The sequence below is a fragment of the Cupriavidus sp. YR651 genome, from assembly GCF_900101625.1.
Taxonomy (GTDB): domain Bacteria; phylum Pseudomonadota; class Gammaproteobacteria; order Burkholderiales; family Burkholderiaceae; genus Cupriavidus.
Genome location: NZ_FMYZ01000004.1, coordinates 61,571 through 118,160, shown reverse-complemented (window position 1 = coordinate 118,160; position 56,590 = coordinate 61,571). Strand labels below are relative to the sequence as shown.

Annotated in this window: 55 protein-coding genes (1 of these 55 only partly in view); 27 read left to right on the top strand and 28 right to left on the bottom strand. The window is 63.4% G+C overall.

The window, feature by feature from the left end:
• Together BLR29_RS13180 and BLR29_RS13175 are read left to right on the top strand one after the other, a co-directional pair.
• On the top strand, positions 1 to 110 hold the end of the coding sequence (locus tag BLR29_RS13180) for a hypothetical protein (protein WP_092137438.1). The gene continues 187 nt to the left of window position 1, outside the view; only the last 110 of its 297 coding nucleotides appear in the window; the start codon falls outside the window, past its left edge; its stop codon occupies positions 108 to 110.
• Between the two features lie 245 nt (positions 111 to 355).
• Entirely contained in the window at positions 356 to 832 is a 477-nt protein-coding gene (locus BLR29_RS13175; RefSeq protein WP_092137436.1) for a RidA family protein, read from the top strand.
• Between the two features lie 198 nt (positions 833 to 1,030).
• On the opposite strand, the gene BLR29_RS13170 is transcribed toward BLR29_RS13175, so the two are convergent.
• Genes BLR29_RS13170 through BLR29_RS13150 form a run of 5 tightly spaced genes read right to left on the bottom strand, consistent with a single transcriptional unit; the run spans position 1,031 to position 5,331 of the window.
• Positions 1,031 to 1,408, bottom strand: a complete 378-nt coding sequence (locus tag BLR29_RS13170) for a RidA family protein (RefSeq protein WP_092137435.1) — start codon at positions 1,406 to 1,408, stop codon at positions 1,031 to 1,033.
• Positions 1,408 to 2,883, bottom strand: a complete 1,476-nt coding sequence (locus BLR29_RS13165) for an FAD/NAD(P)-dependent oxidoreductase (RefSeq protein ID WP_092137434.1) — start codon at positions 2,881 to 2,883, stop codon at positions 1,408 to 1,410. The genes BLR29_RS13170 and BLR29_RS13165 overlap by 1 nt, the downstream gene beginning before the upstream one ends.
• Entirely contained in the window at positions 2,880 to 3,191 is a 312-nt protein-coding gene (locus BLR29_RS13160; RefSeq protein WP_092137433.1) for a (2Fe-2S)-binding protein, read from the bottom strand. Before BLR29_RS13160 ends, BLR29_RS13165 begins: the two co-directional genes overlap by 4 nt.
• Complete coding sequence (locus tag BLR29_RS13155) at positions 3,160 to 4,290, bottom strand: NAD(P)/FAD-dependent oxidoreductase (protein ID WP_092137432.1); 1,131 nt, start codon at positions 4,288 to 4,290, stop codon at positions 3,160 to 3,162. The genes BLR29_RS13160 and BLR29_RS13155 overlap by 32 nt, the downstream gene beginning before the upstream one ends.
• A 3-nt stretch (positions 4,291 to 4,293) precedes the next feature.
• Positions 4,294 to 5,331, bottom strand: a complete 1,038-nt coding sequence (locus tag BLR29_RS13150; RefSeq protein WP_092137431.1) for a tripartite tricarboxylate transporter substrate binding protein — start codon at positions 5,329 to 5,331, stop codon at positions 4,294 to 4,296.
• Between the two features lie 125 nt (positions 5,332 to 5,456).
• Between BLR29_RS13150 and BLR29_RS13145 the strand changes: the two genes are divergently transcribed.
• Positions 5,457 to 6,362, top strand: a complete 906-nt coding sequence (locus tag BLR29_RS13145; RefSeq protein ID WP_092137430.1) for a LysR substrate-binding domain-containing protein — start codon at positions 5,457 to 5,459, stop codon at positions 6,360 to 6,362.
• Between the two features lie 287 nt (positions 6,363 to 6,649).
• Here the strand turns inward: BLR29_RS13145 and BLR29_RS13140 are convergent, their stop codons facing one another.
• Positions 6,650 to 7,918, bottom strand: a complete 1,269-nt coding sequence (locus tag BLR29_RS13140; RefSeq protein WP_092137429.1) for a patatin-like phospholipase family protein — start codon at positions 7,916 to 7,918, stop codon at positions 6,650 to 6,652.
• A 461-nt stretch (positions 7,919 to 8,379) separates the two neighbouring features.
• Between BLR29_RS13140 and BLR29_RS31945 the strand changes: the two genes are divergently transcribed.
• Positions 8,380 to 8,643, top strand: a complete 264-nt coding sequence (locus BLR29_RS31945; RefSeq protein ID WP_143018455.1) for a hypothetical protein — start codon at positions 8,380 to 8,382, stop codon at positions 8,641 to 8,643.
• Between the two features lie 202 nt (positions 8,644 to 8,845).
• Positions 8,846 to 9,799 carry a carbon-nitrogen hydrolase family protein gene (locus BLR29_RS13130; RefSeq protein ID WP_092137427.1) on the top strand — a complete coding sequence of 318 codons (954 nt, stop codon included), beginning with the start codon at positions 8,846 to 8,848 and terminating at the stop codon, positions 9,797 to 9,799.
• A gap of 14 nt (positions 9,800 to 9,813) precedes the next feature.
• Here the strand turns inward: BLR29_RS13130 and BLR29_RS13125 are convergent, their stop codons facing one another.
• The 7 genes from BLR29_RS13125 to BLR29_RS13095 all read right to left on the bottom strand — a co-directional run bounded on the left by BLR29_RS13125 (position 9,814) and on the right by BLR29_RS13095 (position 17,040).
• Complete coding sequence (locus tag BLR29_RS13125) at positions 9,814 to 10,554, bottom strand: GntR family transcriptional regulator (RefSeq protein WP_092137426.1); 741 nt, start codon at positions 10,552 to 10,554, stop codon at positions 9,814 to 9,816.
• 146 nt (positions 10,555 to 10,700) lie between these two features.
• Entirely contained in the window at positions 10,701 to 11,717 is a 1,017-nt protein-coding gene (locus BLR29_RS13120) for a Bug family tripartite tricarboxylate transporter substrate binding protein (RefSeq protein ID WP_092137425.1), read from the bottom strand.
• 68 nt (positions 11,718 to 11,785) lie between these two features.
• Positions 11,786 to 12,802 carry an Ldh family oxidoreductase gene (locus BLR29_RS13115; protein ID WP_092137424.1) on the bottom strand — a complete coding sequence of 339 codons (1,017 nt, stop codon included), beginning with the start codon at positions 12,800 to 12,802 and terminating at the stop codon, positions 11,786 to 11,788.
• On the bottom strand, positions 12,799 to 13,734 hold the full coding sequence (locus BLR29_RS13110; RefSeq protein WP_092137423.1) for a hydroxyacid dehydrogenase: 936 nt from the start codon (positions 13,732 to 13,734) through the stop codon (positions 12,799 to 12,801). The genes BLR29_RS13115 and BLR29_RS13110 overlap by 4 nt, the downstream gene beginning before the upstream one ends.
• Positions 13,734 to 14,909 carry a UxaA family hydrolase gene (locus BLR29_RS13105; RefSeq protein WP_092137422.1) on the bottom strand — a complete coding sequence of 392 codons (1,176 nt, stop codon included), beginning with the start codon at positions 14,907 to 14,909 and terminating at the stop codon, positions 13,734 to 13,736. The genes BLR29_RS13110 and BLR29_RS13105 overlap by 1 nt, the downstream gene beginning before the upstream one ends.
• A 63-nt stretch (positions 14,910 to 14,972) precedes the next feature.
• Positions 14,973 to 15,254 (bottom strand): UxaA family hydrolase, encoded by a 282-nt coding sequence (locus BLR29_RS13100; RefSeq protein WP_092137421.1) that lies wholly within the window; start codon positions 15,252 to 15,254, stop codon positions 14,973 to 14,975.
• Positions 15,255 to 15,489: 235 nt separating this feature from the next.
• Positions 15,490 to 17,040: a bifunctional AfsR/SARP family transcriptional regulator/alpha/beta hydrolase gene (locus BLR29_RS13095; RefSeq protein WP_092137420.1), complete on the bottom strand. Its 1,551-nt coding sequence runs from the start codon at positions 17,038 to 17,040 to the stop codon at positions 15,490 to 15,492.
• Between the two features lie 117 nt (positions 17,041 to 17,157).
• Between BLR29_RS13095 and BLR29_RS13090 the strand changes: the two genes are divergently transcribed.
• Positions 17,158 to 18,540: an NAD(P)/FAD-dependent oxidoreductase gene (locus BLR29_RS13090; RefSeq protein ID WP_092137419.1), complete on the top strand. Its 1,383-nt coding sequence runs from the start codon at positions 17,158 to 17,160 to the stop codon at positions 18,538 to 18,540.
• Positions 18,541 to 18,617: 77 nt separating this feature from the next.
• Here the strand turns inward: BLR29_RS13090 and BLR29_RS13085 are convergent, their stop codons facing one another.
• Entirely contained in the window at positions 18,618 to 19,502 is an 885-nt protein-coding gene (locus BLR29_RS13085) for a LysR family transcriptional regulator (RefSeq protein ID WP_092137418.1), read from the bottom strand.
• A 213-nt stretch (positions 19,503 to 19,715) separates the two neighbouring features.
• On the opposite strand from BLR29_RS13085, the gene argC reads away from it, so the two are divergent.
• Positions 19,716 to 20,669 carry an N-acetyl-gamma-glutamyl-phosphate reductase gene (gene argC, locus BLR29_RS13080; protein WP_092137417.1) on the top strand — a complete coding sequence of 318 codons (954 nt, stop codon included), beginning with the start codon at positions 19,716 to 19,718 and terminating at the stop codon, positions 20,667 to 20,669.
• 184 nt (positions 20,670 to 20,853) lie between these two features.
• On the opposite strand, the gene BLR29_RS13075 is transcribed toward argC, so the two are convergent.
• The 4 genes from BLR29_RS13075 to BLR29_RS13060 form a co-directional block, all read right to left on the bottom strand.
• On the bottom strand, positions 20,854 to 21,306 hold the full coding sequence (locus BLR29_RS13075; RefSeq protein WP_092137416.1) for a PA2169 family four-helix-bundle protein: 453 nt from the start codon (positions 21,304 to 21,306) through the stop codon (positions 20,854 to 20,856).
• Between the two features lie 200 nt (positions 21,307 to 21,506).
• A complete protein-coding gene (locus BLR29_RS13070; RefSeq protein WP_092137415.1) occupies positions 21,507 to 22,817 on the bottom strand; it encodes an MFS transporter in 1,311 nt (436 codons plus the stop codon).
• A gap of 302 nt (positions 22,818 to 23,119) precedes the next feature.
• A complete protein-coding gene (locus tag BLR29_RS13065) occupies positions 23,120 to 24,715 on the bottom strand; it encodes a methyl-accepting chemotaxis protein (protein ID WP_092137414.1) in 1,596 nt (531 codons plus the stop codon).
• Between the two features lie 219 nt (positions 24,716 to 24,934).
• Entirely contained in the window at positions 24,935 to 26,323 is a 1,389-nt protein-coding gene (locus BLR29_RS13060) for an MATE family efflux transporter (protein ID WP_255371223.1), read from the bottom strand.
• Between the two features lie 186 nt (positions 26,324 to 26,509).
• Here BLR29_RS13060 and BLR29_RS13055 point away from each other — a divergent pair, with 186 nt between their 5' ends.
• On the top strand, positions 26,510 to 26,989 hold the full coding sequence (locus BLR29_RS13055; protein ID WP_092137412.1) for a MarR family winged helix-turn-helix transcriptional regulator: 480 nt from the start codon (positions 26,510 to 26,512) through the stop codon (positions 26,987 to 26,989).
• 32 nt (positions 26,990 to 27,021) lie between these two features.
• Here BLR29_RS13055 and BLR29_RS13050 read toward each other — a convergent pair whose 3' ends face one another.
• Positions 27,022 to 28,482: an efflux transporter outer membrane subunit gene (locus tag BLR29_RS13050; RefSeq protein WP_176860943.1), complete on the bottom strand. Its 1,461-nt coding sequence runs from the start codon at positions 28,480 to 28,482 to the stop codon at positions 27,022 to 27,024.
• 147 nt (positions 28,483 to 28,629) lie between these two features.
• Here BLR29_RS13050 and BLR29_RS13045 point away from each other — a divergent pair, with 147 nt between their 5' ends.
• From BLR29_RS13045 to BLR29_RS13000, 10 genes are all read left to right on the top strand, one after another.
• Positions 28,630 to 29,154 (top strand): winged helix-turn-helix transcriptional regulator, encoded by a 525-nt coding sequence (locus BLR29_RS13045; protein ID WP_092137795.1) that lies wholly within the window; start codon positions 28,630 to 28,632, stop codon positions 29,152 to 29,154.
• A complete protein-coding gene (locus BLR29_RS13040) occupies positions 29,147 to 30,259 on the top strand; it encodes an HlyD family secretion protein (RefSeq protein ID WP_092137410.1) in 1,113 nt (370 codons plus the stop codon). Before BLR29_RS13045 ends, BLR29_RS13040 begins: the two co-directional genes overlap by 8 nt.
• Entirely contained in the window at positions 30,256 to 31,875 is a 1,620-nt protein-coding gene (locus BLR29_RS13035) for a DHA2 family efflux MFS transporter permease subunit (protein WP_176860941.1), read from the top strand. The genes BLR29_RS13040 and BLR29_RS13035 overlap by 4 nt, the downstream gene beginning before the upstream one ends.
• Before the next feature lie 18 nt (positions 31,876 to 31,893).
• Entirely contained in the window at positions 31,894 to 32,091 is a 198-nt protein-coding gene (locus BLR29_RS13030) for a hypothetical protein (protein WP_092137409.1), read from the top strand.
• 20 nt (positions 32,092 to 32,111) lie between these two features.
• Positions 32,112 to 33,299 carry a thiolase family protein gene (locus tag BLR29_RS13025; RefSeq protein ID WP_092137408.1) on the top strand — a complete coding sequence of 396 codons (1,188 nt, stop codon included), beginning with the start codon at positions 32,112 to 32,114 and terminating at the stop codon, positions 33,297 to 33,299.
• Positions 33,300 to 33,516: 217 nt separating this feature from the next.
• On the top strand, positions 33,517 to 33,978 hold the full coding sequence (locus BLR29_RS13020) for an SRPBCC family protein (RefSeq protein WP_092137407.1): 462 nt from the start codon (positions 33,517 to 33,519) through the stop codon (positions 33,976 to 33,978).
• Between the two features lie 47 nt (positions 33,979 to 34,025).
• Positions 34,026 to 34,535 (top strand): (2Fe-2S)-binding protein, encoded by a 510-nt coding sequence (locus BLR29_RS13015; RefSeq protein WP_092137793.1) that lies wholly within the window; start codon positions 34,026 to 34,028, stop codon positions 34,533 to 34,535.
• Complete coding sequence (locus tag BLR29_RS13010; protein WP_092137406.1) at positions 34,528 to 36,900, top strand: xanthine dehydrogenase family protein molybdopterin-binding subunit; 2,373 nt, start codon at positions 34,528 to 34,530, stop codon at positions 36,898 to 36,900. The genes BLR29_RS13015 and BLR29_RS13010 overlap by 8 nt, the downstream gene beginning before the upstream one ends.
• Positions 36,897 to 37,769, top strand: coding sequence for an FAD binding domain-containing protein (locus BLR29_RS13005; protein ID WP_092137405.1), 873 nt, complete (start codon positions 36,897 to 36,899; stop codon positions 37,767 to 37,769). The genes BLR29_RS13010 and BLR29_RS13005 overlap by 4 nt, the downstream gene beginning before the upstream one ends.
• Positions 37,766 to 38,380: a DUF302 domain-containing protein gene (locus tag BLR29_RS13000; RefSeq protein WP_092137404.1), complete on the top strand. Its 615-nt coding sequence runs from the start codon at positions 37,766 to 37,768 to the stop codon at positions 38,378 to 38,380. The genes BLR29_RS13005 and BLR29_RS13000 overlap by 4 nt, the downstream gene beginning before the upstream one ends.
• 84 nt (positions 38,381 to 38,464) lie before the next feature.
• Here BLR29_RS13000 and BLR29_RS12995 read toward each other — a convergent pair whose 3' ends face one another.
• The 6 genes from BLR29_RS12995 to BLR29_RS12970 all read right to left on the bottom strand — a co-directional run bounded on the left by BLR29_RS12995 (position 38,465) and on the right by BLR29_RS12970 (position 45,280).
• Positions 38,465 to 39,259, bottom strand: coding sequence for a crotonase/enoyl-CoA hydratase family protein (locus BLR29_RS12995; protein ID WP_092137403.1), 795 nt, complete (start codon positions 39,257 to 39,259; stop codon positions 38,465 to 38,467).
• Positions 39,260 to 39,286: 27 nt separating this feature from the next.
• The gene (locus BLR29_RS12990) at positions 39,287 to 40,507 is read right to left on the bottom strand and encodes a CaiB/BaiF CoA transferase family protein (protein ID WP_092137402.1); all 1,221 of its coding nucleotides are present in this window, start codon (positions 40,505 to 40,507) and stop codon (positions 39,287 to 39,289) included.
• 40 nt (positions 40,508 to 40,547) lie between these two features.
• Positions 40,548 to 41,903: an MFS transporter gene (locus BLR29_RS12985; protein WP_092137401.1), complete on the bottom strand. Its 1,356-nt coding sequence runs from the start codon at positions 41,901 to 41,903 to the stop codon at positions 40,548 to 40,550.
• Between the two features lie 65 nt (positions 41,904 to 41,968).
• Positions 41,969 to 43,288 (bottom strand): fumarylacetoacetase, encoded by a 1,320-nt coding sequence (gene fahA / locus BLR29_RS12980; protein ID WP_092137400.1) that lies wholly within the window; start codon positions 43,286 to 43,288, stop codon positions 41,969 to 41,971.
• Entirely contained in the window at positions 43,278 to 44,513 is a 1,236-nt protein-coding gene (locus tag BLR29_RS12975; protein WP_092137399.1) for a CaiB/BaiF CoA transferase family protein, read from the bottom strand. Before BLR29_RS12975 ends, fahA begins: the two co-directional genes overlap by 11 nt.
• A 2-nt stretch (positions 44,514 to 44,515) precedes the next feature.
• On the bottom strand, positions 44,516 to 45,280 hold the full coding sequence (locus BLR29_RS12970) for an enoyl-CoA hydratase/isomerase family protein (protein ID WP_092137398.1): 765 nt from the start codon (positions 45,278 to 45,280) through the stop codon (positions 44,516 to 44,518).
• A gap of 282 nt (positions 45,281 to 45,562) precedes the next feature.
• On the opposite strand from BLR29_RS12970, the gene BLR29_RS12965 reads away from it, so the two are divergent.
• On the top strand, positions 45,563 to 46,249 hold the full coding sequence (locus tag BLR29_RS12965) for a TetR/AcrR family transcriptional regulator (RefSeq protein WP_255371222.1): 687 nt from the start codon (positions 45,563 to 45,565) through the stop codon (positions 46,247 to 46,249).
• 105 nt (positions 46,250 to 46,354) lie between these two features.
• Positions 46,355 to 47,356, top strand: a complete 1,002-nt coding sequence (locus tag BLR29_RS12960; protein WP_092137396.1) for a tripartite tricarboxylate transporter substrate binding protein — start codon at positions 46,355 to 46,357, stop codon at positions 47,354 to 47,356.
• A 72-nt stretch (positions 47,357 to 47,428) separates the two neighbouring features.
• Here the strand turns inward: BLR29_RS12960 and BLR29_RS12955 are convergent, their stop codons facing one another.
• From BLR29_RS12955 to BLR29_RS12945, 3 genes are read right to left on the bottom strand one after another with little or no spacing between them, the layout of a single operon-like run.
• On the bottom strand, positions 47,429 to 48,709 hold the full coding sequence (locus tag BLR29_RS12955) for a DUF3734 domain-containing protein (protein WP_092137395.1): 1,281 nt from the start codon (positions 48,707 to 48,709) through the stop codon (positions 47,429 to 47,431).
• 13 nt (positions 48,710 to 48,722) lie between these two features.
• Complete coding sequence (locus BLR29_RS12950) at positions 48,723 to 49,505, bottom strand: 3-hydroxybutyrate dehydrogenase (protein ID WP_092137394.1); 783 nt, start codon at positions 49,503 to 49,505, stop codon at positions 48,723 to 48,725.
• A gap of 19 nt (positions 49,506 to 49,524) precedes the next feature.
• Entirely contained in the window at positions 49,525 to 50,304 is a 780-nt protein-coding gene (locus tag BLR29_RS12945; protein WP_092137393.1) for an acetoacetate decarboxylase, read from the bottom strand.
• 795 nt (positions 50,305 to 51,099) lie between these two features.
• Between BLR29_RS12945 and BLR29_RS32845 the strand changes: the two genes are divergently transcribed.
• From BLR29_RS32845 to BLR29_RS32425, 7 genes are all read left to right on the top strand, one after another.
• Positions 51,100 to 51,228, top strand: coding sequence for a hypothetical protein (locus BLR29_RS32845; RefSeq protein WP_255371221.1), 129 nt, complete (start codon positions 51,100 to 51,102; stop codon positions 51,226 to 51,228).
• A gap of 93 nt (positions 51,229 to 51,321) precedes the next feature.
• Positions 51,322 to 52,185 carry a branched-chain amino acid ABC transporter permease gene (locus tag BLR29_RS12940; RefSeq protein ID WP_092137392.1) on the top strand — a complete coding sequence of 288 codons (864 nt, stop codon included), beginning with the start codon at positions 51,322 to 51,324 and terminating at the stop codon, positions 52,183 to 52,185.
• A gap of 126 nt (positions 52,186 to 52,311) precedes the next feature.
• Positions 52,312 to 53,340: a branched-chain amino acid ABC transporter permease gene (locus BLR29_RS12935; RefSeq protein ID WP_092137391.1), complete on the top strand. Its 1,029-nt coding sequence runs from the start codon at positions 52,312 to 52,314 to the stop codon at positions 53,338 to 53,340.
• Positions 53,333 to 54,097 (top strand): ABC transporter ATP-binding protein, encoded by a 765-nt coding sequence (locus BLR29_RS12930; protein ID WP_092137390.1) that lies wholly within the window; start codon positions 53,333 to 53,335, stop codon positions 54,095 to 54,097. The genes BLR29_RS12935 and BLR29_RS12930 overlap by 8 nt, the downstream gene beginning before the upstream one ends.
• Positions 54,084 to 54,791 (top strand): ABC transporter ATP-binding protein, encoded by a 708-nt coding sequence (locus tag BLR29_RS12925; RefSeq protein WP_092137389.1) that lies wholly within the window; start codon positions 54,084 to 54,086, stop codon positions 54,789 to 54,791. Before BLR29_RS12930 ends, BLR29_RS12925 begins: the two co-directional genes overlap by 14 nt.
• A 54-nt stretch (positions 54,792 to 54,845) precedes the next feature.
• Complete coding sequence (locus BLR29_RS12920; protein WP_092137388.1) at positions 54,846 to 56,018, top strand: ABC transporter substrate-binding protein; 1,173 nt, start codon at positions 54,846 to 54,848, stop codon at positions 56,016 to 56,018.
• Positions 56,019 to 56,275: 257 nt separating this feature from the next.
• Positions 56,276 to 56,590, top strand: a 315-nt coding sequence (locus BLR29_RS32425; RefSeq protein ID WP_176860940.1) for a hypothetical protein, incomplete at its 3' end; no start/stop codon positions are given.

Here is a 56,590-nt window from a genome sequence, read left to right as displayed (position 1 = left end):
TTGATGAAAGCATCCAAAAGGCTAGGGAATGGATCGCACAGAACGCTGCAGGCAATGGCGCAGGTGCCCCAACGATCTCGGAGGGAGTCGTGATCCTGCACGTCAAGTAGCATGCTGAGCCGATCGAGCGCGGAGCTGGAGGCCGTCGTCGACCGGTTGAATCCGCAGCCAGTTCCGGTCATCCGACGTCGCTGCCAAAATCGTCGACGCCTGTGGGGCAACTCGCCCGCCAGTGCACTGCATTTTCCATTTTCGACCAAGGCCGTGTCGAATCTGAGGGACGGAGCGTCGTCTCAGACAAACTCAGAGCAATCGATTACGCTCTACCCTTTCGACAGCGTCGGTGAAGGTGCCTATGACGAGAGACGACAAGCTGCGGCAGATCGCGGCGGAATTCGGATTTGATCCGGACGAGGAAATCAAGATCGGTGGGAAGTACAAGCCTGTTCTGGTTGATGGGAACGTAGCCTACATTGCCGGCCAAATCCCGCGAGTTGGAGAAGTGGTGCGCTTCGTTGGCGTAGTGGGCGAATCCATTTCGCTCGACGAGGCGCGTCGTGCAGCAGGGACTTCGACGCTGCGCGCGCTGTCTCTAATCAAAAGACGCTGTGGAACGCTCGACGCCATACGGGCGGTGCCGCGCATCACCGTATTTGTGCGAAGCGCGCCAGACTTCACGATGCAAAGCGAAGTCGCCGACGGCGCATCCGACGTCTTGTATTCGGTGCTTGGCGACGTCGGCATACACACTCGCACGTCCGTTGGTGTACTGCAATTGCCAAAAGGCGCGTCGGTAGAAGTGGATTTTATTTTCACGGTGCGGCCTGCGTAGTGGGGCCTGTCAACCGATGGTAGGTATTCGCATACTGGCGCTATCGCGCCAGTAGCTGACATTCCCCGCCTCCAATCGCACGACTGCAGCCGATTCCACGGCGGTCGCATGAAAACACACACGCATGGCACTTCAGCGCAAAACATGAGGGCTGCACGCGTAGCGAATCGGACTTCGATCGTAACGTTTCCGGGCGCCTTACGCAGCTGCGTTGCCTTCTGCCGCGACTATGGTTACTTCAACTCGTAGCCCCTCCGTGGCGAGCGCTGCCTCGACAGTAGTACGAACTGGTGCCTCCGCTTTGTTGTCTGCCAACCACCCCTCCCATACAGCGTTCATTCCTGAAAAATCCCTGATGTCACGCAGGTAGACCGTCGCAGAGAGAAGCCGGCTAGGGCTGCTTCCCGCTTCAGTAAGGAGCGCCTCGACACGCGACAAGACCTCACTTGTTTGCGCGGCGATATCGCCGGTGGCGGAAGCACTTCCTTTGGCAGTTTGTCCGCACAGATACACCAATCCGCCATAGCGGACAACCTTGCTCAGACGCGAATTCGTATGGTGTCTCCGGATTGCCATCACGACTTGTGTTCCTTCTTTTGTGGTGTTTGATCGGGGGTGCACGCCAGGGCGGCCAGCGACCCAAGACTTATCGGTTTGATCGGGGCACGAATGCGATAGGCACCAATCTCACTCGGCGTACGATGGTGGGTATTCGCAAGTATCTGGGTCACGGTGATTCCGCACATCCTCCCCTGACATGGCCCCATCCCGCAGCGACTAAAGAACTTAGTCTGGTTGGGTCCCTCACAGCCCAACTTCGCCATTTCACGGACGCGCCCCGCGGTGACTTCTTCACATCGGCAAACAACAGTGTCGTCGGCACAGTTAACGAGCCATTCTGGAGGGCGATAAAGGGCATCCAAGAATGGACGGACACGCTGCTGATGCTTTAGCGCGGAGCGCCAAGACTTCGCGAGCTCCTCGCCCCTTTTTGCGTCTAGCTTTCCGATTGCCACCGCTGCCCCTATTGCAGCGATGGCACCACTGGCCTCCGCTGCCAAAGCGCCGGCAATCGCCGCGCCATCGCCGGCTATCCGGAGCCCAGACAAAGACGTCTCACCCCAAGCGTCGACGGCCGGATGCCACGCCAGTTGCTGGTCGCTCCACGAGTGGTCCACGCGCAAGAGCCTGGTTATCTGCGTATTGGGCACGACGCCGTGATGAAGCAAGGCAACGTCGGCTTCGATACGTTGCGCGCTGCCACCCTCAACGAATGACACCGCTCGCACACGTTGACCGTCATCTGTAGCCTCAATGCGAACATCTTCCACATGCTTGGCAAAGCGTACGCCCGCACGGCGCAGCTTCCATAGCATCCGCAGACCTTTTCCGAGAATCTTCGGGCACGTTGCAGCCAGTGTCAGATGCTTCAATGCGCGCCGATTGTTTTCAGCGGGGCTTGTCTCAATGATGCCGGCAATTTTGGCCCCTCCGTCTAGCAGTTGGCATGCAACCAACAGTAGCAATGGGCCGCTTCCCACCAGCACAACCCTGCCGTCCGGGACTTGAGCTGCCGTCTTGATAGCGATCTGTGCCGCGCCAGCATTCAGTACGCCTGGTAGCGTCCAACCGGGTAACGGCGAGGGGCGCTCCATCGCTCCGGTGGCAATCACCAATTGGGGAGCACGGACGTTGAAAGAGCGTCCTGACTGTTGCGCGGTAACAGTCAGATCACGCGCCACATCCCACACCAAAGTGCCGTACCGGACCTCGGCCCCTGATCTTGCAAAGCGTTCCGCCAAGGAAGCGCCATGGCAGTAGTCCCGACCGAGCAACTCTTTGACCGTTCGGGGCGCGACCGTGACATTCCGATATATCTGGCCGCCAGCGCGAGGTTGTTCATCGAGCACGACAGTCCGCAGGCCACACGCTGCCGCAACTGTCGCAGCAGACATCCCCGCAGGACCGCTACCTATAATGATGAGGTCGTGAGTAAAGCCTTCGTTGATCCGATTTTCGTCGATGGAGCGAACATTGTTCCCTGAGCTCATGCTGCTGCCTCCACGCGCCGTGCGCCTGACGGCAACCGCACCTGCATTCCTTCACGCACCTCGACCATACAGGATTGCACGTTCTGAGCGCCATCCACTTCTACGATGCAGTCGAAACATGCACCCATGAGGCATAGCGGCGCCCGTGGGGCTCCCGATACTGCCGTCTTTCGGAACGGTACGATTCCCGCGGCAAGCAATGCAGTCGCCAGGGTCTGGCCCGCGCGTGCATGTAGCTGTTGTCCTTCCACGTGAATGACAACAGTCGGCTGCAGCTCAGTGGGCGATAGCTTGATTGACTTGAACATCGAAACGCCTTGCCTTGAAATCCCGAACTTCAACCGGTTCGGTGCCGGTACGTATCCATTCCACAAGTGGGCCGGAATGTGCTGGTGCCAGCGTGATGCCGCTGTGGCACGTCACCACGAAAGCTCCCGGGCATTCAATGGACTCCTCATAAATCGGATAGCCATCCGGAGTCATGACACGCAGCGCGCCCCATGTGCGAACCAAGTTGACATTGGCCAGCATCGGGAAGCTGCGCACCGCACGCGCTGCAATGCGAGCCAGTTCAGGCAAGGTGGTGCCATCGTCCATCCCGACTTCTTCCTTCGAGTCGCCGATCTGCACCACGCCTTCGCCCGTCTGCCGCACGTAGTGGCACGGATATCGCAGAAATGGCGACACCCGTTCGCTAACCAGAAGTTGGCCTCGTACCGGCCGTACGGGGGCGCTTAGCCCTACCTGGGGAGCAAGGTCTCTGTTCGCCAGCCCAGCAGCGAGTACCACGCGCGATGCCGAGAACGTGCGGTCTCCAGCCCGGACTCGGAATTCCCCCGCACGATGCTCGATCTTGTCGACGCTTACTCCGGTCACCAGCAGGCCACCGAGAGCCTTGTAGCCTTGGACCAGTGCTCTCAACGTACGCAGCGGACTGACATGACCGTCGAGCTCGCAGTAAATCGCACCGACAACATCCGGGCCGGCTTCTGGGATGAGCCGGCGCAGGCTCGGCAGATCGAGGACTTCGTATGGATAGCTGATACCGAGTTGTGCACCTAATACTGCGAGTTTTCCGGCGGACTCAGAGAGCGTCTTCTCATCGAAGCTCATACTAATTCCGCCTGGCTGCTGAAGTTGGACGTCGATTCCCGTGAGGTCTTGCAGTTCTGTCGCAAGTGCTTTCCACTCGCGCGCCGCCTGCATGGTCCAGCGCGCATAGGCCGGACGACCCAGACCCTTGTTCTGGACCCAGACGAGGCCGAAGTTTCCTCTTGATGCACGAAAGGCGTCATCGCTTCCGTCAAGCACGCACACGGTATCTCCGCTGCGGGCAAGTCCATATCCCACGGATAGGCCCACCACGCCCCCGCCTATGACGAGCGTATCGATGTGATCCGTACCCATGACCTATTCCGCCTTGATGTTGCGCTCGCGGACAATCTTTTCGAACTTGTCTGCCTCGCTGCGAACGAACGCAGCGACCTCGCCGGGAGTCTTGCCAGAATCCGGTTCGATGCCGAGCTTGACGAGTTTCTCGCGAAAATCTGGCGTTGCCATCACCTCGCGAATCGCCGTGTTTAGTCGATTGACGATGGGTGCGGGTGTGCCGGCCGGAGCCTGAATGGATTCCCACGCCACAAGTTCGAAGCCAGGGACGCCCGACTCCGCAATGGTCGGAACATCTGGGACCGCTGAGACACGCTTCTTGCTCGACACGGCGATGGCACGAAGCTTTCCTTCCTTGACGAGGTTGATTGACGACGCCACTGTGGGCATCATCATCGTCACCTGTCCGCTCATGAGGTCTATCAGCGCAGGCCCACTGCCTTTGTAGGGCACGTGGATCATGTTGATGCCCGTCTTGGACAGCAACAACTCCGATGCCAAATGGCCCGCGCTTCCAGGACCATAGCTGGCATAAGGAAGCTTGCCCGGCTGCGCCTTGGCCATCGAGACCAGATCGGGAATCGATTTCACCGGAATGCTAGCCGGCGTAACGAGCCACAACGGAATGACGCCGAGAAGCGCCACGGGCGCGAAGTCCTTATAGATGTTGTAGTTCAGCTTCTGAAGGGCCGGATTGATGGCGAACGACGAGGAAACCGACAAGAGCGTGTAGCCGTCTGCAGGCTGGCTCTTCACATACTGAGTCGCAATGATGGAATTCGCGCCCGGCCTGTTTTCCACCACAATCTGCTGGCCGAGCTTCACGCTCAACGCAGCGCCCAGTAACCGCGCGGTCGCATCCGAGGATCCGCCCGGGGGAAACCCGACCACCAGTTTGATTGGGCGGGTTGGATATGACTGCGTCGGTTCCTGCGCGCTCACCGGGAAGCATACGAGCATCGCGAACGCGGTGAGCCCAGCCGATGCCAGTACGCTGCCCACGCCGCAGCGCAACGTCTGCGGCAGAAGGGTCTTGTCATGTTTGAGTTCGGGGGGCATGTTGTCCGTATCTCCGTACCCCTGGTTTGCCGCTAAGATTTGGGTCCAGGGTGGATGAATCTTAGAAGCGCTCTCCCTGCATAACAATTCATTCTTTGCAGCCTGCTTATTCCAAAAAGTTATGTATGAAGAAGACTGTCAATCTGCGCCAAGTTGAATCCTTTTACTCCGTAATGCGTACGGGAACCGTAGTCGGAGCAGCGCAACTGATGAACGTGACGCAGCCCGCGGTCAGCAAAGCAATCGCCCTCCTCGAACTGCGCATCGGATACAAGCTCTTCGAGCGCAGGGGTCGCAAGCTTGTGGCAACGCCTGAGGCGGAGGCGTTATACCGTGAGATTGAGCCAATCTATGGCAGCCTCGAACGGATTTCCCAGATCGCTGAAGACATCCGTAACCAGCGCGCGGGAGCACTGCGCATTGCGACGCTACCTTCGATTTCTCAGTGGCTGTTGCCGAGGGCCATCACTCGCTTTCTGTCGACCCGACCAAATGTATCCGTCTACATCGAGAGCCTGCCGTCCCGGCAGGTCGCGGATCTCGTCGCTACACGCCAGTTCGACGTAGGCTTGATCGAACTACCGCTGTCGCGGCCCGCTATCGCGACGGAGCCACTGGATCCCAGTCCAGCAGTCGCGATACTGCCGGTCGGTCATCGGCTCGCCTCGAAGCGGGTAATTTCCGTCAAGGACCTTGCCAATGAGCGGCTAATTTTGCTGTCCCAGCATAGTTTTCTGCGCCACCAGATTGACGACGCGTTTTCGAATGCTGGAGTTGCGGCAAACGTCATTGTGGACACGCCCCATTCCTTGGTAGCCTGCGGACTCGTAGCGGCCGGCGCGGGAATCACACTGGTGTCACGTTGGGCTGCGGAGCTGTTCTCAGCGCATGACGTCGTCGTGCGACCACTAAGAGAAGAGCTAGCTTCGCGATACGCAATCATCTTCCCGAGTCCTGGACGCAGACTCCTCTTGGCGGAAGCTTTCGCCGAAGACTTCCGGGAAGAGATTAGACACCCGAAGCGGCGTTAGAATGCCTTTCGCGACACTTGGAATTTTGCTGCCAGAAGCGGAAATTTCTTTCGGAGTTCCAGAATTTCGCCCGCGTTTCGTCCAAGGCTGAAATTTCGCCTTGCCCAGAACCTGACGTCTGATTGAACGCGTAAAGGAGCCATTGACGATCTAGCGCCGGGGGGGCAGGGTTGGGTCGGTAGTTGCCTCTGGCGCCCACGCACCCATGCGCGGGTGGCCCTACGTCAGAATCCGGCCATTTCGAGACGCCGCCAACGCCCGCTTCACCCACGCCGCGTGCCGCGGGACTATCGCGCCTCGGTTGATTCGCGCTCGAACTCGCGGATCACCGGGTTGCCAACGATGGCATCCCTCCCCGCCTCGATCAGGCGATCGACGTCCTTCTCGGGCAGATGGAGTCTGGTCGGCACATCGCTCAGACTTGCAGCACGTTCCTTGTCGAGGGCTTCAAACGAGATCCGCGTGACGGAAAATTCGACGTCATTGCACCGCCAGCCTGGGCGGCGTGCAGCGATCTCCCGCTGCCGGGAATCCGACATGCCACACCGATACGCCACGAGGTCGTCGCGCCACTGCTGCATCATCGGAACGAAGGCGTCATAGCTCATCCTGACGTTGGTCCCCATTGCCGCATCGATGGCCGCGCTTGCGACTTCGATCCCGGACGGGCCCTCCTGGCTTCGGTTCCAATCGCCGCGCGGGCCGTGACCCGCGTCAACGACGATGAAAAGCAGCCGCCGCACATTGATCGCGTCTTGCTCGCTCATGGGACCATAAGCCGTGCCCAGCAGCAGGCGCGATTGCAAAATGGTGGCCAAGCCGTAGTTGTCGGTCACCCCGCCGTCGACCAGCTTGATGTACTCGCCCTTCGAAGTGTCCCGGAGACCGCGAACGGCATTTGCCAGGGCGCTGAACAGCAGCGATTGCCCAGGCGCCTGGGCCTTGTCAAGGTTCGGCAGCGGTGCACTGCAAGCCTCGGGATGCTTTTGTAGGACGATCGGTGCAAAGAAGAGCGGAACCGCCATGGATGCGGCGACGGCCTCGGATACGGGAAAGCTTGCGAGATCGCTGCATAGCGCATCGAATGCCTGCTGGCTGAACGGGAACGCGACCCGGTAGTAGACGTTCGTGGCGTTGATCCAAACGATCGGCTTACCGCGGCGGAACATGTCGGCGTACGTCGCGCCCTTGAACACGTCTTCGTCGAGCCAGCTCCTGAGATCTTCCCGATCATTGAGCCCCCCCGCGAAGAGGCGCGCAAGGTTGACCGGATTCAGGAGACTGAAGCGAAGCCCCGCCTCTCCGTCCTTCAAGAGTACGGATCGAAAGGTCGACAGGCCGGCCTTGCCGTGCAGACCGTAGTACGCAGCGGTGATGGAGCCTCCGGACACGCTACTAATGAATGCGACGTCGTCGAGCAGGGACGCGCCCCCAGGACCTCTCATGGCGTCCAGCCCCTGCAGTGCGCCGAAGGCGAAGGCTGCGGCTCGCGTGCCACCGCCGGAGAACGACAAGGCAACGGCTGTCTGGCCGACGACCTCCGTGGGTTCGCGCATGGCCGCCGACGCGCTGCCTGCCGCAGCTTCAGGCAGATTGCGCGGCGCGTTGTGAGGAAACGACCCGCAGGCGCTGAGTCCCGCAAGGAGAAGCAGTATCAGCGTGCGGTAGGCCCTGCCGCAGGCGCGTCGCGCTCTCCCTGCCGCCCCTATTCGCCAAGGCAGGCTGGTCTTGTGCCGAAGCGTGTAGTCATGTCGAAAATTCCGCATTGGACTAGGTCAGGGGTCTATATGGGACGATTGCCTTCTTGAAGGGGAATCATACGTTTCCACAGAGCACGCGGTAGTGCGCTCACGGTACCCACTCTGTTGTCACATCGGCACCAATCGCGGCGCCTTGCATGGTGTAACGTTCACGCAACCGTCCTTTTCGTCCTTTTGACGCGCGATCCGTGCAGCTCCTGGAATGCGCCGGTCCCTCGTCACGACAGGACTTGCTGGTCCCATGCACCGATTCGTACATGGCTTTCACGCTGCAGCATCCCCAATCCGGCCCGCGCCATGGCAACAAAGTGATCCAGCGTCTGACTTGCGCTGGCGACGACGACCGTTGCGTTTTTGTGCTTGAGTGTCGCTACTTCACATCAGTCGTGACCCCTAGAGGCCTGCGCGTCTATCCGGGCGCCAAGAACTGGCGCTTGACCAGCGGCGAACTCGTCGAGTTGATCGACAAAGATCTGTTTCGAGTTTCGCATACAGGAGAAGTGCTCTTGAGAGTCGCATGAGTCATCATCCGCCCTCTGCGTCAACCGACGCCTCAAGCTGTCGATGGCGCAGTCAACTGCGCGCGTTTGTCTGGAAGCGAACATAGCGAACATGACAGGGGCGAGTACGCTGATGAATGGTGCGCCGAGACCGGCCCGCCAGGCGTGCTGGCGTGACTCCGATACGTCACCGCCTACAGCCAGAGAACCGAGGGAGGGCAGCATGGCAAAATTTGTCGCCGCAGTGGTGCAATCCGCGCCGGTTCCCGGGGACACGGCGGCCACGGTGGACAAGGCTGCAGCGCTGATCGCGGAGGCACGCCAGCGCGGGGCGGAGGTCGCGCTCTTTCCGGAGGCGTTCATTGGCGGCTATCCCAAGGGCGCGGACTTCCACATTTTCATCGGCGCCCGCACGCCAGAGGGCCGACAGGAGTACGCGCGATATCAGCGCCGTGCGATTCGGGTGCCGGGCCCTGAGACCGATGTCCTGGGGCAGGCCGCGCGCGATGCCTCGATGTATGTCGTGATAGGCGTCATCGAGCAGGACGGCGGTACGCTGTACTGCACCGCACTGTACTTTGGCCCCGACGGCGCGCTACTTGGCAAGCATCGAAAACTGATGCCAACCGCAGCCGAGCGCCTGTGCTGGGGATTTGGCGACGGATCCACCCTCGATGTCGTGGATACGCCCTGGGGTCCGCTGGCTGCGGTGATCTGCTGGGAAAACTATATGCCGCTGCTTCGCACGGCAATGTATGGCAAGGGGGTCGCGATCTACTGTACCCCGACCGCAGATGACCGAGATAGCTGGGTGGCAACAGCCAGGCATATTGCGCTCGAGGGCCGGTGTTTTGTCTTGTCGGCATGTCAGTATCTGACGCGCGCAAATTTTCCCGCCGACATGCATAACCGCCTCTCCGACGACGGGAATGCCGTGCTGATGCGTGGCGGGAGCATGATCATTGATCCGCTTGGCCGGGTTCTTGCCGGCCCGGACTACGACGGCGAAGTCATCCTGACTGCCGAACTCGATACCGAGGAAATTGCGCGTGGCCAGTTTGACTTCGATCCTGTGGGCCACTACGCACGCCCGGATATTTTCAAGCTGATCGTCAACGAAAGCCCAACGCCAGCGGTCATCTTCTCTCGAAGGGGCGCGCCTGGTGCAGATGCGTAGGCGAGGATCTCGACCTACGGCTGCGACAGTGTGAATTCGTGGTGCAACGTATTGAGTTTCGAGACCCGATATTCGATGCGTTCGTCGTGGTACGAATACGCTGTTCGCAAGACCTGAAGCAAGGCACTGCCTGCGGACACCTCCATCAGCTCGGCATCCTCTTCGTCAGCCAGCGTCGCGCGCAGGCGTTCGTCGGTGCGGATGATGTTGATGCCAAACGCATCCTGATAGAAGTTGTAGAGCGTGTTCGGGCGCTCACGCAGTTGCGCCTCGGTGAGTGTTGGGAAGCGCTCAGCCGGGACCGTGATCGCATCGATCATGACGGGCTGCTTTTCCAGCGACAGGACATTGGCAAACCTGAAAACGGCATCGCCAACTGACAGGCCCAGCGCCGCCGCCTCCGCCTTGTCAGCCTTGGCACGGCGGAACCGGACAAGACGCACCGTGGGATATTCCCGATATCCGTCCTGACGGACAACGCGGAAGAACCGGAAGAAGTGGTCTTCCATCCGGTGCGTGGCAACGAATGTCCCGCGGCCCTGATGACGAATCAGGATATTCTCCGTCACCAACTCATCGATGGCCTTTCGCAGCGTGCCGATGGAAACGCCAAATCGCTCGATCAGCTTGCGTTCCGAAGGAATCGCTTCCGCAGGCTTCCACTCGCCCTCCGAGAGGGCGACCAGCATGGCACGCTTCACGTCCTTGTACAGCACCCCACCGATGGCGGCACCGGCGTCGAATCTGGAACCCACGGGCAAATGTCCTCAAGTTGCGCGCCCTGTGACATCAGAGTCGCGTGTCATATAGATAAGCCACATCATACTGAAGTTGAATCGAGGACCAAAGTAGCGGCGCGTTGTCGCCACTGCCAGGTGCCGCCATGCCGAAAGCCCCGGTATCACTCGGCCCGGATATGCTTCTCCTCGATCACCCTGGCCCATCGCGTGACCTCGGTGCCGAAGTACTCCGAAAACGGCGGGCCGCCCTGTGGCGCCGGTGTAAAGCCGGCCGCCGCGATGCGGCTGCGGATGGCCTCGGACGCCAGCATGCGTGCCACCGAAGCCGAAACTTTGTCGACAATGGGACGCGGTGTGCCAGCAGGCACCATCAAACCCGTCCAGTTCTCAACGATCAGGTCCGGATATCCTGCCTCCGCCACTGTAGGGACATCGGGCAGCAACGGATGCCGCTCCCGCGTGGTGACCGCGAGGGCCCGGAGTTTTCCGGCCTTCACATAGGCCAGCGATTCCGGGAAATTGGAGAAGACCACGTCGATCTGCCCGCCGATGAGATCGGTCATCGAAGGCGCCCCACCCTTGTAGGGCACATGAGTCAGGTTGGCCTTGCTCTGGCTTTCGAAGAGTGCGAGCGTCAGATGAGGGGGCGTGCCATTGCCACTGGAGCCTGCATTCAATGTCGACTTCTGCGCGGCCGCCGCCAGATCCTTCAGCGATTTGATCGGCGAGTTTGCCGGGACGACCACCACCATCGGCGACGATGCGATACGCACCACAGGCAGCAGATCCTTCTGCATGTTGAACGGCAACGCGGGAAACAGCGTCACATTCGACGCGTGGGTCAGCGTAACGGCGAGCCATGTGTAGCCGTCGGCAGGCGCTTTCGCAACCTGATCGGCCCCAATGTTTGCATTGCCGCCGGGCTTGTTGTCCACGACGATCGGCTTCTTCCATTCTTCCGACAGTTGCTGGGCGACCGTACGCGCCATGAGATCCGTGAGTCCGCCGGCAGCAAAGGGAACGACATACCGGATCGGCTTGTCGGGATAATTCGCCACGCCATCCTGCGGTGTTGCCGCAGTCGCAGGTTTTGGCCCGGCCAGGGCCGTTACCACTGCCAACGTAGCGAACGCAAAGCAGAAGCTTCTGCGCGCGCCAAAATTCAAGCGTCGATGCATGGTTTGTCTCCTTTGTTGTCGTCGGCCTGTCTGACGCAGGCCAGCCGATGCACGGATGGGGGCGTACGCTAGGCTTCGATCGACTCCCCCGCCAAGGCCTTCAGGTCGCTCCACAAGGTTTCCGGAATCTCCACGCCGTGTTCGCCAGCCTCCGTTTGCGCGCGATGCCGCCGCGCGCCAGGCAGCCGCGCGCCTTCGTCGTCCAGCATGGCGCGGACCAGCGCTTCAACGCGTTCAGCGTAGGTGTCGCTACCCGCAAACGCGCCGGGATCGAGGACAAGGAACAATTGGCCAATACGCGGACGGTTTCCGGCGTCATCGAAGAACGAATCGGCCTCCGCACCGAACTGCGCGCCGGCCAACGACGTCACCAGCAGTTCGACCATGAGCGCGAGCATCGCGCCCTTGACACCGCCTGCCGGCAGCATCGAGCCGCGCAGGGCCGCCCTGGCATCCGTAGTCGGCTGACCTGCCTCATCGAGCGCCCAGCCCAAAGGGATCTCCTTGCCCTGCTTCGCGGCGACCATGATCTTGCCGCGCGCCACCTCCGACAGAGACAGGTCGATCACCACCGGTGCCGCGCCGCGTCGCGGAAAGACTGCCGCGATGGGATTGGTGCCGAAGAGCGGGCGCTTGCCACCCCAGGCCGGCATGGCTGCCGGCGAGTTGCCCATCGCAATGCCGATCATGCCCGCGCTGGCCACCGCCTCCAATGGCAGCGCCGCGGCGCCAAAGTGGTGACTGTTGGTCACGGCGGCAACGCCGACACCTGTCGTTCGGGCAAGTCGAATCGCCTCGGCAATGGCCACGTCGCACGCTGCAAACGCGAAGCCGCAGCCCGCGTCGACCAATACCGCGCTGGCCCGCGTTCCACGTGCGACGGGCTCGGCATTGCCATCGACACGGTCATGGCGAAGGTGAGCCACATACATGGGCACACGGGAGACGCCATGCGATGGCAGCCCCACCGCATCGGCACGTACCAGCGCGGCTGCGGTCGCCGACGCTTGCCTCGTGCTGGCGCCCGCACGGCGCAATGCCGATGCGGCCATGCGCTCCAGTTCAACAAGGGGAACACGTGTCATGTGCTTGCCTCCAGGGTTTCCCGCACTTCTCTGGCGATCATCATCGACACGCGCGCGTTTGCCTCGTGCGTGACGCCGCCGATATGCGGCGTCAGAATCAGATTGGGAGCGTTCGCGAGCGGGCTTCCGGACGGCAACGGCTCATCGGTGAATACATCCAGCGCCGCGCCACCGACATGCCCCGCGCGCAAGGCATCGGCCAATGCGCTCTCATCCACCACACCCCCGCGCGCGGTATTGATCAGGACAGCGCCTGACTTCATTGCCGCGAGCCGGCCCACATCGATGAGATTCCGCGTGGCGGCCACCAGCGGCACGTGCAGACTGACCGCATCGGCCTGCGAGAGCAGCTCGTCGAACGACACACGCCGCACACCGCTGGCCGCCCAAACCGGATCGTCGGCCGCGAGCATCGGATCATGCGCGATCACCTCCATGCCAAACGCTTTCGCCAACGACGCGGTGCGTCTGCCAATGTCGCCGAATCCCACCAGGCCGAGCGTCTTGCCCAGCGCCTCCCTGCCATCGGACAGCCTCGCGCGCGGCCATTTGCCCGCCGCCACCTCCGTGGTGGACAGATAGGCCCCGCGCAGCAACACGGCGGCCGTCGTCACCACATACTCGGCGACGGACCGCGCGTTCGCGCCGAGTGCGGGGATCACGCGGATACCACGCTGACGACAGGTCTCGACATCGATGTTGTCGAGCCCCACGCCGAGCCGGCCGATCACCTTGAGGCGGGTTGCCGCAGCCAGCAGTGCCGCGTCGACCTGCGTGCGATTGCGCACGATCAGCCCGTGGGCACCGTCGAGGACCTCCATCAGGTCGGCGCGCCTGTCGACCCACCCCGGCTCGTATTGCACGTCGAAACCGGGGGTGAGGGCCTGCACCGCGACCGGGTCCATGAATTCGCTGATGCAGATGGTTTTCATCAGGCGGACTCGTGGATGCGGGTGAGCACGAACTCGCGGTGACCCAGTGCTTCGGCAGCGGTCCAGCGACCGTTGATGGTGGCCAGCATGCATTCGAGCAGCTTGTCGCCCGTTTGATCGAGGGTCTGCTCGCGTTGCAGCAGGCCCGAGCAATCGACGTCCATATGCTCGCTCATCAGGCGCACCGTGCGCGGATTGGCACACAGCTTGATGACGGGGACGATCGGATTGCCAATCACGTTGCCCTGCCCGGTCGGGAAGAAATGCACGACGTAGCCCGCCGCAGCGCAAAGCGTCACCATCTCGGCAGCGGCGGACGACGAATCCATGAACCAGAGGCCCGGGTGCGTCGGCTCTTCCGCCTTGTCGAGAACGCCATCCACGGTGCACTTCTTGCCGATCTTCTGGATATTGCCCAGCGCCTTCTCTTCGATGGTCGTGAGACCGCCGGCGATGTTGCCCTTGGTTGGCTGCGATTCCGAAAGGTCCGAGGTCTTCCAGCGATCGATCATGCCTTGATAGCGTTCGAACATCGCCATGAACTTGTGGCGCACTTCGTCGTTCGCGCAGCGCGCCGCGACGATGTGCTCACCGCCGGTCAGCTCGGAGGTTTCCCCAAACACCAGGGTAGTGCCAAGCGGATGAAGCTTGTCGAAGGCATTGCCGACTGTGGGATTGGCCCCGCAGCCCGACGTGGTATCCGACTCGCCGCACTTGGTCGAGATCCACAACTCGTTGATCGGGCACTCGACGCGATGCAGTGCCGTGGCGTACTGCACGAACTCCTTCGCGGCCTTCGAGGCGCGCATGATGGTTTCATGGTCGCCGTGGCCTTCAATGCCGAAGCCCACTACCGGCTTGCCTGTCCTGGCGATGCCGTCGACCACCTTCTTGGTCCAGCCGTCTTCAATGCCGATCACCACCACCGCGGCGACGTTGGGGTTGCTCCCTGCGCCGATCAGCGTGCGGAAATGCAGGTCCAGATCCGGACCGAACTGCAGCCGGCCATAGGGATGAGGAATTGCCATGGTGCCCTTGATCGCGGCGGAAACAGCTTCCGCGGCGGAATTGGACAGGTCGTCCAGCGGCAGGATGATGACGTGGTTGCGGACGCCCACGCGACCGTTGTCGCGGCGATATCCCCAGAAGGTGGTGTTTTGATCGATTACGGACATGACAAGGTCCTCAGGTGCGTTGGATGGGAAGTGGCTTGCGGTAAATGCGTCAGACGTCGCGCGTTACCAGCGCTTGGTCTTGATGTTGTGTACGTGGGCGTGCTGCCCCGCCTTGATGGGCGCCACAACCTTGCCGATGTCGATGCCGTACTTGTAGACCGTCTCGTTCACTTCCATGTCACACAGCGCGACCTTGTGCCCGATGGGAATCGGTTGCAGCGCGGTGACGGTCACCACCTTGTCCTCGTCCATGATCCAGGCATTCAGCTTGGTGCCCGCCTCGATCCCCTCGACCACCGCCACCGCGACGGTGTCCCTGGCGTCATGCAGTACCACGTGAATCATCTTTATCTCCTTCGTGTGGGTCAGCGTGGAATCATCCTAGGCGGCAAATTCATCCATGTCAACTAGCTCATATATATGAATTTGGGACGCAAGCTCGCCGACGTAACTCCTTCGGGAAGCGGATGCTGCAATGCACAAGCATCGACCACCGCGTGAAGCTGAAAAAAAAAACGACCCCCGGAGGAGTCGCTTCATCCCAGTTGGCTCACCCGGGCGTGCTGGCCGCGGTTCGCAGTTACCCGGCGAGACTGCCGACAAACCGCCTGATGCTGTCCAGGACGGGTTGCTGATCGCCCGCGAAGGCCCAGTGATCGGCGCCGTCGAGCTCGACGAATCGCGCCTGCGCGATGTGGCTGGCGAGATGCCGGCCGGCGGCGACGCGAACCGCGCGGTCGTCGTGACGGTGCAGCACCAGAGTGGGCATGGAAATTCGGCCCAGGAGATGCCGCACATCCATATCGCGCAACGCTTCGAGCACGCCCTTGATGGCTCCCGGGCTCGACGCAGCGCGAAGCAAGCCGGCCCACCAGGCTCTCGCCTGAGGATCGCCAGACAGGCTCGGCGCGAATGTCTCGATGCCCGCCGGCCCGCCCCAGAGTGAGACGAGCTGCTGCAGCCAGATATCGTACTGACTCGCCTGAAGGGCGTGGGGATAGTCGTGCGTTGCGGTTCCCTTCGCCAGAGAGGCGAACAGAATGAGGCCGGCGACACGATCGGGGTGATCAACGGAAAACTTGATGCATGCTGGCCCGCCCTCTGACGCGCCGAACAGCACGACCCTGCGGCTGCCGGCGGCGTCCAGCACGGTGCCGATGTCCTGCGCGGTCGCGTCGACGCCGGGATTGAACCCGACCCGGTCGGAAAGCCCGACGCCGCGACGATCGAGCAGGATGAGACGGCCCATCCCGGCGAGAGAGGACAGGAACGCCCGGCAGCGGGGCTCCTCCCACACCCGTTCGACGTGAGACACGAAGCCGGGCAGCACCAGAACATCGATGGGGCCGGCGCCGTAGGTCTGGAATGCGAGATGGATGCCGCCACCGCTGACGTAGCGCGTCGACGGCGGGTCCTCGATGGGCAACGTTGCGTCGGCATTCAGCAGCGCGCGGGTCTCGGGTTCGGGTGCCACATCGAGCTCGTCGCGAAGGCGATGCGTCAGGGCCTCGAGGTGCCGCTGGGCCGTGGCCGGGTCTCCGGCGAGCAGAAGGTTGCGGATGAGGTGCCGGCCGTACACTTCGCTGAGCGGATCGAACTCAACCAGACGGCCCGCGTGCGCGGCCGCGGCCGCGTAGTCGCCGGCCGCATTCCTGTCGTGCACCACTCGTTCGAGCGCCTGGATCGCCCGGCCCCGCAAGGCCTCCCGGCGAAAGAAAGCCCACTCGTCGAACTGCGGGCAGTCGCCAGGCGAAAAGCCCGAGAGAAAGTCACCGGGATAGTGGCGGCACGCCTGCTCGAACTCGCCGCGGTCGCAGGCTTGCTCGAACAGCTGGGAATCCACCTGCAAGTCGATCGCTGCCGACCATCGAACCGTTGACCGGTCAGTGGTGAGAGCGTCGTCGCCGAGCGTGAGCTGGAGGCGATGCAACAGGCGCCGCAGCCGCGCCCGTACAACCTCTTCGCCCTCTTCCGGCCACAACATCGTGGCGAGGACATCGCGCCCGACCGAGCCCTTCGCTTCGGCCAGGTAGACCAGCAGGGCCAGGCCCTTGCGCAAGCGCAGCTGGCACAGTCGGTCGTTTCGACGAATCTCCGGAAATCCTAGCGTCCGCACGCTGAACTGAGTCATGGCGAGGCGACCCTCAATGACGGCGTCCGGGGGACGCTCAGGGGACGCGGCAATCCTACCATCCCCTGCAGACGATGGGTGCTGGACTCATTGCGACGGATTGAACGGAGGATTGTCATGAAGAACCTGGGCAAGCATGCGATCGTGATCGGCGCCAGCATGGGCGGGCTCCTGGCCGCCCGCGTACTGTCGGATTTCTATACCAACGTCACCGTGCTCGAACGCGATGCGTTTCCGGCAGCAGACGCGCCGCGCAAGGGCGTGCCGCAGGGTCGCCATACCCATGGGCTCCTTGCGCGCGGCAGCGCGGTACTCGAGGCATTCTTTCCGGGATATAACACCGAGGTCGTCGCGCAAAGCGGCGGCGTGCTCGGTGATGTCGCCAACGATGTGATCTGGATCGGTCACAACGTCAGGCTTGCCAACGGCGCGAGCGATTTGATCGGTCTGCTTGCGAGCCGTCCCGTGCTCGAAGGCCATCTACGCCGACGGGTCCTGGAGTTGCGCAACGTGCGCGCCATGGAAAATTGCGCTGTGCGGGGTCTTGCCACCGACCCCGGTCGCAAGAGCGTGACCGGTGTGCGCGCATGTGTCGAGGGCAAGCCGGAAGAGACCATCCACGCGGACCTTGTCGTTGATGCCACCGGCCGTGGCTCATCCAGTGCGGCTTGGCTTGAAGCGCTCGGCTACCAACCTCCCGCCGACGAAAAGGTAGAGATCGGCATCTGCTACACGACCCGTACCTATCGGCGCCGACCGACGGATCTTGGCGGCAAGCACGGCATTGTCGTCGCCGGTAGTGCGCCGAACTGGCGCAACGGCGTCATGCTCGCGCAGGAACGTGACAGCTGGATCGTCAGTACCGGCGGTTTTCTTGGCGACGACGCACCCGACAACGACCAGGGCTTTCTCGCGTATCTGGCGACGCTGCCGACCATGGAGATTCACGACGTTGTCGCAAGAGCGGAGCCGCTAACCGATTTCAGGCGCTTCCGCTACGTCTCCAGCCTGCGCCGGCGGTACGAGAGACTCGCACGCTTCCCCGAGAACTACCTGGTTTTCGGCGACGCCATCTGCAGCTTCAACCCTGTTTACGGGCAAGGCATGACGGTCGCGGCAGAGGAAGCGCTGGCGCTGCAGCAGTGCCTGCGCGCGGGCCCGAACGATCTTGCGCGTCGATTCTTCCGGGCGGCCGCGCATATCGTCGATATTCCGTGGGACATCGCGGTCGGCAACGACCTCCGCCATCCAGAGGTCAAGGGCGCCCGCCCGCCGATGCGGCGTTTCATCAACTGGTACATCGGCAAGCTTCACCTTGCCGCGGCACACGACAGCACGCTGGCCACTGCGTTCCTGAAGGTTGTCAACCTGATGATGCCGCCGTCGTCGCTGCTCAGCCCTGCGATCGCCATGCGCGTCTGGCAGGGCAACCGGAGGCCCGTGCCGTCCGCTCCCTCGCCAGCAATCGAAGTCGCGAGGCGGAATAGCGCATCGTCATGACCGGGTATGACGGTGTTGGTCCAGAGGTCCGGCCCGGGCGGCTCCCACAGCCGCCAGTCGACGTTTGGCCAACGGCGCTACCCCGCTCGCAGCGCCCACAGGGCCTCCAGCACGTATTCCGTGGCACGTTCCACCCGTTCCTCGCTGTGCGCCAACCCCAGTCGCCGCCACAGCGCGGGCCGCAACGGCCGCATCACCACGCGCGCATCCGGCGCCGGCGTGGTGACCTCGTGTGGCAGCAGGGCCGCGCCATAGCCGGCCGCCACCAGACTCTTGATGGCGTCGTTGTAGTTGAGCTGAATACGCGGCGCAGGCCTGTGGCCACCGCTGGCGAACCACTCGGCGGTCAGGCGCGACAGGCGCGTGGTGCCGTCATTCAGGATCAGCGGGCGCGATGCCAGCCAGGCCGGCGTGATGTGCGCCGGGCAGGGCCAGCTCGCCGGCAGGAAAGCCCGTACCGGATCGCGCCGCCAAGGGCGGATGGTCAGCCCCGCCACGCGCGCCTGTGGCAGTGCCACCAGACCGACCTCCAGCGTGCCGGCGGCCAGCCGCGCCAGCGTCTCCTGCGAGGTGAGCACGGCCACCTGCACGTCGATGTCGGGATGCCGCTCCGCCAGCACGGCCAGCGCCTGCGGCAGCAGGTGGGCGATGGCCCCGGTCGAGGCGCCGAGGCGCACGCGGCCGGTCAACCCCTGCACCTGACGCTGCACGTCGTCCAGCGCAAGGTCGGCATCGGCCAGCAGGCGGCGGGCGCGATCGACCAGTGTCTCGCCAATGGACGACGGACGCACCTCGCCGCGCTTGCGCGTCAGCAGTGGCGCACCGATGCGGGCTTCCAGTTCGGCAATGTGCAGGCTGACGGTGGGCGGAGCCAGGTGCAACGCGCGCGCGGCTTCGGCGAAGGAACCCAGATCGGCAATGGCGACGAGGGTACGCAGGCGGTCCAGGCTGATCTCGCGCATGGGGCGGCACTCCGGTTAGGGGCGGATCTGCTGACGAGGATATCGTTCAGGAAACGTGAATTTCATCATCATGAAATTCAACTTTTTCGATTCTATCCGGTGGCGCAAGATGGCGCTTCCCTTATCGCGCCACACCCGAAGTCCCACCCACGCAGCGCTGATGCTGCAGCGGCCGGGGCTGCCACTTTCACGCCACCTCGGAGGATCCATCCCATGCGCTATCCGCTTGTTTTCATCGACGGCGACCAGGGCACCACCGGCCTGCAGATCCACGAGCGCCTCCGTGGGCGCGACGATCTGCGCCTGCTGACGCTGCCCGCCGGCCAGCGCAAGGATGCGCGCGCCCGCGCCGACGCCATCAACGGCTGCGACATCGCCATCCTGTGCCTGCCGGACTCCGCCGCACGCGAGGCGGTGGCATCCATCGTCAACCCTGCGGTGCGCGTGATCGATGCCAGTTCGGCACACCGCACGCAGCCCGGCTGGACCTATGGCTTTCCGGAGATGACCGCCGGCCAGGCGCAGCGGATCGCGGGCGCGCCGCGCGTCAGCAATCCGGGCTGCTATCCCACCGGGGCGATCAGCCTGCTGCGCCCCCTGATGGAAGCCGGCCTGCTGCCGCACGACTACCCCATCGCCATCCACGCGGTGTCGGGCTATTCGGGTGGCGGCCGCGCCGCCGTCGATACCTACGAGGGACCGGAGGCCGCACGGGCCCTGCCCTTCCAGGTCTATGGCCTGGGCCTGGCGCACAAGCACACGCCTGAAATCCAGCAGCACGCGGGCCTGGCACGGCGCCCCGCCTTCGTGCCGGCCTATGGCGCCTTCCGGCAAGGTATCGTACTGACGGTGGCGCTGGAGCTGGACCTCCTGGCATCCGGCACAGACGTCGGCAGGCTGCACGCCTGCCTGCTCGACCACTACGCCGGCGCCCGCCATGTCGAGGTGATGCCGCTCGCCGAATCGGCCGCCTCCACTCGCCTCGACCCGCAGGCACTGAACGGCACCAACGACCTGCGCCTGGGCGTGTTCGCCAACCGCGAGCACGGGCAGGTGCTGTTGGCAGCGGTGTTCGACAACCTCGGCAAGGGGGCTTCGGGGGCGGCAGTGCAGAACCTCGACCTCATGCTGGCCGGGGCGGCGGCGGAGGTTCGCCGGTCCGCCTGACGTCGACGCAGGGTCACGGCGGTCGTCGCAGACGGGCAGGCCCGAGTTCACCGTGTCGCCTTCCAGGCGCGTCACTCACGGCGGCGCAAGCCTCGGCGTCGAAGTAAAAAGCGGGCCGGCAGCTTGTCGGCTTCCGGCCCGCATGGTGAGGTGAGATCAGGTCAATCTGGCGTGATTCGGCGCTTCAGTGAATCTGCATGCCGCGCAGGGCGTGGATGCGTTCGTGATGCTTCTGCATGCCCTCGTACTGGCGCAGGACCACCGAGCGGATTTCCGCCGGCATGTCTTTCATCAGCGCCGCGCGGTACTCGCGCCTGGCCGCATCTTCCTCGCGTTCGCACAATTGCAGCACCGCGTCATCATTGTGCGGAGCGATGATGTGCATCACTTCCATCCAGGCGCGATGCATCGTGCCGGTCATGGTGCCACGGTCGCGCGGCACGGCGCCCAGGGCGCTGACAAGGGTCTGTAATTCGGTCACCGAGCTGCGGCAGGTTTCAGCGGTGCCTGCCAGGATGTTGCGCATCTCGGCGTTGTGCACCTCACGGGCGCCGGTCAGGCAGCTGAGTTCGCCGTCCTTGCCGACTTCGATGAGGTGGTTCAGGGTGAAGACGAGCTGTCCTTGAGCGTTGGCCATGGGAAACCTCCTTGCCCGAATCGAGGCAAATGTGAACCTGCGAGGACATTCACACCGGGCGGGTGGAGCCGGGTTGGCTCACGTGGGATTTGCCAGGATCGAGGTTTTGATTCCCGCTATTGGCGCGCACCACCGTCGAGCGCGAGTCTCGCACGTCGTCATCCCAGTATAGAAGCGAAGCAGGGCCGGCCAATGGGAGGCTATCCCGGCTCGGATTCCCGGACGTCGTTCGACAACTCGGCCTTGACCTCGGGAATCGACTCGCCATCCCTGGTGGCAATCAACGCTTTCGGCGCCAACGGGATCAAGGGCAGAATCAGTGCGTACACCACCGTCGTGGCGATCACACAATACGTGAACCCGAGGGCGGCGCCGCTGTGATAGATCCAGGAGCCCAACAGATCGCCGGCTCGCGCCGAGAGCGCGAGCACACCATCCACCAGCATCATCAGGGTTCCCTGCAGGCCCGGCGGACAGGACCGCATCGCGAGATCGAAGTATGCTGCCGTGGCGATGCCGCCCATCAGCCCAATCGGTACTGCCAATACCAGCGCGAGATTGGGGGATTGAATGAATGCCAGCGGAATCATTTGCGGCACTGCGACGATCGTCCCCCACCACAACAGCTTGTTCAGCGACACCTTCCTGCACAGAAAGCCATACAGCAAGAACGTGGGGATGAACGCGGCAGCAAAAATCCCGTTGTAGTACGAGTAAATGGAATCCGATGCATGCAGTTCATTGGTCAAATAGAACTGCAACGGGGTGGCCGATCCTGGCGCGAAGTTCCAGAGAAAACAGATGAGAAGCGCCGGATAGACGGCCTTGTGCTTCACGAGCCGCCTGACATTCCCGACGAAATCCGCGCCCCGCGCTTGCGGCTTCTCGTACGCATGGCCGAAGACGGAAATGGGCTTCCACAGCCCCAGCACAGCGATCGACAACGTGACCATCGCCATCAGGAGGAGGGCCTCCTTCGCGGCTAGATGATCGGAGAAGTACCCGGAAGCGAACGCTCCCGCGACGACCGGGACGGAGCTGACCGTGTTGCACAGCGCGCTCAGCCGCCCGGACATGAGCTTCTCCTGGCCCACCAGCGCGATCAACCCTTGATAGGCGGCGGCGATAAATCGGGATGACAGCATTGCCAGCAGCATCCCGACGACCAGTCCCGTGTATGAGGTCGACGAGAATGCCATCCAGATGAATGCCGCCGAGGTGACCGGAGCGAAAATCAGGAAGAAGCCGCGATCCCGCAGGCCCAGCGGATTCCAATGGTCGCGCGCGAGGCCAAAGACAAACGCGATGTACACCGGGATGCCCGTGACCAGCCGGAACGTCGAGATTTGCGTGGCCGTCGCATGCAGCTCATTCTTGAGCAGGTACGACGTCTGTATATCAACCAGGTAGCCGGCCGGTGTCGCCAGATAGACGAACAAGGTCAGCCAGCCAAAATACAGCAGGGTACGGTTGTTGCCTTCGGAACCATCGCGATCGGAAGCGGCCGGCATGCTCGGAGGCGAACAGCGAGACTGGGTCAGTTCACCATGCCAGATCAGCGCGGCCGGCGTTGGCCTGGCTATCGCCACAAGCCCGGTCGACACGCCCGGAATGGCATGGAGTCGCGCTCGCCCGCTTGCGGCTTGCTGGGTTGCGCGGCAGTCGCTTCACCAGCCCCCCAACCAGCCGCCAGCGAGCAGCGTGCTCAAGAATAGGCACAAACTGCTCTGCCAGACAAGGACGAGGGGTGCCGAGCCGATCGCGCCAGAGATACGACGGATCTGGCGCTGGCCCAGGTCGAAGGATTACCTTTCTATGCGGCGGGCCTGAGGGCGATGAGCGAACGCCCCGGTACAGGTTGGCCCGCGATCTTGAAATACATGACGTCGTCTTTCATGCCGACTGCCTGCTCTCGCAGCGCCTGTGCTGCCGCGGCGGACTCCTCGACCAACGAAGCATTCTGCTGCGTCACCTGGTCGATCTGCGCGATGGCATGGCTCACCTGCTCGAGATTCTTGCTCTGCTCGTCAGACGCAGCGGAAATCTCGCCGATGATGTCCGACACGCGCTCGATCGCTACGCTAACCCGCTCCATCGCGGCACTGACACCCTCGGCCTGTTGCGCGCTGACTTGAACCTTGCCCGTTGAAGTCTCGATCAGTTCCTTGATTTCCTTCGCTGCGCCAGATGCCCTTTGCGCCAGCGATCGCACCTCGCCGGCAACAACCGCGAATCCCCGCCCTTGCTCGCCCGCGCGAGCGGCCTCGACTGCGGCGTTAAGCGCCAGGATGTTGGTCTGGAATGCGATGCCTTCAATCATTCCAGTGATCTCCGCGATCTTCCTCGACTCGGCGTTAACCTCATTCACCGTCTGAACCATCGCCGCCACATCGGCGCGCCCGGACTCCGTCATCTCCCTGGCACTTCCGGCCAGGGAAGTCGCCTGACGCGCGTTGTCGGCGTTCTGGCTCACCGTTTCCGTCAGTCCGGCCATGCTGGCAGCGGTTTGCTCGATGGATGCGGCTTGCTCTTCGGTACGGGAGGACAGATCCATATTTCCCGATGCGATTTGCCCTGCCGCGCTGGCGACCGCCTCGCTGGCGGTACGAATATTCCCCACCGTACCTCCGAGCTTGTCATTCATGTCCTTCAGCGCCTGCAACAGCTCACCGGTCTCGTCCCGGGACGTCACCGCGATCTCGCTGGACAAGTCACCATCGGCCACGCGGCGCGAAATGGTGACGGCCAACTTCAGCGGACGGGTAATGCTCAGCGTCAGGTAGTACGCACAGATGATGCCCAGGACCAGGATGAGGCCTTCGAGCACGAGCAGCAGGGTACGGCTCTTGGCGGCAATGCCGTCGATTTCCCTGGCGGTATCGTCAATCGTCCGCCGCTGCACTTCTACCAACTGACGCATGGTGTCCTGATACGCGTTGGCAGCCGGCGTGAACACCTTGTCCAGGAGTCGCGTCGCATCGTCGACATTGCCCGCCGCCTTGGCCTTGTTGATCTCGTCGCGAGAGCTCAGGTAGGCCTTGCGCAATTCACCGATCTTGGTGAACAGTGCCTTCTCTTCATCGTTGGACAGCAGGGTCTCCACCTTCTTCTGGAGTTCGCTCGAGCTCTTGGACGAAGCCGCTGCATCCTCCGCGAAATAGGGGCCGAGCGCAGGATCGGAACTCTTCGCGATCGCGCTGGTGCGTCGGATGCCTGAGGCGAGGTTGGCATACCAGTCGCCAATCAGCCTTTCCTTGAGCAACGGCACCTTCATCATCTCGCGCGTCGCGGTTGAAACGTTGTCGAGCCGCCAGATGCCAATTGCGGTGATCACGATGGAGAACGCGAGAATAAGGGCGAAGCCCAAAGCCAGTCGCTTGCCGATTTTCATGCTGCCGATGAACGCCATTCTTTCTCCACTAAGCCTAAGCCGTTGGGCAATAGGTCCGCCATCATTATTGTGTGTCCCGCCCTGTAGTTAACGAGCAAGGTGCCAGCTGTCGCTTCCAGAACGGCGGTGCAGGCGACATCCTTAACCCGACTTTAGTGGGGTATGGGCGGTATGACGTCGTGGAGTGTTGAGGGCGGGCGGGCATCGACAATGCAGAGCATGTGATGCCATCGCGGCTCACGTGTGGCGTTGACGGATTCCTGCCCAGCCTCCGGTGGCAATCGACCACAAGATGCAGCTCCCATATAGCAGCATGGCAAGGGCGCCCAGAGCGAAGTACTGCGGCAGCGACGCACCCAGACTGATTGCCACGCCCCCAACGCCGGCGAATAGCGAGAGACGCAAGGCACCGGCGAGCAGCGGCCACTTGAGGCGACCCGCACCTTGCGAGGCGAAGTAAAGCGAAAAGCCCAGCGCGAAGAAGCCATAGACCGGGCCAACGATTTGCAGGTAAAGCGCCCCGGTTTCCAGGAGGTGTGCATCGGCGCCGAAAAGACGCAGCCAGGTCTCCGGCCAGAATGCCGCAGCCAACCCTACCAGTTCTGCCAGCACGAAGGCCATGCAACCACCGGTTATCGCAATGCGGCGGGCACGCTCGACTTGCCCCGCGCCAATATTGGCGCCGACCAGGGCGACCATCGGTGCGCCAAGACCAAAGGCGATTGGAATCAGCAGATACTCGAGACGAGCGGCGGTTGCATAACCTGCCAGCGCGGCTGTGCCGCCATGATGGCCGACCTGCGCTGTCGTGATCGCGATCAGTGCGTTGGTGAGGACCGGGTTCAGACAGGCAAGCCCGCCGACGACGAGGATGCTGCGCATCGGTGCCCACTGCAGCGTGCCGACCGACAGCCGTGCGGCACAGCGGCCCGACAAGCAATACCAGCCCAGCACCACGGTCCCTGCGGCGTAGTACGCCACCAGCGCCCACGCGCCGCCAGCCACCCCAAGCTTGGGCAACGGACCGAGCCCAAAGATCAGGCACGGCGACAACGGGATCATCAGCAGCGCGCCGACACAAATCACCATGCCCGGTATCGCCATGTTTCCCGTGCCACGAATCACGCTGGCGAGAGCGTTCATTGCCCACATCAATGGCAACGCCGCAAACAGCACGCGGCCGTATGTGCAGGCGGCTTCCAGCGCTGCGCCATGCGCACCGAGCAAAGAGAATAGCGGTCTTGCGCCAACCAACAGAAGTAGCGAGAAGATGGTGCCGATCAGCACATTGATCGCGAGCGCGTGGCGCGCGAGCTGCTCAACCAGAACGGTGTTACCGGAACCAAGGGCGCGCGCCACTGCGGAAGAGATGCCCCCACCCATCGCGCCCTGCGACATGTTCTGCGTCAGCATCAGTACTGGCACCACCACCGCAACGCCTGCCAGCACGTCTGTGCCGAGCTTGGCGAGGAACCAGGTCTCGATCAGACCGGTGGACGACTGCGCCAGCATCATCAGCATGTTTGACCAGCTCATGCGAGCCAGCATGGGCACGATGGGCGCCTCGAGCATGGATCGCAGACGAGGATTGGCGACGCGCGGTGCCGCGGCGTTAGTTGAGATCATGGTCACTTCCTGCTTTGCCCGGCACTATCCACCTCGTCGAAGTATTTGCATATGCACGCATCTCAATTTACTTGCATATGCCCGCATTCGTCAAGATCGACTACACTGACAGTGCTGCAAGCCTCGCATGGCGCCTGATGGACGCGATGCGGAGCGGTGAAACGATGGGAAGCAAGGAGGGCAGAAATGACGTCACCAACCCAGGACCCCCTGGTCTGCAATGGCGCGGCGCTGCGCAAGGCAACGCGGCGCATTACACAGCTTTACGACTCCATCCTTGCGCCTTGTGGACTAAGCGTTTCACAGCGCTCAGTCCTTTTGCATATTGCGAGGGGTGACCGCCCGACCATGACGGAACTGGCCCACGCCATGGTGTTGGACCGCTCGGCGCTGGCGCGGAGTATTCAACCGCTGGAACGCGAAGGCTATCTGTTCCAGACGCGTGACGAGGAAGACGGCCGCAGCCGCCGTGTAGAGCTGACGGAGGCAGGCCGCGCCAAGTTGACCGAATCGAACCGCCTATGGCGCCGCGCCCAGGAGCGCTTCGAATCCGCCTACGGTTCCGAGCGTGCCGCTGCCCTCCGTATCGCGCTGGCCGAGATCTATTCCGACGAGTTCAGCGAAGCTTTCAACACCGGCACGCCCGTGCCGCAAAGTCCTCGCTGAATCGCCTGCAGGCAGGGCAGCGGCGCGGCGCGTCAGGACCATCCTCCGCCCAGCGCCCGGAACGCGGATACCGCGGCGCGTGCATTGTCTGCGCGGACCCTGGCGTTCTGGTCGCGAGCGGCCAACAGCTGACGGTCCTCGTCGAGCACTTCAAAGAGGCTGACCGCCCCACCCTTGTATGCATCCTCCGCTGCCTGGCGCGCGCGTTCGTGCGAGCGGATTTCGTCGGCAAGGTCGTGGCTCTGGGCTTCCAGTTGTACAAGCGTCACGAGCGCATCCTCGACATCAGCCGTTGCCTGCAACATCGACTTGCGATACATGGCCAGGGCCTCTGCATTTGCACCCTTGGCGCCGGCAACCTCCGCCGCCACGCGCCCAAAGTCGAACAGCCGCCAGCGCAGGCCTGCGGTAGCGGCAGGCTGGAAGGCCTGCCCCGTGAACAGCTTGCCCGCCGAGAGGCTCTCGAACCCCAGCAATGCGGACAGCGATAGCTTGGGGTAGTACTCCGCCGTTGCCACGCCAATACGAGCGTTCGATGCCGCCAACTTGCGCTCCGCCGCGATCACGTCAGGACGGCGCCGCAGCAGGTCGGCGGGCCCCTGCGCCAGCGCAACCTGCGGCACGATCAGCTCGCTCGTCGAATCGTGCAGTTCCGAGGCATAAGTGCCCGGCTGCGCGCCCATCAGCACATCGAGACGATTGAGCTGCGTTTCGAGCTCGATCTGCAACGGGGGAATCGTGACACGGGTCTGGGCGAGCTGGGCTTCGGCCTGTGCCTGCTCGCGCTGGGCACCGATGCCATCGGCCAGGCGCAGCCGTACAAGATCCAGCAGGCGCTGGTTGGTCTGGACCTGCTGCCGGGCGATGGCAATACGGGCCTGGGCACCGCGCACGCGGAAGTAGGCGTCGGCAGCTTCCGCGGCCACCAGGATCCGCACGCCCAGGTGATTGGCTTCGGCTGCTTGCAGCTCCGCATCGGCCGCCTCGGCACCGCGTCGCAGCCCCCCGGCGATATCGATTTCCCACGTTGCTGCCGCGCCCACCGAATAGAGCGTCTGGCCTCGCTTGTAGCCAGGCAGGTTGCTGCCGATCTTGCCTAACGGACTTTCCAGCGACTGGCGCTGCTTGCTCACGTCGCCGTATGCACTGCCCTGCGGCAGCAGTTCAGCCCCGGCGAAGTTCGCAGCCGCACGCGCCTGCTCCACACGCGCAATCGACGCCGCCATGTCGAGATTCTGATCCAGCGCCCGCTGAACGATGTTCGTGAGGACAGGGTCATCGAAGCCGTTCCACCACGCGTCCAACCCTACCGGCTCGCGCGCGTCGTTGAGTGGGGCCAGTTCCTTCGCGTGCGGGTACACCGTCGGCATTTCGCTTGCGGGCGCGTGGTAGTCGGGGCCTACCGCGCACGCGGCAAGGCCCAGGGTCGCCAGCGTGGCAACCACGACGCTCACGGTGCGCTTGATCAGGCCATGGGGTGCTGCATTCGTCATGTCTATTCCTCTCATCAGATCCCACGCAAATTCTCACTTGCATGATGCTAGTTACTAGCCTAGACTAACTTTCATGATGATAGCAACATGTTTTTTTGAGAGCGCGATTTCATGATCAAAACGTCACACAAGGATGCTCCATGCCCGATGGCACGCGGCATTGCACGCGTGGGTGACGCCTGGGCGGTGCTGATCCTCCGGGAGGCTTTCTATGGCGCCACACGCTTTGACGAATTCCATAAGAGGCTGGGTATTGCTCCCAACATGCTGACGCGGCGACTGAATACGCTCGTCGACGAGGGACTGATGAGCCGCCGGCAATACAGCGCCCATCCGCCACGCGACGACTATGTCCTCACGGACCTCGGCCGCGACTTCCGCCCCGTACTCCTGACCCTGATGGCATGGGGAAACCGCCACTTCTCGGACGATGGCGAAACCGTACGGCTGACCGAGCGCAAGTCTGGCCGTCCGGTGCGCATCGCGCTGATCGATGCCGACACCGGCGAGCGCATCACCGAAGCCAGCCACGCCATCGCGCCCGGGCCGGCGGCAAGCGCAGGACTTCGCGCACGCCTTGAGCGCTTTGCCCAGACCCAGCCTCTTGAATCAAACCTCTCTGCGCCAACTCATGGCGCGTCCCAAGCAAGCACGGAGCAACTTCATGACTAGCACGACCGCCACCGCCAACCGCGTCCCTTCCGATGCCACCCCGGCCAAGACCAAAGGCAACAGGAAGGCGCTACTGATCCGCGGTAGCGGTGTGCTGATTGCCCTGGCTGCGGCAGGCTACGGATACCACTGGTGGGCCGACGGGCGCTACATGGAAGAGACCGATGACGCGTACGTCGGCGGAGACGTCACCCTGATCGCCGCAAAGGTGCCTGGCTATCTGGCCGAGGTTCTCGTGACCGACAACCAGGTGGTCCACAAAGGCGATCTTCTGGCCCGCATCGATGACCGTGACTATCGTGCCGCGCTGGCGAAAGCCGAAGGCGCCGTGGCATCTCAACAAGCGCTGCTCGCCAATCTGGACGCACGCGAAAGGCTCCAGCAGGCCGTGATCGCGGAGGCCAGGGCCGGCGTTGCCGCCGTCGATGCGGAAACGGTCCGTGCGCGTGACGACCAGACGCGCTATGCCAGCCTGGTCGAAAAATCCGCCGTATCCGTCCAGAGCTCCCAGAAGGCGGATGCCGACTACAAGGCATCGGTCGCCAATGGCCAGAAAGCCAAGGCCAGTGCCGAAGCCACACAACGCCAACTCGAAGTCATCGCCACGCAGAAGCAGCAGGCACAGGCGTCGCTGGCCCAGGCCATCGCCGAGCGTGACCTGGCCCAACTCAACCTGGGCTACACCGAACTGCGCGCCCCCGTCGACGGCACCGTGGGAAATCGTCGCGCGCGCGTGGGGGCCTATGCCTCCAACGGCGGCCAGCTTCTTTCGATCGTGCCGGCAACCGGGCTCTGGGTGGACGCCAACTTCAAGGAAGGCCAACTGGCGCATATGAAACCCGGCGTGCGCGCCACGATCGTGGCTGACGTCATGCCCGGCAAGGTGTTCCATGGCCGCGTGGCGAGCGTCGCACCCGCCACTGGTGCCCAGTTCAGCGTGCTGCCGCCTGAAAACGCCACCGGCAACTTCACCAAGATCGTTCAGCGCGTACCCGTTCGCATCGTGCTCGACGCAGAAGACGCGAAGCTCGGCCTCCTGCGCCCCGGCTTGTCGGTCGTGGCGGAAGTCGATACCCGCGAGTCCAGGGAAGCGAGCAAGTCATGAGTACAGCAGTCTCCGCCAGCGCTGCCGCGTCGAATGCGCCGGCGCCCTTGCCCACGCTGTCGCCAAGCGAACTGCCGATGCGCACCAAGGTGTTCGCGTTCGCGACGATGTGCGTCGGCATGTTCATCGCGCTGCTGGATATCCAGATCGTCTCGGCATCGTTGCGCGATATCGGTGGTGGCATTTCCGCAGGCGCCGATGAAACGGTCTGGGTCCAGACCGCTTACCTGATCGCCGAGATCATCATCATTCCGCTGTCCGGATGGTTGGCCCGCGTCATGTCCACGCGCTGGCTGTTCGCCGCTTCGGCCGCCGGATTCACGGTGACCAGTCTGCTCTGCGGGATAGCCTGGAACATCGAAAGCATGATTGCCTTTCGCGCGGCGCAGGGCTTTCTCGGTGGCTCGATGATTCCGATGGTATTCACCACCGCGTTTGCCTTTTTCGAAGGCAAACAGCGCGTGGCGGCGGCCGCCATCATTGGCGGACTGGCGTCTCTGGCGCCGACGCTGGGGCCAACCATCGGTGGCTGGATCACCGACAATTTCTCGTGGCACTGGCTCTTCTTCATCAACCTCGCCCCCGGCATATTCGTCACCATTGTGGTGCCCATCCTCGTCAAGATCGACGAACCGGACTGGTCGCTGCTCAAGGGTGCCGACTATCTCGGCATGGTGCTATTGGCGCTCTTCCTTGGCTGCCTCGAATACACCCTGGAGGAAGGACCGCGCTGGGATTGGCTGGGCGACCACGTCATCCTGACCACGGCGTGGATATCGGGCATTGCGGGCATCGGATTTCTGTGGCGGTCCCTGACCTACAAGAACCCCGTCGTCGACCTGTCCGCCTTGAAGGACGTAAATTTCGCGCTCGGATGCGTTTTCTCCTTCGTCACGGGCATTGGCATCTTCGCGACGATCTATCTGACCCCGCTGTTCCTGGGGCAGGTACGCGGCTTCAGCGCATTGCAGACCGGGCTGGCCATTTTCTCCACTGGCCTGTTCCAGGTGATGTCGATCCCGATCTATGCGTACTTTGCAAACCGGGTGGATCTGCGTTGGCTGCTGATGTTCGGCCTGGCGCTCTTCGCGCTCTCGATGTGGAACTTCATGCCGATCATGCACGACTGGGGTGGGGCCGAACTACTCCTGCCTCAGGCGCTGCGCGGTGCGGCGCAGCAGTTTGCCGTTGCACCCACGGTAACGCTCGCGCTCGGCGCATTGCCGCCCGCCAGATTGAAGCAGGCCTCGGGCCTGTTCAACCTGATGCGGAACCTGGGCGGCGCGATTGGCATCGCCGCATGCGCCACGATCCTGAACGACCGGACAAACCTCCACTTCCTGCGCCTGGCCGAGCACCTGAACATCCGCAACGAAGCGATGGCCGCCTTCCTGAACGACGCCACGACACGCCTGACGCTGCTGAGCAATGAAGTCAATGACGGCAACGCCGCCGCCGTCAAGCAACTCTGGTCTCTTGCCATGCGCGAGGCCCACACGCTCACCTACTCCGATGCGTTCCTGGCCATCTTCGTGTGCTTTGCCATTGCGACGCCGCTGGTGCCGCTCATGCGCAAGGTCGCCCCGCCGAAGGCCCCGTCCGCCGATGCCCACTGATCCCGACGGCAAATGAACATGAATCGACATCGTGCTGCACTGATCTTCCTTGCGGCGCTTGCCGCCGCAAGTCTGGCGCCTGTGGCCAATGCCGCAGGCCGGCCGCCAAAAGACTCCGGCGTGGCGTGCGCCCGGACAGAAAACACCTACTGCAGGGTGGCCGACTCGCTTGGCCAGCCTGCCCGCCATCCCTACGACCTCAAGCGCTACGCTTGAACCCACCCAGGAGGTAACCGATGAATACCAAGGAAGTCGTACTCTGCGAACCTGTTCGCACCCCTGTCGGCGCTTTCAACGGCTCACTGAAGACCGTACCGGCTACAGAGCTCGGTGCCACGGTGATCCAGGCAACCGTGGATCGCGCCTTGCTGAACCCCGAGCTTGTGGGTTCCGTCGTGCTTGGAAACGTGATCCAGGCGGGCAACAAGATGAACCCGGCGCGCCAGGCGGCCATCAACGGCGGCATTCCGAAATCCGTCCCATCCCTCACCGTCAACCGGGTATGCGGATCCGGCGCGCAGGCCATCGCCTCCGCGGCGGACGAGGTCCGTCTGGGCTATGTGGACATCGCCATCGCGGGCGGCATGGAGAACATGGACCGCGCGCCCTATCTGATGCCTGCGGCCCGCTGGGGCCAGCGCATGGGCGACGCTACCTTGCATGACAGCGTGCTGATGGACGGTCTCGTCGACGCGTTCTCCGGCGAACACTCCGGCTGGCACACCGAGGATCTCGCGCAGCGCTACGAACTGAGCAGGGAGGCACAGGATCGCTGGGCCGAGCGCTCCCAACAACGGTTCTCTCTTGCGCAGGCTCGGGGAAGATTCGATGAACAAATCGTCGCCGTGCCTGTGAAAGGGAAGACCGGCACGATCTCGTTCGCGAAGGATGAAACAAATCGGCCCGACACCACGGTCGAGGGACTCTCCAGGCTGAAGCCGGCATTCCGTCGCGACGGCACCATTACCGCGGGCAACGCACCGGGTATCAACAGCGGCGCAGCGGCCATGATCGTCGCGGACCGTGCCATTGCGGAAAAGAGAGGGCTGCGGCCGCTCGGACGCCTTGTCGCATATGGACTCGGCGCGGTCGAACCCGGGATGTTCGGACTGGGCCCCGTGCCGGCAGTCCATCAGGCACTGGCGCGCGCCCAATGGTCGCTGGGCGATGTCGAACGTTTCGAGATCAATGAAGCGTTTGCCGCTGTGCCTCTCGCCATCGCGGCGGAGTTGGGGTTGCCTCACGACATCATCAACGTCGACGGCGGTGCGATCGCGCACGGCCACCCGATCGGTGCTACCGGTGCCATCCTCACCACACGCCTCCTGCACAGCATGCATGCCGATGGCATCCGGCGGGGCATCGTCACCCTCTGTATTGGAGGTGGGCAAGGTATCGCGCTTGCGATTGAAGCAATGCTGTAGACGGAAGCGTTCAACACTCCTGTCGCAACGGATCTGTGGGGTGCAACGGCCTCATACGCTGAACACGTTGCACTCCTCGATCACTTCTCAACCCATTTTCAGTTTCCGCATAGGGTAAGCACGGATGCGGTGGTAGCGATTCAAGCTTGACCAGTACGATCGATATTTCTACGATGTTAACATCGAATACATTGCAGGAAAGCCCAAAGGAGGCAGCGTGGAATTCAACGGCTCACAGCATATTGGTGCGTCACGAGCGGAAGTGTGGAGACGCCTTAACGATCACCAAACCTTGCAGGAATGCTTGCCGGGCTGCGAGCAATTTCAGCTGCAGGATGACGGCGCTTACGACGCGGTGATTGTCGCCTCGATCGGCCCGATCAAGGCGCGCTTCAAAGGCATCGCGCGATTCTCCAACCACGAAGAGCGCGTCGGATACCGCATCGAGGGGAATGGGAGCGGTGGGATCGCCGGCTTCGGAAAACTCAATGCAAACATCCGTCTGGAGGATTCCGACGGCGGGACCACATTGCACTACCTGGCGACGGCTCAGTTGGGCGGCAAGCTCGCGCAGATTGGCTCGCGTCTGGTGGGCTCGGTGGCCAACAAGCTTCTGGCGGACTTCTTCTCGCGATTCGAGAAATTGGTGAGCGAGCGCCAGGAGACTGCCTCGCCTTGACGTATGACGATCGTCGTTTCACCGAGACAAGCAAACAACGAGACAAGATGGCACTCATGCAGATACATAACACTGTCAATGGCACGCCGCGCACGATAGAGATGGAACCCAGGCGGCTTCTTGTCCATCTCTTGCGGGATTCACTTCGGCTGACCGGCGTGCATATCGGCTGCGATACCTCGCAGTGTGGCGCCTGTACCGTATTGATCGATCAGAAGTGCGCCAAGTCATGTACGGTGCTGGCTGTGCAGACCGACGGCAGCAGCGTGCACACGATAGAAGGCATGTCAGAGGATCCGGTCACTACGGCGCTGAAGCGGGCATTCAACGAGTGCCATGGGCTCCAGTGCGGCTTCTGCACGCCGGGCATGCTGATGGCTGCGCGGGCGCTACTGCTTGCGACGCCGCATCCTTCGGAGGAAGCGGTGCGCGATGCGCTGCACGGCAACCTGTGCCGCTGCACCGGGTATCAGCACATCGTTGACGCGGTTCTCCTTGCGGCGAACTTCCTTGACGCAAGCGCGACTCAATCCACGCAGGAGGCCTGCCATGAGTGAAGGACAACAGGACCTCGCCACGCGCCACATCGGCAAGCCGGTAAAGCGGCGTGAAGACCAGCGCCTGATGAGCGGACAAGGCCGCTTCACCGACGACTACCAATTCCCCGGCATGGTCTTCGCCGCCTTCGTCAGGTCGCCGTTCGCGCATGCGCGAATCCGGCATATCGACACGAGCGCCGCGCTTGCATCGCCTGGCGTGGTCGGTGTGCTGACCCATGCGGAAATCGCCGGAAAGGTCGGCGACATCCGCCCGAACTGGGTGGTCGGCGATTCCAAGGTACCGCCCCATCCGCCGCTACCTGCCGAATGCGTGCGGTATGTGGGCGAGGCCGTCGCCATGGTGGTGGCGGAAACGCGCGAACAGGCGGCCGATGCTGCCGAACTGCTGCTGGTCGACTATGACGAACTGCCTGTGGTGGTGCAGGCGGAAGCCGCGCTGCAGGACGGGGCACCGCAACTCCATGACAACGTCCCCGGCAACCTGATCGGCGTATTCAAGCTGAAAGGCGGTGACTACGAGGCAGCTGTCCAGGCGGCTGACCGTGTCGTGTCGATTCGTCTGGTCAACCAGCGCCTGATTCCCAGCCCGCTGGAACCCCGCGCGCTCTGCGCCAGCTACGATGCCGCCGACGAGCGCCTTACCTTCATCCTGCCGAGCCAGGTGCCGCACATGTCCCGGCGGTGGCTCGCGGAAACGCTGGGCTGGCCCGAGCACCGCATCCGCATCGTGGCGCCCGATATCGGTGGCGGTTTCGGGTGCAAGATGCACTTCTATGTGGAGGAGGTGCTGGTGGCCTTTGCCTCCCGACATTTCGGCCGCGCCATCAGCTGGACCGAAACCCGCAGCGAGAATCACGTGGCCACCACGCATGGGCGCGCCCATGTGGAGTACGTGGACGCCCCGGTCACGAAAGACGGCAAGGTGCTCGGGATCCGGGTCAGGTCCTATGCCAATCTGGGTGCCTACCTGTCCAACATGGGAACCGGCATCCCCACCGTCAACACGGCTAGCTACGTCACCGGCAATTACCAGATCAACTCCGTGGACGTACAGGTCAACCTGGTGACGACCAACACCACGCCGGTCGATGCCTATCGCGGCGCGGGCCGGCCGGAAGCCGCCTACATCGTCGAGCGGATGATGGATGCGGTTGCCAACGAGCTGGACATCGACCCGGTTGCATTGCGCCGGCTGAACCTGGTGCGGGCCGACCAGTTCCCCTATCAGCCGCACAACAATGCACGTGGCAAGTGGGATAGCGGCGACTACGAGGCCTGCCTGTCCCAGGCCACGGAGATGATCGATTACAACGGCTGGCGCGAGCGCCAGATTTCGTTGCGTCAACAGGGCCGGTATGTCGGCATTGGCGTGATCTGCTACCTGGAGTTGGTCGGCATGGGCAACTCGCAGCTGCTGCACCGCGTTGGCTTTGATCGCGGCGGTTGGGAGAGTGCCCACCTGCGCGTGCATTCCGATGGCAAGGTGACCTTGTTCAGCGGCTCCATGCCGCAGGGCCATGGCCATGCCACCAGCTTTGCCCAGATCGTGGGCGACGCACTGCAGTTGCCGATGGAGGACATCGACGTCGTGCAGGGCGATACCGACCGGGTCCTGGCCGGCCACGGCACGTTCAACTCGCGCTCGATGCCGGTCGGTGGTTCCGCAGCCTATGTAGCGGCCGGGAAGATCCTCGACAAGGCGCGCAAGATCGCAGCCATCATGCTGGAGGCTCCGGAAGACAGCGTCCGCTATGCCAACGGCGCATTCTCCACGGAGGCCGGCGCCTCCGCGTCCTTTGCCGAAGTCGCCAGGATGGCATATGTGGCAAGCAAGCTGCCGCGCGACATGGAGGCTGGCCTGGAAGAGCGCGTGTTCTATGAACCGACTGCGATGGGCGCACCCAACGGTTGCCACGCGGTCGTCGTGGAGGTGGACACCGACACAGGCATGGTGCAGATCCTTGACTACGTTGCGGTCGACGACGTCGGCGTGCTGATCAACCCGCTGCTCTGCCACGGGCAGATGCATGGCGGCATCGCGCAGGGTATCGGCCAGGCACTCCATGAGGAAGCGATCTATGACGATGCCGGCCAGCTCCTGTCGGGGTCTCTGCTCGACTACGGGTTCCCGCGCATCGAGCAGGTTCCGCGCATGCGTACTGCCTTCCAGGTCTCCCCTTCACCGACCAATCCCCTCGGCGCCAAGGGCATCGGCGAGGCCGGCTGCGTCGGCGCGCCACCCGCCATCGTCGCAGCCGTCTGCGATGCGCTGAAGCCGTTCGGCATTGTCCATCTCGATATGCCGCTAACGCCGCCAAAAGTCTGGCGCGCCATCCAGGCCGCTACCAGGAGCCCGGCATGATCCCCTACCCTGTTGAATACGTCAGAGCCACCAGCGTGACGCACGCGCTCGAACTGCTCGCCAGTGACAGCGATGCCAAGTTGCTGGCCGGCGGGCATTCGCTGATCCCGCTGATGAAACTGCGCCTGGCCAGTACACCCCTGCTCATCGACATCGGCAGGTTGCCGGAACTGCACGGCATCGAGTTCCATCCGGACCACGTTGCAATCGGCGCCGCCACCACCCATGCCGAACTGGGCGATCATCCCGGGCTGGCCGAGCTGTTGCCATTGATCCGGCTGGCGGCCGGCGTCATTGCCGATCCGACCGTGCGCAACCGTGGCACGATCGGCGGCTCGCTGGTCAATGCCGACCCATCGGCAGACTGGCCCGCGATCATGCTGGCGCTGGACGCCCGGATGGAACTCATCGGCGCCGGCGGTACGCGAGAGGTTGCCGCCGATGCGTTCTTTGTCGGCTTCATGTCGTCGGCGGCGCAGCAGGACGAGATTCTGGCGCGCATCCGCATCCCGTTGCCCGGCCCCGATCGCGTGGCCTATCGAAAATTCCGTCACCCCGCCTCGGGCTATGCCGTGGCCGCAGCCGCCGTCGCCCTGCAGTACGCCGGCGATACCTGCACGGGCGGCAGGATTGGCATGACGGGGCTGGCCGCGACGGCGTTCCGTGCCTCTGCGGCCGAAGCCATGCTGGGCCGTGGGTTCACGGGATCTGCGGAGGAGATCGGGCGTCTCGTCGAGACGGCCTTCGTCGACGTGACGCCGCTGGAAGACAACTTTGCGAGTGGCGACTATCGCATTCAACTGGGCAAGGTCATGCTCAAGCGGGCACTGGAAGACGCCGTCTCACGGGAATACGGCATCGAATCATGAAAGCAGCCAAATTTTTCCGTTACGCACCAATCGCCTGGCTAGCGCTGGGACTCGTCCCGGGCCTTAGCGAAGCACAATCCGCCATGAAACAAGCCGACCGACTCATCAGCGCGCCAACGCCGCATGCCGTTAGCGTGACGCATATGACGCTAGACGTTAGCGTTCCATTCGAACCGTTCACCCAGCATTTCGAAGCCCTGTTAGGGCGCTTCGATCCATCCGCGACGAAGCTCATCGCCTCCGATCCCGCAGCCGCCGAAGCCCGGCTTGCGCAGATGGAGGGCGATCAGGGACTGATGATCTTCATGATTCAGAATCACGGCGCGCTGTTGGCGCTGGCCGGCCTCAAGGGGCATGCCAAGCGCTATCACGTCGGAAACCCGCGAATCGCGTTGCAAATGACCCAACACGACATTCGTGCCGGGCTCTACGCACCGCTTTCCGTGCTGGTATATGAAACGGCGCCCGGGCGAATCCGGGTCGAGTACGATCAACCGTCGACGCTGTTCGGCCAGTTTGGCAATCGAGACGTCGGCGTAATTGGCAAGGCGCTCGACGACAAGCTGGCGAGGGTGATCGAACACGCGGCACAACTTGCGGCGAGTCCCTGAATACAAGTGTCTGTCAGACGATGGAAATTGAAAAGGCCCTGCGCAAACAAAAGCGCAGGGCCTCTTTTTCGTGTTGGCTGTTACTCAGTTGCCGCTGAAGGTCGGTTTCCGCTTCTCCAGGAATGCCGACACGGCTTCGCGATGATCCGCCGTCTGGTGCGATATCGCCTGGAAGCCGGCCGACAACTCCAGCAGGGTATCCAACCGCGTGTGCATGCCCTCGCGCAGCAGACGCTTGGCCATGCGGACCGCATGCGGTGGGTTGGCGGCCACGGCGTCAGCCAGTTCGTTGGCGGCGACAAGCAACTGCTCGGCAGGCACCACCTGCGAGACCAGGTTCCACTCCAGTGCCTTGCGGGCGTCGATCGAGCGTCCCGTGAACGTCATTTCCGCAGCGCGAGACAAGCCGATGATTCGCGGAAGCAACCATGCGCCACCGTCGCCCGGGATGATTCCCAGCTTGACGAAGCTCTCGGCAAAGAGCGCGTTCTCGGAGGCGATGCGCATATCGCACATGCAGGCGAGATCGAGCCCGGCACCCATGGCCGGTCCGTTGACGGCGGCAATGACGGGCACTTCGAGATTGAACAGTGCCAGCGGCAGGCGCTGGATGCCGCGCCGGTAGTCGCGCCTGATCTCCATTCCGGAGACGTCGCCCGACGACTGGCGTTCCATTTCCCGGATGCTGCCGCCCGACGAGAAGGCGGTGCCGGCACCGGTGAGGATGACAGCGCGCACGCTGTTGTCGGCCTCGATCCGGTCAATGGCTTCGACGAACTCGTCTACCGCCGTGTTGCCAGTAAGCGGGTTGCGCCGGTCAGGCTCGTTCATGGTCAACGTAACGACGTGGCCGCGCTGTGCGTAGTGCAGGAAGCTCATGGTGCTATTCCGGTTTTCGGATGATCATCAAATGACGGCGCTGGCGCGCAGGCGCCCGATGGCGCCGTCTTCATAGCCGAGCAGGGACTTCAGTACATCTTCAGTATGCTGACCCAGGAGGGGCGGTGCCGACTTCGCCTCTGGCGGCGTGGCGCTCATCCGGATGGGATTGCGCACCAGCCCGACCGAACCACCCAGCGGGTGTTCGACCTCGACTTTCATGCCGCGGGCAACCACCTGCTCGTCGCCGAAGACTTCCGCCAGATCATTGATCGGACCGCAGGGGACGCCGGTCGCCTCCATCAGCGCGATCCACTGACGCTTGTCGCGCGTGCGAACCATGTCGGCCAGGATCGGGACCAGCGTGTCGCGGTTCCGGACGCGTGCGGGATTGGTGGCGAATCGCTCGTCATCCGCCAACTCGGCTCGCCCACCGATCTCGACGAACTTGCGGAACTGACCGTCGTTGCCGACCGCCACGATGATCCAGCCGTCGCTCGCCTCGAACGACTGGTACGGCACGATATTCGCGTGCGCGTTGCCCCACCGCTTCGGAACCGCCCCGCTGGTCAGGAAGCTCGCGCCGACGTTGGCCAGCATCGCCACCTGCACATCGAGCAACGCCATGTCGATGCATTGGCCCTCGCCGGTGCGGTCGCGGTGTGCCAGCGCGGCGAGCACGGCCGTGGTCGCGTACATGCCTGTCATCAGGTCGGCAATCGCCACGCCGGCCTTTTGCGGGCCGCCGCCGGCCTGGCTGTCGTGCTCGCCCGTAATGCTCATGAAGCCCCCGAGGCCCTGGACGATGAAGTCGTAGCCCGCACGCGCGGCATACGGGCCGTCCTGCCCGAAGCCGGTGATCGAGCAAAAGATCAGGGCCGGGTTGATCGCCTTGAGCGAGGCATAGTCGAGGCCATACTTCTTCAGCTGGCCAACCTTGTAGTTTTCCAGCACGACATCGCTCTGCGCCGCCAGCTCGCGCACGATGCGTTGCCCTTCCGGCGTGCCGATATCGACCGTCACCGAGCGCTTGTTCCGGTTGGCCGCAAGATAGTAGGAGGCTTCTCGCGTGGCCTTGCCGTCCGGTGTCGTGAAGTACGGCGGCCCCCATTGGCGGGTATCGTCTCCCGCGCCCGGGCGCTCGATCTTGATGACGTCGGCACCGAAATCGGCGAGCGTCTGTGCACACCAGGGCCCCGCCAGCACGCGTGTCAGATCGAGCACGCGGATATGGTCCAATGCACCCATGCGGATTCTCCTGTCGTTGGGGTACTGCGGTAATCGTGTTTCAGGCGCGCTTCGACCCTGGCGCCTGGGCGACAAGGTGCCGGAGCGCAAGCGGGATGCCGGTGATGAGGAGGGCTGCGGCAAGCGCCTGCGCGCCGGCTGCCGTCAGAAAGCCGCCGCTGTAGGTGCCGGACATGTCGCGCAGGTATCCGATCAGCCATGGCGTCAGGAAGCCGGCGACGTTGGCCACCGAGCTGATCAGTGGCACGCCCAGCGCGGCGGTCGACTCGTCCATGAAACGCACCGGAATCTGCCAGAACAGCGAGATTCCTGCGCCGGTGCCGGCAAGCGCAAGTACCAGCGTGAGGAACGTCCCGGGCCGGCTGTGCCAGATGGCTGGCAGCGCCAGAATGCTTGCGACGCTGATCACCGACGCGATCGCGCAGGCGAGGCGGCTGTCGCGAAAGCGGCTGACCGCACTCGAGAACACGATATTGCCGATGGCGCCGAGCAGGCAGATCGCCGCAATCACGCCGCCGATAGCGCTGTAGCCGCCGAATCCCGCATCGTGGAGGATGGTCGGCGTAAAGAAGCTCAGCGCCGAGTTGGCAGCCAGAATGCCGAAGTAGACCGCGGCGAGCACCCATGTCATGGGGTTGGCGAGCAGCGAACCCGGCTTGCCTGTCGGCGCAATCGCCTGACTGGCACTACGCGCGAGGTCCGCCAGGATCAGCCGGCGCTGCCCTTCCGACAGCCATCGCGCCGTCGCCGGCCCATCTGGAAGGACCCTGAAAGCGACCCCGGCGAGAACCATCGTCGGCACGGCCTGCACGAGGAACATCCACCGCCACCCTGCCACGCCGAGCAAGCCGCTCATATGGTCGAGCACGAAGCCACCGGTCATCCCCACCGCAACCGTCGAGCAGATCGCCGCCGAATGGAAGATGCTGAAATTGCGCGTGCGGCGTTGCGTGGGATACCACTGGTTCAGGTACAGGATCACGCCGGGATAGAAGCCTGCCTCGAAGGCACCCAGCAGCAGGCGCAGCGCATAGAACATGCCGGCCGAATGGACGAACATCATCGCGACACTGGTCGCGCCCCACCCGAGCGCGATCACGGAGATGGTCAGCCGCGCGCCAACGCGGCGCTGGACCATCGCGCTGGGCACGCCCAGCAGCACGTAGCCGAGAAAGAACAGGCCAGCGCCAAATCCGTACGCCGTCTCGCTAAAGCCCAGGTCCGGCGCCATCTGCAGCTTCGCGAACGCCACGTTCGCCCGGTCAACCCAGGCCAGCATCCACAGGCCAAAGAGGATCGGCAGGATGCGCCATTCCGAGGTCCGATATGCCTTGCGCAATGCGGCGTCCGCGTCGGTATCGAAGGCCGGCGCTTCCGCCTTGAATTGCGTCGTCATCACCCTAACTCCTGACTCTGGCGCCCCCGGGTCTCTGCCGGAGTCGCCTGATACTTCCACCCGCCTCATGCCCATTCAGCGGGAATGACTTCCCCACGGTTCTCGCCGAAGCCAATGCGCGCATAGCCGGGCCGCTCGCACCAGCCCGTCATCACCACCACATCGCCGTCCTCGAGAAAAGAGCGCGTCTCGCCGGAATCCAGCTGCACCGGCGATTGCCCGGCACGGGTGAGCTCGATGAGCGCGCCTGCCTCGGCCGGCGTCGGGCCGGAAATCGTGCCGCTGCCCAGCAGGTCGCCGCTGCGCAGATTGCAGCCACCGACGGTGTGGTGCGCGACCATCTGCCCGACCGTCCAGTACTGGTGGCGAAAGCTCGTGCGCGAGAGCCGTGTCGGCGGAATGCCGCCGCGCCGGTGGGCAGCCGTCTCGACCGCAACTTCCAGCTGGATATCAATCGCGCCCTGCTCGAAGGTCGAGGGTGACACCAGGTAAGGCAGCGGTTGCGGATCAGCCGGCGGCCGGCTCCAGCCCGCACGGAACGGTGCCAGTGCGTCCATCGTGACAATCCACGGGGAGATCGTCGTAGCGAAATTCTTCGCCTGGAACGGCCCCAGCGGCGTCGATTCCCAGGACTGGATGTCTCGCGCCGACCAGTCGTTCAGGATGCAGAGGCCGAACACATGCTCTTCCGCCTTGCCGACCGGAATGCGCGTGCCCTGCTCGTTTCCGACACCGATGAAGATTCCCAGCTCCAGTTCGTAGTCGAGCCGGGCGGACGCTCCCAGTTCGGGCTGGCTCTGTCCGGCCGGCACGCGCTGGCCGACGGGCCGCCGGACTCTCTGGCCGGAGAGCCCGATGCTCGACGCGCGGCCGTGATACGCGACCGGCATCCACTGGAAGTTGGGCGAAAGCGAACCATCCGGGCGCAGCAGCTTGACAATGTTGCGGGCGTGATCGATCGAGGTGTAGAAATCCGTGTAGTCCCCGATCTGCGCGGGCACGCCATACTCGGCCTCAGCCTGCGGCACCAGCGCCGTCTTGAGCAAGTCGCTTCCAACCTTGTTGCGCGCATCGAAGCCATCAAACAGCGCGTGGCGCAGCGCCCGCCACGCGCCCGGCCCCATGGCGAAGAAATCATTGAGCGTCGGCTGTGCGCACGCGCGCGCAGCCTGTTCGGCGAGACCCGTCAGCGCGCCGGTTCGCACCATCGCCGCGAGATCGATGACCTGGTCACCCAGCGCCACGCCACCACGGAAGGCTTCCTCACTACCTGCACGTCGAAACACGGCAAACGGCAAGTTCTGCAGCGGGAACGGCGTACCGCCCTGATTTGCCGATTCGAGCCAGCTGCGGGTGGCAACGTCGTGCGTGTGATCAAGCTTCATCGAACTCTCCGCGCAGACTCTTTCGGCTCAGCAGGATGCGTCGTTTGCGCAGCGACTGGATCGTGTCAGGGTCGATCTCGCGCTCCGTCAGCAGTTCGATGTTGTGCTCGCCCTGAAAAGCAGGAACGCCTGGAGCTGGCAACGTTGCCGTACTGAATCGCCACGGGGGGCCAGGCATCCGCATCGTCCCGCCGATGCGGTCGTCGATTTCCACGATGGCCCCCCAGTGCTCCGCCCACTCCGACTCCGCGAGTTCGCTCGTGGTGCGCACCACGCCGATGGCAAGGCCCTGCTCGCTGACCTGGGCCTGCAGTTCGTCGAGGTCGTTGAAGGTGAGGATCCACGCCCTGACTTCCGCAAGCAGCGCATCCAGGTTCTGCCTGCGCAGCGGCGCACTGGCAAAGCGCGGGTCCGACAGCAGGTCTGTCCGGCGCATCATCGAGCAATAGCGGATGAACATCAGCGAGTAGATCGGGCTGGCGGCGATCGTCACCTGGCGCCCGTCCGGCAGCTGGAAGATGTGGGACTCGGGCGCGCTCAGCGCGGGCGGCTCGCCTTGCGTGTCGACCCCCGAGAGCTGCGCACCCGCGCGCTCGTTGACGGCCAGCATGGTGGCCGCCATCGATACGTCGACATGCTGGCCTTCACCGGTCCTGTGTCGGTGCTGCAATGCCGAAAGCACGGCAATCACGCCGTGCAGCCCGGTATAGACATCCGCGTGGCTGCAGGCATCGTTGCGCAACGCGTCGCCGTCGAAACCGTAGTGCTCGCGCAGGATATCGGTGAGACCGGTTTCGGCCTGCACGGTCGGCGCGAATGCGGGGCGATTCTTCCACGGACCCGTTTGTCCGTACCCGCTCATCGACACATAGATGACGGCCGGATTGAACTCGCGCACCTGCTCATACCCAAGGCCGAAACGGGCGAGCGTTCCGGGCCGGAAGTTCTCGACGATGATATCGGCTTCGCGGCACATGTCGATCACGATCTCGCGGGCCTCGGGCCAGTTCAGGTCAAGACTCAGATTCCGCTTGCCCGCATTCTGCTGCGCGTAGTACACGGACATCGTACCGATGTGCGGTACGCCGCCGCGCCCGGTGTCGCCGCCGGGCGGCTCGATCTTGGTCACGTCAGCGCCCAGGTCGCGCAATGTCTTCGTGCAGAGGGGACCGGCAAGCACCCGCGTGAAGTCGATGACTTTCAGTCCTTCCAGTGGAGCGCCCATGATCAGTTCCCCTCGAATACTGCAGAGCCCGGACCGGACTTCGCGAAAGACTCAAGGCCGCGCTTCTGGTCGGCGCTTGCCCACATCATGTTGTTCATTTCGGTCTGGTGGGCATCCGCGCCAGCAATGCCGCTGCGCGCCGAATGGTTGGCGAGCTGCTTGATACCCCGGAGCGCCACGGTGGGGCCGGCCGCCAACTGACGCGCCCACGACATGGACACCGCAGGCAAATCGGCTTCGGCGGTGACAAGGTTGATCATGCCCCAGCGCTCAAGCACCGCTGGATCGTGCCGGCGACCGAACATGGCCAGTTCCTTGGCGCGTGCCGGCCCCACTCGCTGCACGACGCGCTGGACGCCGCCCAGCAGCGGCAGCAGACCGAGGGATGCCTCGGCCATGCCGAAAAATGCCGTTTCGGCGGCGACGATCATGTCGCAGGTCAGCGCGAGTTCGACACCACCGCCGAGTGCGCCCCCATGGACCGCGGCCACGGTGGGAATCGGCACGTTCTCCAGTGCGTCGAGCAAAGCCTCGAAGGCAGGCTGTTCGCGTCGGCGCCCGCCACCGGCAAAACCGGCCACATCCGCGCCGGCGCAGAAGTGGCGCATGCCGCTGCGTAGCAGTATCGCGCGGCAGCCCTGCTCTACTGCGTTGTTGTAAGCACCCAGGAGATCCTTCAGGAAGTTGTCCTCGATCAGGTTGTGCGGCGGCTTCGCCATCGTGACGACGCCAACGGCGCCGTCCTTTTCAAACGTGACAGTGCTCATTTTCTTGTCCTGCGTGGAAGGCCGGATGGAGCCGGCGGTTGTTCATGATCGATTTCACGACGCCGTCGCACACGCGGGTCGGTGTCATGACGATGTATATTAACGCTGTTAACATAGATCGCCATGAGGGTATTCCCGGGGGATCGTGGGAAGCCGCGAGTGAACGTCTTGCCTGTTCCCGCCCCGGTCCCGCATCAAGGCCGTCGCGCAGGTGGATCTTGTGCTTCGCCGAGTGCGGCCGCCTATAATCTGCAACTCCGGCCGAACTCAACTCTTGACATCGTGACTGCCAAATCTCCCGCCCCTGCCGCAGCGCCTTACCACCACGGAAACCTCCGCAATGCGCTTGTTGCCGAGGGGCGTCGTGCGCTTGAGGAGATCGGCGCGAAGGAATTGAGCCTTCGATTCCTGGCGCGTGCCGTCGGCGTTTCCGAGGCCGCGCCATCCCGGCATTTCGCCGGCAAGGAAGGACTCCTCGCCGCCATTGCAGCCGACGGATTTCGCGAACTGGCTGCCTTGCGTCTGGAGATCCTGGCGGCAGCTGATACCCCCATGTCCACGGCGTACCGCATGATGCGAACCTATGTCGAGTTCGCCAAACGCCATAAGGGATTGTTCAACCTGATGGTCGGGCCGCGCCTGGTTGCGCGTGACTCGTACCCTGAACTGACCGAGCAGAACACGCGATCCTTCAGCCTCTTCGCGTCGTCCATCGAGAAGATTGCGTCGGAAAACGGTTGGCCAAAGCGATCTCTCACGCTGGTTACCCACGCTGCCTGGAGCATGGAACACGGGCTCGCCACATTGATTCTGTCCGACCGCGTGCCAAGGTCAGACCTTCCGATCCGGGTTGAACAGATGATCGAGTTCTCCATCGAACTGTTCCTGTCCTCCGTGGTGAGCGGCCCCGATCACCTCAAGAAGATCGTCGATCAACTTCCTGCTTCACGGAAGCACATTTCAGCTTAGAGGCGCACACCGCGGACTGCTCGCAACACGCGGCTCAAATATTTTTTGGCATTTCAAGTTAACATTGCTAACATGGTCGCATACCAATGACAAGGAGACACGACCATGACCGCTCAATGGACTCGGCGACGACTGCTGCAAGCTGCGATCGGATCGGCGCCAGCCCTCTGGTATCCATCCATCCTCCGGGCCGAGTCCCGGTATCCCGGCAAGCCAGTCGTGATCAAGGTTGCCTTTCCGGCTGGGGGGCCTGCGGATGCTTCGATTCGGGCGGCGGCAGTCGTATTGCAGAAGGACCTCGGGCAAAACGTCCTTGCGGACAACCTGCCGGGAGCGAGTGGCTCCATCTGTGCCATGAACGTACTTCGGAGTCAGAGCGATGGCTACACGCTTCTGGGTACGACGGGCATCGACTTCATTGTTGCGCCGCTCACTGTGGCAACCGCCAAATATCGTCCCGACACCTTCAAGCTTCTTGGCCTGACCGGAATGTCGGATTTCATCCTTGTTTCCAACCCATCCCTGTCATTCAGGAATGTCGACGAAGTCATTGCGTATGCGAAGAACCCGGCGAATCGCAAGCTATCCATTGCGCACTGGGGCCCCGGCTCGGCACCTCATCTGGTCGCCGCGGACTTTCAGGCGCGGGCAGGAATTCAGCTTCTCGAGGTACCTTACAAGGGCGCGGCACCAGTCACCAATGACATTGCCGGTGCGCAAGTCGACCTGACTTTCATGCCCATGGGCGGCCCCACATTCGGGATGATCAAGACCAATCGGTTCAAGCCGATTGGCGTGGCAAGCAAACGGCGCAATCCGTCCTTGCCTGATGTGCCGGCCATCGCCGAAAGTCGACTACTCCAGGATTTCGAGCATAGCCAATGGGCTGCGGTGCTCGCGCCGCCGGATACCCCCGAACCATTGATCACTCGCCTCAACCAGGCAATGAATGCGTGGATAGTCAGCCCCGAGAATCGCACGCGTGTGGAAACCAACCTCCAAAGGACCCTTGAGCCGATGACGGTGGCTCAAGCCCAGTCTTTCCTGAAAAGCGAGCATACGAAGTTCACGCGTATTGCGCAGAACCTCAAGATCGGCCCCCAGTAGCAGGTCATGGGAAGTGCCTTCACGGCGGATCGGGGATGTGGCAAGCCAACATCCCCGCCCAAGCAGCCCGTGTCACACAGTGGTTGGTTCCGCAGGGAGGTTGTCGATGATGTTCATCGCGGACGTGCCCGCCGCCGTGTCGAGTGGACCGGAGCCCGTCAGCGCCGGGGCGTCGATGCGATGCACATCGTGCGTCACGAAGCCGACGTCGTGGCTTGGAATCGCCAGGCACTCGGGGCGGGCGAGCGAGTCACGGATATCGTCCAGCCCGCTCGTCCAGTGCTCGCTCATGGTGTCGGTGCTGAACTCGAAGTCCTTGTAGTGACCCTCGAAGAATTTGTTCCGGTAGATCAGGTGCACGACGTTGACGGCGCTGCCATCCGCAATGTGCTGCGCCTCACGCATCAGCGGATGCGTTTCGCGGACGGACTTCGGCACGTGCTCCAGCAGTTCCTTGATCAGCCGCGCATGCTTCTGGCGGCCTTCCATGAACGCGGTGATGGCGCGGGTCCGGCTTGAGTACTGGATGTCCTTGGTCCGCTCGGAGACGTCGAGGAAGTTGCCCGGCAGCGCCCCACTCGCGCTCCACAGGTCCACCTGGAAGATGAGCGTGTCCTTGTGCTGGGATTCGCGCACGATCTCGGTAAGCGGGGTGTTGGAGACGAGTCCGCCGTCCCAGTAGAACTCGCCATCGATCTCGACGGCCGGGAAGCCCGGCGGCAACGCGCCCGATGCCATGAAGTGCTCCGGCTCGAGGCGCATTTTCGTATTGTCGAAGTACACGAGGTTGCCGGTCCGCACATTGACCGCGCCGACGGAGACGCGCATGTCGCCATCGTTGATGCGATCGAAATCGGCGTACTTCAGCAGCGTCGCGCGCAGTGCGCTGGTGTCGTAGAAGCTCACCTGGCTCGGGCCGCCGCCCTGGCTGCCGATGCCATGCAGCGGGGAACGCGGCAGGAAGAAGCCCTGCTGGCCCTCCATCAGCGCGCGGCCGGCAGCCCACATGCTCGACCACTTGCGCGCGACGTCCTGGAATCCGAATGCCGCCGGCAGCCAGGCACCGGCCTTGCCGATGACGTCCGGCGGAAGGCTGATGGTCTCCCAGAATCCGCGTAGCGCTTCCACGCGATCATCGGGAGCATTGCCGGCGATGATCGCCGTGTTCAAAGCGCCGATCGAAATACCTGATACCCACGTAGGATGGATCCCCGCCTGGGCCAGCCCTTCATAGACGCCAGCCTGATAGGAGCCGAGCGCACCGCCTCCCTGAAGAACGAGGCCGACCTCGTCATAGGGCGGCAGTACCAGCGGTTCGGCTTGATGAGACGTGTTGCGTTGACTGCGGCGCACTAGGCTCCTCCTCTTATTGCATGAACCAGCCGTGGCTGACGACGATCGACTGCCCCGTCAGCGCGGCCGATTCGAAGCCAGCCAGGAACGACACCGTGCGCGCCACATCGGCAACCGTCGTGAACTCGCCATCGACCGTTTCCTTGAGCATGACGTTGCTGACCACCTCGGCTTCGGAAATGCCGAGCGCCTTGGCCTGCTCGGGAATCTGCTTGTCGACCAGCGGGGTACGGACGAAGCCGGGGCACACCACATTGGCACGGACGCCGCGCGGGCCGCCTTCCTTGGCCACGACGCGCGCCAGACCAAGAAGCCCGTGCTTGGCCGTGACGTAGGCCGACTTCAGCTTCGAAGCCTCGTGCGAGTGAACGGAACCCATGTAGATGATCGCCCCGCCCTTGCCCGACGCGTACATGTGCCGGATCGCCGCACGCGTGGTCAGGAACGCGCCATCGAGATGGATAGCCAGCATCTTCTTCCAGTCCGCGAAGGCGTAGTCCTCGATCGGATTGACGATCTGGATGCCCGCGTTCGAGACCAGTACGTCCAGCCCGCCCAGCGTTGCCACGGCTTCATCGATGCCCGCGTTGACGGCGTCTTCGCTTGTGACATCCATCGCCACGGCAATCGCCTTGCCGCCATCGGCGACGATCGACTCGGCTACCTTCCGGGCGGCCTCGAGATTCAGATCGGCGATGACAACCGCCGCGCCCTCACTCGCCAGCTGGCGCGCGCATTGTTCTCCGATACCACTGGCGGCGCCGGTAACAAGCGCGACTTTTCCTTGCAATGACATGGTTGCTCCTTGCGTTGGGTTATTGGTTGACGACCAGCTTCGGCGCTTCGGCCGGCGCGAGGTAGTCAAAAGCGACTTCGCCGATATCGAGCGTGAGGTCTGCAATGAGATGCTTCGCGCCCACTACACGGCGCACCGGCAGGTCGGCAACGGGTGCCAGCGCATGCGCATGCAGTTCCAGCGCGCCGGGGCCTTGCCACGCGCCGTGCACGGTCACATCGCGCAGGTGAAAGCGAACCAGTTCGCAGATGCGCGCCGAACCGTCGACGTGCGGGATGACCTTCAGCAGGTAGTTGGGGGTATCGGCGAGCGCCTTCTGCTCCGATGCCAGATCGAGCGGGCGGAACTTGAAGCCCATCGTGCCGGTGGCAATGCGCTGCGAGCCATAGTCGAGCGTCCCGAGCAGCGTATCGTGTCCGTCGATCGACAGGCGCGGCGAGCCCAGCTTCTTGGGAAACCCCCAGATCTCGCGGCCACCGGCGATGGGGCCCTCGTCATCGAGATACATCGCGTGTGTGTAGCTGCCCTTGCGCCCCTCCGCATCGACGACGGGGATCACCTGGCCGCTTTCGGTGTAGTTGCCGAAGCCGGACGAGTCCGGCATGCGAATGAATTCGTAGTGAACCAGGTTGCCGTCAGGCGTCAGCGGCTCGGGCACCACCGCACGTAACGCGTCCGGATCGGTTTCATAGGAGACGATGAAGTACTCACGCTGCAGGAAGCGGAATGGCGGACGCGGATATGACGGGCTATGTACCGGCATGGCAAAGGCGTTGCGGCGGATATCTTCGATTTTCACTGTGCGTTCCCTTGTGCGACGAGAACCCTCCGATCGCCCGACGCGCCCTTCGGGGACGAGCGAAGCCAGCGCGTGAAGACACTCACACGGCCCGGACGACGCGTCGAGGATGGATTGACCGGCCAGCCGGCCGGACGGGGGCAGGTAGAGGTGGCGGACAACTGCCACGCAGTGGACGCATCCTAGGGTTTTTCCGGACGCAGCAACACCGGAACAGCGACAAATGTGTGTTTCGTCTTTTGGAAGGAACGAACACAGAATCCAGGGGTCGGCGCTGTTACCGCGCCGAAATGCACAACAGCGCGTCGCGATATACGCCGGGATCGGCCTGGCTCCTCCGCGCGCCTGAACGGCGTTGCCGATGCTGGCAGCGCCAATTGGCAAATCGGCGTCAACGCATCCGCTGGCGCCGGTTTGCTTTTCAAACGCCTCGACAGCCTTTACACCCCATCGGTGTACGGATCGCGTGGCTCCCATGCAGCGAACACATAGGCGTCATACGCGCTGCAAATAGGCGTGAGCCAGTGCGACTTGCACGCTGAAATCAGGGAATACTCGGACGATTCGAGGCCTGGCGCGGCATGCGTATTTCGCTCTACGGAATACTACGCCCGATCGCTTGACGCTGGCCGAAGCGCTATGCAAAAGTCGCCGAAAATGAAAACGAACGATCGTGCGAGAACGCTGGCCCAGATGCCGGCGACATGACACGGCGTCACCGGGCCACGGTCACACCAGGGCACCTGGAGAAAGCGAGGGCGCCGTCATGGCGCCGCAACGCAAGGAGACAGCAATATGCAGGACACCCGTCACGCCGCAGCACGCCGTATCCCTGTGCGACGACCCGACCGCGCGGCCATCGCCCCCATCGCGCCGGACATCGGCGCACTGGCCGCCACACCTCACCGCCAGACCTCCATCTGAGATCGCCGGCGCCGTCCCTCGCGGCGGCGCCCTGTCGCGCCCCGGCCTTGCGCCGGCGCGCACCCTGTTTCGTGAACTGTACGAGGCTTCCCCGTGGCATTGTTCTTCCAACAGTTTCTCAACGGTCTGACGCTCGGCGGCGTGTATAGCCTCGTCGCGCTCGGACTGACGCTGGTCTACGGCATCCTGCACGTACCCAACTTCGCGCACGGCGCCTTCTACATGGCCGGCGCCTATGTGTCGTATTACGCGATGACCGCGCTCGGCCTGAACTACTGGCTGGCCATGCTGTGCGCGGCGGCGGTGGTCGCCATATTGTCGATGCTGGCCGACCGCCTGGTCTTCCACCCGCTGCGCAACGCCCCCGAGATCCACGACATGATTGCCGCCATCGGCATCCTGCTGTTCCTGGAAGCCGGCGCGCAGGCGCTGTGGGGCGCGGACTTTCACCGCATGCCCACGCCCTACGGCCAGATGGTCGAGCTGTTCGGCCTGACCGCGCCGATGCAGCGCCTCCTGATCATCGTGGCGGCCTTCGGCCTGATGGTCCTGCTGCATCTGTTCCTGACGCGCACCGTCACGGGCTCCACGATCGTCGCGATGGCGCAGAACCGCGAGGGCGCGGCCCTCGTCGGCATCGATGCCACGCGCGTCACGCTGCTGGTGTTCGCCATCTCCGGCGCGCTGGCCGCGATTGCCGCCACGCTCTACGCGCCGATCAACCTGGTCTACCCCAGCATGGGCAACCTGGTCATCACCAAGGCCTTCGTGATCATCATCCTCGGCGGCATGGGCAGCATTCCGGGCGCCATCGTGGGCGGCCTGATCATCGGCATGGCCGAGAGCTTCGGCGGCTTCTACATCTCCACCGACTACAAGGACATCATCGCCTTCCTGCTGCTGGTGATCATCCTGTCGATCCGGCCGCAGGGCCTGTTTGCCGCCAAGGCCGCATAAGAGGTTGTTTCAAGATGAAGCGAAGCGGTCCTGGCTAGACGCGCGGCCGCAGACAGTACAACTAGTACGGCAAGGCCGCGCAACGACGCCAGGATCTTTTTGAAACGACCTCCAAGGAACACTCCCATGAAAGCACTGCTAGGAAAGACCGGCTGGATCCTGCTGCTGGCGGCGGCCATCGCGTTTCCGCTGGTCGTGCCCAACAGCTACTTCCTGACCGTGATGACGCTGGCGTTCATCTACGCCATCGCCACGCTCGGGCTGAACCTGCTGACCGGCTACACCGGCCAGCTCAATCTGGCGCATGGCGGCTTCATGGCCATCGGCGCCTACACGCTCGGCATCCTCACCGTCGATCACCAGGTCCCCTTCTGGCTCGCCTTCGCGCTGTCCGGCGTGATCTGCATGGCCTTTGGCTACGTGGTCGGCGTGGTGTCGCTGCGGCTGAAGGGCCATTACTTCTCGATCTTCACGATGTGCGTGGGCTACATCATCTATCTGCTGATCGAAAAGTGGGAAGCCCTCACGCACGGCACGGTCGGCCTGATCGGCATTCCCGTGCCGGCGTCGATCGGCCCCGTTGCCTTCGACAGCGTGCAGGCCCAGTACTACCTGGTGCTGTTCTTCCTTGCCGCGGGCACCTTCGTCATGCATCGCATCGTCAGTTCGTTGCTGGGCCGCGGCTTCATGGCGGTGCGCAACAGCGACGCGCTGGCCGAGGCGCTGGGCATCAACCTGATGCGCACCAAGGTGCTGTCGTTCGTGCTGTCGGTGGGCTATGCCGGCCTTGCCGGCGCGCTCTATGCCGGGCAGGTGCGCTTCCTGGGCCCGGACATCGCACGCACGGATGTCACGTTCGACATGGTGATGGCGATGCTGGTCGGCGGCACGGGCACGCTGCTCGGCCCGCTGCTCGGCGCCGTGCTGGTGCCCTGGGTCACCCAGTCGCTGCAGTTCCTGCAGGACTACCGGATGCTGGTGTTCGGTCCGGTGCTGATCCTGCTGATCATCTTCTTCCCGGACGGCATCGTCGGCTCCTTCCTCAGGAAGCAGGCCCGCCGCGCCGCCGCAGCACGTCGCGGCCAGCTGGCCGCCGCCCGCCCGGTGCAGGCGCCGTCCGTCCCGACCACCCGCCCCGGAGCCGAGAATGCTTGAGATCCGCAACCTGACCAGGAAGTTTGGTGGCCTGACCGCGGTGAACGATGTCTCCGTGACGTTCGAAGCCGGCCACATCAACGCGATCATCGGCCCCAACGGCGCCGGCAAGACCACGTTCTTCAACCTGATCGCCGGCACGCACGCGCCGACGTCGGGCCAGATCCTGTTCAAGGGCCAGGACGTGGCCGGCCTGCGCGCCGACCAGATCGCGCGGCTGGGCGTGGCGCGCACCTTCCAGGCCACCGCGCTGTTCGACCGCGCCACGGTGCTGGACAACCTGATCGTCGGCCATCGCCTGCGCACGCAGTCCGGTCTCGCCGACGTGCTGTTCAACACGCGCCGCCTGCGCGAGGAAGAACGCCTGTGCCGGGACAAGGCGGAGGCCGCGCTCGACTTCGTCGGCCTCTCGCACCTGGCGCATGAGATCGCCGCCGATATCACGCAGGAGGCGCGCAAGCGCGTGGCGTTTGCACTGGCGCTGGCCACCGACCCGGAACTACTGCTGCTCGACGAACCCGCCGGCGGCGTGAACCCCGAGGAGACGGTGGGCCTGGCCGAGCTGATCCGCAAGATGGTCCGCCACGGCAAGACGGTCTGCCTGATCGAACACAAGATGGACATGATCATGCGGCTGGCCGACAAGATCATGGTGCTCAACTACGGCGAGAAGATCGCCGAAGGCACGCCCGCGCAGGTGCAGCAGGACGCGCGCGTCATCGAGGCCTACCTGGGAGCCGACCATGTTGCAGCTTGAACGCGTCTCGCTGTCGTACGGCAGCTTCCGCGCCCTGGACAATGTCTCGCTGCACGCCAAGGCGGGCGAGCTCGTGGTGCTGCTCGGCGCCAACGGGGCCGGCAAGAGTTCGATCTTCCTGGCGATGAGCGGCATCCATCGCACGAGCGGCGGCAGCATGCGCTTCGACGGCCGCGAGCTGTCCGGCATGAAGCCATCGCAGATCGTGCAGGCCGGCCTGGTGCACTGCCCCGAGGGCCGCAAGCTGTTCCCGGCCATGACCGTGCAGAAGAACCTGACGCTCGGCGCCTACGTGCACCGGCGCGATGCGGCTGGCATCCGCGGCACGCTGGAAGAGGTCTACGAGATGTTCCCGATCCTGCGCCAGAAGAAGGATGATCCTGCCGGATCGCTCTCGGGCGGCCAGCAGCAGATGGTGGCGCTGGGCCGCGCGCTGATGGGGCGCCCGCGCGCGCTGCTGCTCGACGAACCGTCACTGGGGCTGGCGCCGCTGGTGGTCAAGCAAATGTTCGAGGTGATCCAGCGCATCAACCGCGCGGGCACCACGGTGCTGCTGGCCGAACAGAACGCCTACGCCGCGCTGGGCATCGCGCATCGCGCATATGTGATCGAGGGCGGCCGGATTGTGATGGAAGGCGACCGTGATTCGCTGCTCAGGGACGAGGGCATTCGCAAGGCATACATCGGCGGCTGATTGCCGCCACCCGGTGACGGACAAGCGCAGTACATACCCATAAGGAGACAGCAAATGCAGCACAAGACGATCCGTCGTTTCTTCCCGCTGGCCGCGTGTGCCGTGGCCGCGCTGGTGGCGTCGGCACCGGCGCTGGCCCAGGAAGTAGTCAAGATTGGCTACACCGGTCCGCTGTCCGGCGGCGCCGCGCTGTACGGCAAGAACGTGCTGTCCGGCATCCAGATGGCCGTGGACGAAATCAACGCCTCGGGCCTGGATGTCAACGGCAAGAAGGTCAAGCTGGAAGTGGTGGCGCTGGACGACAAGTACGCGCCTGCCGAGGCCGCGATCAACGCGCGCCGCCTGGTCCAGCAACACAAGACTCCGGCGGTGTTCGTGCCGCACTCTGGCGGCATCTTCGCGCTGCAGGCCTTCAACGAGCAGGAGAAGTTCCTGGTCATGGCGTACTCCAGCGTGCCGCGCATCACCGATGCCGGCAACAAGCTCACGATCCGCATTCCGCCGGCCTACACCGGCTACATCGACCCGTTCATCAAGGCGCAGATGAAGCGGTACGGCAAGAACGTGGCGCTGGTGCCGGCCGATCACGACTACGCCAAGGCCTGGGTGCAGGCCTTCGTGCCCGCATGGGAGAGCGCGGGCGGCAAGGTGGTGGGCAACAACCCGATGTCGTACACCAAGGCCACGGACTTCTACACGGGCGTGTCACGCGCCATCGCCGACAAACCCGACGTGATGTTCGTCGGCGGCCCGTCCGAGCCCACAGCGTTGGTGGTCAAGCAGGCCCGCGAGCTGGGCTTCAAGGGCGGCTTCATCGTGATGGACCAGGCGAAGATGGATGAAATGGCGAAGGTGACCAACGGTCTGGCCATGCTGGAAGGCTCGATCGGCGTGATGCCGCTGGTCAACGACACGCGTCCGGCTGCGCAGGCCTACAACACCCGTTACAAGAAGACCCATGACGGCCGCGATGCCACCACGGAGATGTCGCTGAACTACACCATGACCTGGGCGCTGGCCAACGCGATGAAGCTGGCGGGCACCACGACCGACGCCGCGGCGATCCGCGCCAGGATTCCGGACGCGGTCAAGGCGCTGCCGAAGGATGTGAACCCGAACGAGGTGGAAGGCATCGACGCCAAGGGCGGTTCCGTGGCGGATACCGTGGTCGGCTGGGTGCAGAACGGCAAGATCGCGCCGGTACGGTTGTCGGAACTGGGCAAGTAAGCAGCACGTAATCATGTCGGGCGGGTCGGCAGGGCAAGCAAGCTGTGCTGCCCGGCCCCCGCCCGGCATCGGCAGGCTCCTACGGAGGGAGAAGAGAAGGGGCAGTACCAACTGGCGACACAGCCAGTGCAGCAATAGCGTGAAAACGTAAGTGGAGAGAAAACGAAGGGCGCCCGGAGTCATCCGGGCGCCCTTTGTCCTTTCCTGCTTACTGCTTTCCTACATTTTTTCTGCTTTCCTGCCTGCCCGTTCCTGCATTGCCCCCTATTGGTACATGGCACCAGCCAGCCGCCGCACTAGTTGTTGGCCTGCATGCGTCCCTGCCGGTCGTTGGCCTGCTGGCCACGCTGCTGTTGCTGCTGTTGCTGCTGTTGCTGCTGTTGCTGCTGCTGCTGCCGCTGGCGATCCTGCTGCTGGCGTTGCTGTTCCTGCATGTGACGCTGCTGCTCCTGCGCCTGCCGCTGCTGTTCGGCCTGTTGGTGCTGCATGGCCTGCTGACGCTGCTGTTCCTGCGCCTGCCGTTGCTGCTCGAACTGCTGCTGACGCTGCGCCGCTTGCCGCTGCTGATCCAT

Coding starts and splice junctions, on each gene's coding strand:
- BLR29_RS13160 (WP_092137433.1), bottom strand. CDS start 3,191: ATGTTCAAGTCAATCAAGCTATCGCCCACTGAGCTGCAGCCGACTGTT.
- BLR29_RS31945 (WP_143018455.1), top strand. CDS start 8,380: ATGGCTTTCACGCTGCAGCATCCCCAATCCGGCCCGCGCCATGGCAAC.
- BLR29_RS32845 (WP_255371221.1), top strand. CDS start 51,100: ATGCAGGACACCCGTCACGCCGCAGCACGCCGTATCCCTGTGCGACGA.
- BLR29_RS13120 (WP_092137425.1), bottom strand. CDS start 11,717: ATGCATCGACGCTTGAATTTTGGCGCGCGCAGAAGCTTCTGCTTTGCG.
- BLR29_RS12970 (WP_092137398.1), bottom strand. CDS start 45,280: ATGAGCACTGTCACGTTTGAAAAGGACGGCGCCGTTGGCGTCGTCACG.
- BLR29_RS13010 (WP_092137406.1), top strand. CDS start 34,528: ATGAGTGAAGGACAACAGGACCTCGCCACGCGCCACATCGGCAAGCCG.
- BLR29_RS13175 (WP_092137436.1), top strand. CDS start 356: ATGACGAGAGACGACAAGCTGCGGCAGATCGCGGCGGAATTCGGATTT.
- BLR29_RS13030 (WP_092137409.1), top strand. CDS start 31,894: ATGAATCGACATCGTGCTGCACTGATCTTCCTTGCGGCGCTTGCCGCC.
- BLR29_RS12935 (WP_092137391.1), top strand. CDS start 52,312: ATGAAAGCACTGCTAGGAAAGACCGGCTGGATCCTGCTGCTGGCGGCG.
- BLR29_RS12925 (WP_092137389.1), top strand. CDS start 54,084: ATGTTGCAGCTTGAACGCGTCTCGCTGTCGTACGGCAGCTTCCGCGCC.
- BLR29_RS13155 (WP_092137432.1), bottom strand. CDS start 4,290: ATGGGTACGGATCACATCGATACGCTCGTCATAGGCGGGGGCGTGGTG.
- BLR29_RS12960 (WP_092137396.1), top strand. CDS start 46,355: ATGACCGCTCAATGGACTCGGCGACGACTGCTGCAAGCTGCGATCGGA.
- BLR29_RS13165 (WP_092137434.1), bottom strand. CDS start 2,883: ATGAGCTCAGGGAACAATGTTCGCTCCATCGACGAAAATCGGATCAAC.
- BLR29_RS13035 (WP_176860941.1), top strand. CDS start 30,256: ATGAGTACAGCAGTCTCCGCCAGCGCTGCCGCGTCGAATGCGCCGGCG.
- BLR29_RS13065 (WP_092137414.1), bottom strand. CDS start 24,715: ATGGCGTTCATCGGCAGCATGAAAATCGGCAAGCGACTGGCTTTGGGC.
- BLR29_RS13100 (WP_092137421.1), bottom strand. CDS start 15,254: ATGATTCACGTGGTACTGCATGACGCCAGGGACACCGTCGCGGTGGCG.
- BLR29_RS13095 (WP_092137420.1), bottom strand. CDS start 17,040: ATGACTCAGTTCAGCGTGCGGACGCTAGGATTTCCGGAGATTCGTCGA.
- BLR29_RS13115 (WP_092137424.1), bottom strand. CDS start 12,802: ATGACACGTGTTCCCCTTGTTGAACTGGAGCGCATGGCCGCATCGGCA.
- BLR29_RS13015 (WP_092137793.1), top strand. CDS start 34,026: ATGGCACTCATGCAGATACATAACACTGTCAATGGCACGCCGCGCACG.
- BLR29_RS13075 (WP_092137416.1), bottom strand. CDS start 21,306: ATGGCCAACGCTCAAGGACAGCTCGTCTTCACCCTGAACCACCTCATC.
- BLR29_RS12950 (WP_092137394.1), bottom strand. CDS start 49,505: ATGTCATTGCAAGGAAAAGTCGCGCTTGTTACCGGCGCCGCCAGTGGT.
- BLR29_RS13110 (WP_092137423.1), bottom strand. CDS start 13,734: ATGAAAACCATCTGCATCAGCGAATTCATGGACCCGGTCGCGGTGCAG.
- BLR29_RS13040 (WP_092137410.1), top strand. CDS start 29,147: ATGACTAGCACGACCGCCACCGCCAACCGCGTCCCTTCCGATGCCACC.
- BLR29_RS13070 (WP_092137415.1), bottom strand. CDS start 22,817: ATGCCGGCCGCTTCCGATCGCGATGGTTCCGAAGGCAACAACCGTACC.
- BLR29_RS13145 (WP_092137430.1), top strand. CDS start 5,457: ATGAAGAAGACTGTCAATCTGCGCCAAGTTGAATCCTTTTACTCCGTA.
- BLR29_RS13140 (WP_092137429.1), bottom strand. CDS start 7,918: ATGCGCGAACCCACGGAGGTCGTCGGCCAGACAGCCGTTGCCTTGTCG.
- BLR29_RS13005 (WP_092137405.1), top strand. CDS start 36,897: ATGATCCCCTACCCTGTTGAATACGTCAGAGCCACCAGCGTGACGCAC.
- BLR29_RS12930 (WP_092137390.1), top strand. CDS start 53,333: ATGCTTGAGATCCGCAACCTGACCAGGAAGTTTGGTGGCCTGACCGCG.
- BLR29_RS13060 (WP_255371223.1), bottom strand. CDS start 26,323: ATGATCTCAACTAACGCCGCGGCACCGCGCGTCGCCAATCCTCGTCTG.
- BLR29_RS12990 (WP_092137402.1), bottom strand. CDS start 40,507: ATGGGTGCATTGGACCATATCCGCGTGCTCGATCTGACACGCGTGCTG.
- BLR29_RS13050 (WP_176860943.1), bottom strand. CDS start 28,482: ATGACGAATGCAGCACCCCATGGCCTGATCAAGCGCACCGTGAGCGTC.
- BLR29_RS13000 (WP_092137404.1), top strand. CDS start 37,766: ATGAAAGCAGCCAAATTTTTCCGTTACGCACCAATCGCCTGGCTAGCG.
- BLR29_RS13025 (WP_092137408.1), top strand. CDS start 32,112: ATGAATACCAAGGAAGTCGTACTCTGCGAACCTGTTCGCACCCCTGTC.
- BLR29_RS13090 (WP_092137419.1), top strand. CDS start 17,158: ATGAAGAACCTGGGCAAGCATGCGATCGTGATCGGCGCCAGCATGGGC.
- fahA (WP_092137400.1), bottom strand. CDS start 43,288: ATGAAGCTTGATCACACGCACGACGTTGCCACCCGCAGCTGGCTCGAA.
- BLR29_RS13170 (WP_092137435.1), bottom strand. CDS start 1,408: ATGGCAATCCGGAGACACCATACGAATTCGCGTCTGAGCAAGGTTGTC.
- BLR29_RS12995 (WP_092137403.1), bottom strand. CDS start 39,259: ATGAGCTTCCTGCACTACGCACAGCGCGGCCACGTCGTTACGTTGACC.
- BLR29_RS13045 (WP_092137795.1), top strand. CDS start 28,630: ATGGCACGCGGCATTGCACGCGTGGGTGACGCCTGGGCGGTGCTGATC.
- BLR29_RS13055 (WP_092137412.1), top strand. CDS start 26,510: ATGACGTCACCAACCCAGGACCCCCTGGTCTGCAATGGCGCGGCGCTG.
- BLR29_RS12920 (WP_092137388.1), top strand. CDS start 54,846: ATGCAGCACAAGACGATCCGTCGTTTCTTCCCGCTGGCCGCGTGTGCC.
- BLR29_RS13105 (WP_092137422.1), bottom strand. CDS start 14,909: ATGTCCGTAATCGATCAAAACACCACCTTCTGGGGATATCGCCGCGAC.
- argC (WP_092137417.1), top strand. CDS start 19,716: ATGCGCTATCCGCTTGTTTTCATCGACGGCGACCAGGGCACCACCGGC.
- BLR29_RS12975 (WP_092137399.1), bottom strand. CDS start 44,513: ATGGGCGCTCCACTGGAAGGACTGAAAGTCATCGACTTCACGCGGGTG.
- BLR29_RS13085 (WP_092137418.1), bottom strand. CDS start 19,502: ATGCGCGAGATCAGCCTGGACCGCCTGCGTACCCTCGTCGCCATTGCC.
- BLR29_RS13130 (WP_092137427.1), top strand. CDS start 8,846: ATGGCAAAATTTGTCGCCGCAGTGGTGCAATCCGCGCCGGTTCCCGGG.
- BLR29_RS13150 (WP_092137431.1), bottom strand. CDS start 5,331: ATGCCCCCCGAACTCAAACATGACAAGACCCTTCTGCCGCAGACGTTG.
- BLR29_RS12985 (WP_092137401.1), bottom strand. CDS start 41,903: ATGACGACGCAATTCAAGGCGGAAGCGCCGGCCTTCGATACCGACGCG.